This is a genomic window from Ideonella sp. (assembly GCF_044358605.1).
Classification (GTDB): Bacteria; Pseudomonadota; Gammaproteobacteria; order Burkholderiales; family Burkholderiaceae_C; genus Ideonella.
In genome coordinates this window covers 1-41,820 of record NZ_JBIKNQ010000049.1, presented here as the reverse complement: position 1 = coordinate 41,820, position 41,820 = coordinate 1, and the positions used below count along the sequence as shown (strand labels likewise).

The 41,820-nt window shown below is 63.7% G+C and carries 28 protein-coding genes and 1 pseudogene; 11 read left to right on the top strand and 18 right to left on the bottom strand.

From position 1 onward, the window contains the following. Positions 1-300 precede the first annotated feature (300 nt). Positions 301-1,428 (top strand): acyltransferase family protein, encoded by a 1,128-nt coding sequence (locus tag ACIQ3Q_RS16435; protein ID WP_396270262.1) that lies wholly within the window; start codon positions 301-303, stop codon positions 1,426-1,428. Here the strand turns inward: ACIQ3Q_RS16435 and ACIQ3Q_RS16430 are convergent. From ACIQ3Q_RS16430 to imuA, 6 genes are all read right to left on the bottom strand, one after another. Beyond that, positions 1,379-2,764, bottom strand: a complete 1,386-nt coding sequence (locus tag ACIQ3Q_RS16430; protein ID WP_396270261.1) for a sensor histidine kinase — start codon at positions 2,762-2,764, stop codon at positions 1,379-1,381. The genes ACIQ3Q_RS16435 and ACIQ3Q_RS16430 overlap by 50 nt on opposite strands. Further along, complete coding sequence (locus tag ACIQ3Q_RS16425; RefSeq protein ID WP_396270260.1) at positions 2,761-3,450, bottom strand: response regulator transcription factor; 690 nt, start codon at positions 3,448-3,450, stop codon at positions 2,761-2,763. The genes ACIQ3Q_RS16430 and ACIQ3Q_RS16425 overlap by 4 nt, the downstream gene beginning before the upstream one ends. A gap of 66 nt (positions 3,451-3,516) precedes the next feature. Beyond that, complete coding sequence (locus ACIQ3Q_RS16420) at positions 3,517-4,050, bottom strand: Spy/CpxP family protein refolding chaperone (protein WP_396270259.1); 534 nt, start codon at positions 4,048-4,050, stop codon at positions 3,517-3,519. A 214-nt stretch (positions 4,051-4,264) separates the two neighbouring features. Then, entirely contained in the window at positions 4,265-5,800 is a 1,536-nt protein-coding gene (locus ACIQ3Q_RS16415) for a Y-family DNA polymerase (protein ID WP_396270258.1), read from the bottom strand. Between the two features lie 139 nt (positions 5,801-5,939). Further along, a complete protein-coding gene (locus ACIQ3Q_RS16410; protein WP_396270256.1) occupies positions 5,940-7,760 on the bottom strand; it encodes a CocE/NonD family hydrolase in 1,821 nt (606 codons plus the stop codon). 89 nt (positions 7,761-7,849) lie between these two features. Beyond that, positions 7,850-8,770 (bottom strand): translesion DNA synthesis-associated protein ImuA, encoded by a 921-nt coding sequence (imuA, locus tag ACIQ3Q_RS16405; protein WP_396270255.1) that lies wholly within the window; start codon positions 8,768-8,770, stop codon positions 7,850-7,852. A 625-nt stretch (positions 8,771-9,395) separates the two neighbouring features. Between imuA and ACIQ3Q_RS16400 the strand changes: the two genes are divergently transcribed. After that, the gene (locus ACIQ3Q_RS16400; protein WP_396270254.1) at positions 9,396-16,187 is read left to right on the top strand and encodes an Ig-like domain-containing protein; all 6,792 of its coding nucleotides are present in this window, start codon (positions 9,396-9,398) and stop codon (positions 16,185-16,187) included. Between the two features lie 154 nt (positions 16,188-16,341). Here ACIQ3Q_RS16400 and ACIQ3Q_RS16395 read toward each other — a convergent pair whose 3' ends face one another. From ACIQ3Q_RS16395 to ACIQ3Q_RS16370, 6 genes are all read right to left on the bottom strand, one after another. Further along, positions 16,342-17,607, bottom strand: a complete 1,266-nt coding sequence (locus ACIQ3Q_RS16395) for a c-type cytochrome (protein WP_396270253.1) — start codon at positions 17,605-17,607, stop codon at positions 16,342-16,344. Further along, entirely contained in the window at positions 17,604-18,326 is a 723-nt protein-coding gene (locus tag ACIQ3Q_RS16390; protein WP_396270251.1) for a c-type cytochrome, read from the bottom strand. Before ACIQ3Q_RS16390 ends, ACIQ3Q_RS16395 begins: the two co-directional genes overlap by 4 nt. 1 nt (position 18,327) lies before the next feature. Beyond that, the gene (locus ACIQ3Q_RS16385; RefSeq protein WP_396270250.1) at positions 18,328-19,680 is read right to left on the bottom strand and encodes a tryptophan--tRNA ligase; all 1,353 of its coding nucleotides are present in this window, start codon (positions 19,678-19,680) and stop codon (positions 18,328-18,330) included. Positions 19,681-19,711: 31 nt separating this feature from the next. After that, on the bottom strand, positions 19,712-20,359 hold the full coding sequence (locus ACIQ3Q_RS16380) for a DUF2087 domain-containing protein (RefSeq protein WP_396270248.1): 648 nt from the start codon (positions 20,357-20,359) through the stop codon (positions 19,712-19,714). 202 nt (positions 20,360-20,561) lie between these two features. Next, a complete protein-coding gene (locus ACIQ3Q_RS16375) occupies positions 20,562-21,020 on the bottom strand; it encodes a GNAT family N-acetyltransferase (protein WP_396270247.1) in 459 nt (152 codons plus the stop codon). Position 21,021: 1 nt separating this feature from the next. Continuing rightward, positions 21,022-21,369 carry a hypothetical protein gene (locus tag ACIQ3Q_RS16370; protein ID WP_396270245.1) on the bottom strand — a complete coding sequence of 116 codons (348 nt, stop codon included), beginning with the start codon at positions 21,367-21,369 and terminating at the stop codon, positions 21,022-21,024. 146 nt (positions 21,370-21,515) lie between these two features. On the opposite strand from ACIQ3Q_RS16370, the gene ACIQ3Q_RS16365 reads away from it, so the two are divergent. The 5 genes from ACIQ3Q_RS16365 (at position 21,516) to ACIQ3Q_RS16345 (ending at position 31,006) form a co-directional block, all read left to right on the top strand. Then, a complete protein-coding gene (locus ACIQ3Q_RS16365) occupies positions 21,516-28,193 on the top strand; it encodes a DUF3320 domain-containing protein (protein ID WP_396270244.1) in 6,678 nt (2,225 codons plus the stop codon). Between the two features lie 88 nt (positions 28,194-28,281). Beyond that, entirely contained in the window at positions 28,282-29,199 is a 918-nt protein-coding gene (locus ACIQ3Q_RS16360; protein WP_396270242.1) for a DUF4743 domain-containing protein, read from the top strand. 54 nt (positions 29,200-29,253) lie between these two features. Beyond that, on the top strand, positions 29,254-29,802 hold the full coding sequence (locus tag ACIQ3Q_RS16355; protein WP_396270241.1) for a cytochrome b: 549 nt from the start codon (positions 29,254-29,256) through the stop codon (positions 29,800-29,802). A gap of 24 nt (positions 29,803-29,826) precedes the next feature. After that, positions 29,827-30,390 (top strand): YceI family protein, encoded by a 564-nt coding sequence (locus tag ACIQ3Q_RS16350; protein ID WP_396270240.1) that lies wholly within the window; start codon positions 29,827-29,829, stop codon positions 30,388-30,390. A 43-nt stretch (positions 30,391-30,433) separates the two neighbouring features. After that, positions 30,434-31,006 carry a YceI family protein gene (locus ACIQ3Q_RS16345; RefSeq protein WP_396270238.1) on the top strand — a complete coding sequence of 191 codons (573 nt, stop codon included), beginning with the start codon at positions 30,434-30,436 and terminating at the stop codon, positions 31,004-31,006. A gap of 88 nt (positions 31,007-31,094) precedes the next feature. Here the strand turns inward: ACIQ3Q_RS16345 and ACIQ3Q_RS16340 are convergent, their stop codons facing one another. Together ACIQ3Q_RS16340 and ACIQ3Q_RS16335 are read right to left on the bottom strand one after the other, a co-directional pair. Further along, a complete protein-coding gene (locus ACIQ3Q_RS16340) occupies positions 31,095-31,325 on the bottom strand; it encodes a hypothetical protein (RefSeq protein ID WP_396270237.1) in 231 nt (76 codons plus the stop codon). After that, positions 31,309-31,818, bottom strand: a complete 510-nt coding sequence (locus ACIQ3Q_RS16335) for a hypothetical protein (protein ID WP_396270236.1) — start codon at positions 31,816-31,818, stop codon at positions 31,309-31,311. The genes ACIQ3Q_RS16340 and ACIQ3Q_RS16335 overlap by 17 nt, the downstream gene beginning before the upstream one ends. A gap of 105 nt (positions 31,819-31,923) precedes the next feature. Here ACIQ3Q_RS16335 and ACIQ3Q_RS16330 point away from each other — a divergent pair, with 105 nt between their 5' ends. Continuing rightward, a complete protein-coding gene (locus ACIQ3Q_RS16330) occupies positions 31,924-33,057 on the top strand; it encodes a 3-deoxy-7-phosphoheptulonate synthase (protein WP_396270235.1) in 1,134 nt (377 codons plus the stop codon). A 73-nt stretch (positions 33,058-33,130) separates the two neighbouring features. On the opposite strand, the gene ACIQ3Q_RS16325 is transcribed toward ACIQ3Q_RS16330, so the two are convergent. Both ACIQ3Q_RS16325 and ACIQ3Q_RS16320 read right to left on the bottom strand, forming a co-directional pair. Beyond that, positions 33,131-35,266: a putative bifunctional diguanylate cyclase/phosphodiesterase gene (locus ACIQ3Q_RS16325; RefSeq protein ID WP_396270234.1), complete on the bottom strand. Its 2,136-nt coding sequence runs from the start codon at positions 35,264-35,266 to the stop codon at positions 33,131-33,133. Between the two features lie 120 nt (positions 35,267-35,386). Then, positions 35,387-37,735 (bottom strand): ATP-binding protein, encoded by a 2,349-nt coding sequence (locus ACIQ3Q_RS16320; RefSeq protein WP_396270263.1) that lies wholly within the window; start codon positions 37,733-37,735, stop codon positions 35,387-35,389. A 185-nt stretch (positions 37,736-37,920) separates the two neighbouring features. On the opposite strand from ACIQ3Q_RS16320, the gene ACIQ3Q_RS16315 reads away from it, so the two are divergent. Beyond that, entirely contained in the window at positions 37,921-39,006 is a 1,086-nt protein-coding gene (locus ACIQ3Q_RS16315) for an ornithine cyclodeaminase (protein ID WP_396270233.1), read from the top strand. Here the strand turns inward: ACIQ3Q_RS16315 and ACIQ3Q_RS16310 are convergent. Together ACIQ3Q_RS16310 and ACIQ3Q_RS16305 are read right to left on the bottom strand one after the other, a co-directional pair. Then, positions 38,989-39,408, bottom strand: coding sequence for an Lrp/AsnC family transcriptional regulator (locus ACIQ3Q_RS16310; RefSeq protein WP_396270232.1), 420 nt, complete (start codon positions 39,406-39,408; stop codon positions 38,989-38,991). The genes ACIQ3Q_RS16315 and ACIQ3Q_RS16310 overlap by 18 nt on opposite strands. Positions 39,409-39,428: 20 nt before the next feature. Continuing rightward, positions 39,429-40,535 (bottom strand): DUF3108 domain-containing protein, encoded by a 1,107-nt coding sequence (locus tag ACIQ3Q_RS16305; RefSeq protein ID WP_396270231.1) that lies wholly within the window; start codon positions 40,533-40,535, stop codon positions 39,429-39,431. 40 nt (positions 40,536-40,575) lie between these two features. Between ACIQ3Q_RS16305 and ACIQ3Q_RS16300 the strand changes: the two genes are divergently transcribed. After that, positions 40,576-41,565 (top strand): fumarylacetoacetate hydrolase family protein, encoded by a 990-nt coding sequence (locus ACIQ3Q_RS16300; protein WP_396270230.1) that lies wholly within the window; start codon positions 40,576-40,578, stop codon positions 41,563-41,565. Positions 41,566-41,574: 9 nt separating this feature from the next. Further along, a pseudogene (locus ACIQ3Q_RS16295) lies at positions 41,575-41,820 on the top strand (TraB/GumN family protein); the annotation flags it as partial.

The following is a 41,820-nucleotide window of genomic DNA, read 5'->3' as shown; positions in this document are numbered from 1 at the left end:
CCTCAACCACCAGACCCCCATCGAGGCCCTGAAAAAATGGCACGCCTCACACCCCAAGCTCTTCACAAAACGTGTGAATGATCTCCCGGGGCTTGACAGCCAGCTCCCTCTGGGTGATGCTGACCCCGAACAAGACCACCGCAACGCCACCACAATGGCATACTGAAGCCAAAAAGCTGACTCCACCGGCCAATGATTCAGACCGTTATCTCTGGACGGACCTGAAGAACAACCTTTTCGATGTGATGATCTTAGGCCACTGAGTGTTTTCTCGCGGGCCTCCCTGTCGCCCGCCGCTCAATGCCCATCCTTCTTGCCACGAGCTCCTCGCACCTGCGGGGGCTGGACACCCTGCGCGCACTGGCCATTGCGCTGGTCTATCTCTACCACTACCCCTTGTTCGCCGACGGCCGCTTGGAACTGGGGCCGCTGGCCGAGGTGGGCTGGATTGGCGTGGATTTGTTCTTTGTGCTCAGTGGCTACCTCATCGGCAAGCAGATCTTGGGGCCGCTCCACACCGGCCAGCCGTTTGAATTGGGCCGCTTCTATGCCCGCCGTGCGCTGCGCACCTGGCCGGCGTTTTGGGTGGTGCTGGCCGCCTACTTTCTATGGCCCGCCGAGATGGGCGGCCGCACGCCACCCGACTTGTGGCGCTTTCTGACCTTCACCCAAAACCTGGGGCTGCAGCCCGGCACCGCGTTCTCGCACGCTTGGTCGCTGTGCATTGAAGAGCAGTTCTACTTGCTGCTGCCGCTGGTGGTGCTGGCGGCCCACCGCTGGGGCTGGCGGGGTGCCAAGGCTTGGGCCTTGGGGGCGGCGTTTATCGCCTTGGGGGTCGGCGCGCGGGCCTGGTGGTGGCCGCAGGTGGGTGACAAGCCCATGGCCTACTACGCCGCCATCTACTACAACACCCTGTGCCGCTTTGACGAATTGTTGGCGGGAGTGGCGGTGGCGGGCTTGCAGATCAGCCGCCCTGCCGCTTGGGCCTGGCTGATGAGCAAGCGCCGCGAGTTGACGGCGCTGGCCCTGGCCAACTCCGCCCTGCTGTGTTGGGCGCTGCTGACGCACTATGTCGTTGAGGGCCAGGGTTATGGCGCGGTGATGACCATCTGGGGCTACACCTGGGTGGCCTGGAGCTTTGCGCTATGGCTGGTGCTGGCTTTGCACCCTGAGTCTGCGCTGCACCGCTTCACAGTGCCGGGGGCGGCCACTTTGGCCGGGTGGTCCTACACGCTCTATCTGGTGCACAAAGCCGTGGGCCACCTCTTGGCCCCACGGCTGGCCGAACAAGGACTCGCGCCCTGGCCCACCTTTGTGCTGGTGACGCTGGCCAGCTTGGGCGCCGCCGCAGCGCTGAGCGCCCTGGTGGAGCGCCCGATCATGCGCTGGCGTGATCAGCGGTTTGCGGCCCACTCAGCGGCAGCGTGACGATGACCTTGAGGCCAGGCTCAGCCTGAGCAAACTGCAGCGTGCCGCCATGAGCCTCGGCCACCAAGCGGCAGAGGTGCAGCCCTAGGCCCACGCCGCCGGTGGCGCGGCCACGAGCCGCGTCGGTGCGGTAGAAGGGTTCGGCCAGATGGGCCAGTTGCTCAGGCGTCACGCCGGGGCCGTGGTCGCGCACGGTCACGGTCAGCGCCTGGGCCGACCAAGCGGCATGCACCTCCACAGGCGCCCCAGCGCCGTGGCGCAGGGCGTTGTCGATCAGATTGCGCAGCAGCAGGGCCAAGCGCGTGCGGTCGCCCTGCCACGCCGGCGCATCACCGCTGAGGCTCAGGTGTACGGTATCTGGCGTGGCACAGGCCTGCACCGCCTGTTGCAGCAGCGTGGGCCAATCGATGGGCTCCAGGTTCAAGGCTTGGTGGCGCTGCGCCAGGCGCTCGCTTTCCAGCAGGTCGGTGATGAGGTCGCGCATCTCGCCCAGGTCGCGCAGCAGCGCGTCGCGCGAGGCGCCCTCTTCCACCAACTCGGCATTCAAGCGCGCCCGGGTCAGCGGTGAGCGCAGCTCATGGCTGATGGCCAAGAGCAAGGCTCGCTTGGCATCCAACATGCCGCTCAAGTCCGTGGCCATGTGGTTGACGCGCTGGGCCAGCTCGCCCAGCTCATCAGCCCGGCGCACCGGTATCGGCTGGCTGAAGTCACCCTGGCCGTAGCGGGTGACACCTGCGGCGATGTCGTCCAAGGGCTTGAACAGGCGGCGCACCAGCGCATAGGCCAAGCCCGTGAGGCTGAGCAGCACCGCCAGCGTGATCCAGCCCACCCTTTGAGGCTGACGCACAAAAGAGCGCACATCGACACCAAAGGTCAGGGTGTGGCCATCAGCCGTCTGGCGCGCCATCCAGGTCCGAGGGCCGGGATGGTTGGGATAATCAGGCGCATCACTGCCCTGGCCTGGGCCATGGGCACGATGGCGGCGATGCTCAGAAGGCAGCGGCAGCGGTGGCAACTCGTCCAAGTCCGGCCCCGATTGCCACTGCACCAGCGGGCCTTCAATGCGCAGGGTCACGGGCAAGCGCTGGGTCAGTGCCTGGGCCCGCTCAATGCTGGGCGGGCTGCCCACCTCGGCGGCCAGGCGGTCGATGTAGTCGCGCACCAAGGGGCGGATGGCACCGCGCCAGCCTTCGCCAAAGGCACGCTGCATGCCCAGCGAGAAGGTCAGACTCATGGCCACCGCCAGCACCACAAACAGGGCCACCAGCTTCAGGCCCAAAGAGCGCTGCCAGCGCACGCGCCATGTCGGGGTGCCGGGGGTGCTGCCGGTGCTCATCGGGCAGACCCCGCCGCAAAGGCATAGCCGGCGTTGCGCAGGGTCTTGATGCAGTCCAGCGGCTCCAGCTTTTTGCGCAGGCGTGAGACAAGGATGTCCACCGCCCGGGTGTAGAGGTCGGCATCATGGCCGCGCAGGCGGCTGAGGATGTCGTCGCGGCTGAAGACCTTGCGCGGCTCTTTGGCCAGCAGCAGCAGCAATTCGTACTCGGTGCCCGTCAGGGCCAGCACTTCGCCTTGGCGCGTCACCTCGCGGCGCGGCACATCAATCTGGAGGCCCTCAAAGCGCAGCACCTCGGCCTCGCCCGGGTTGGGCGCAGCGGCCACCTTGACGCGGCGCAGCACCGTGGTCAGACGGGCGGCCAACTCGCGCGGCTCAAAGGGCTTGGGCAGGTAGTCGTCTGCCCCCATCTCCAGGCCCACCACCCGGTCGGTCAGCTCGCCGCGGGCGGTCAGCATCAGCACCGGCGTGCTGTGTTGACGGCGGATCTCGCGCAGCACTTCAAAACCGTCCATCTCCGGCAGCATCACATCCAAGATCACGGCGTCAAAGGGCTCGGCAGCAAGGCGTGCCAGCCCCACGCTGGGCCGATCCGCATGGATCACCTCGAAGTCGTAACGCTTCAAATAGGTGGTCAGCGGCGGTGCCAGGTGTTCGTCGTCGTCGATCAGCAGGATGCGGTGCATGGCAGGGGCTAATGAAGAAACCGACCGTGAGTGTGCATCACGGTCGGGACAAGAGCGGCGAGAGGCTTAACGCGCCGGTGCGTCCTTCGCCCCCTGGCCACGATGGCCGCCTTCTGGCCCGTGGCCCATCATGCCCTTACCGCCGCGACGGTTCATGAACTCACGCACTTTTTGTTGCTGCTCGGGCTTGAGGCTGTTGAAGAAGGTAGCGGCTGCGCTGATGACTTGCGGGCTTTGCAGGCGGATGGCCTCGGTCTTGTCGTTGACCAGCGTCTGGGCCTTGGCCACGTCAAACTGGTTGCCCGCAATCAGGGCTTGCATCTGCTCGCGCATGGCGCCGGGCTGGCCGCCGGACATGGCTTTGCGCTGGGCGTCCATCTGGGTGCCCAGCGCCACCAGGTATTGCTTCTGGGTGGCGTCCAGGGCCAGCTCTTTGCTGATGCGGTCGGTCATGCGCTCACGCATCTGGGCCATGTCGGCCTCGCTCATTTGGCCGTGGCGGCCAAAGTGGTGAGAGCCGCCTTGGCTGTAGGCCACACCGGCCACGAGGGCACCTGCGCTGACGGTGGCGATGAGGGTGCGTTTGATCCAGGTCTTCATGGTGACTCCTTAGCGGTGAAAACGTTGTTGCGATGGGTGTCACTGTGCCTGGGCGAGCCTGACATGTCCTTTCGGCGCGGTTTCGCTGTGTTTCGTTTTATGTCATGCCCGACAAAAGCCGCGCACAAAAGCCTTCTGGCTAGGCGGCCCGGCGTAGACAGTACACCCCGTACGGCAAGCCGGGCCAACGACGCCAGAAGGCTTTTTTGCGTGGCTACCCAAACCAGCCTTGTAGAAACCAGCCCTCAGCACCTTGAGCCGCCGGCAGGCGCGGCTTGTAGACCCAGCAGAGGTGGCCATTGGGCAGGCCCGCGATGAAGTAGTCGCGCACCGCCAGGTGCTCGTCCCACCAGCCGGTCTCGATGCGCTCGGGGCCTTCCAGCAGGCGCAAGGGTTGGCCTTGCAGCCATGGGCGGCCCTGGCGCTCTGGCAAGGCTTGGGCTTGGGGCAGCAGCCACAGCGGGCGGGTCATGCGCGGCAGCGCTGCGGGGGCTGCGGGCGCGGCCTGGGCGGGGGCGTTGGAGGGCATGGCTTGCACCGGGTGGGTGCGGGTGGCGCACTCTGGGCGATGGTCGTGTACCAGCCGCAGGCTGTGCACAGCCTCTGCGCCCAGGCGTGCCTGCAAGCGGTCGATCAGGCGCAGCAGGCCGTGGGTGTCCGGCCCGGCCAGCTCCGGAAACAGCTCACCGCTGGGGGCCGCCGTGAACACCGGCTCGGCACAGTGCAGGGCCAGGCTCAGCACCGGGGCCTCCAGGGGCTCGCGGGCCAGGCGCTCGCGCAGCACGGCCAGCCAATGGGCGACATCGGCACTGGGCTCGGCCAAGGCCAGGCCCAGCGTGCTGGTGTGCTGCCCGGCCTCACCTTGCGAGCTGGCCCGCAGCCGGGTTTGGTGCTGCAGGCGAAGCTCAAAGCGCTGCACCCGGGCTTGGTGGGCCCGCGCCCACGCGGCCAAGCGCTGCAGCAGCACGGCCACGGCATCCAGCAAGGGCTCCACCTGTTCGGTGCGAAACGGCAGCTCCAGGCTGCTGTCGAACTGGGTCGGCGGGTTGATCCACTCGCGCGGGTCCGGCGCCTCGCCATAGGCCTGGGCCAACAGGCTTAAGCAAGCGGGCCCCAGGCGGCGCGCCAGGCCTGCACGCGGCTGGGCGCGCAGATCGCCCAGGCGGTTCAAGCCCAGCGCCACACAGCGCTCGGCCAGCGGGCCGGGCAGGCCCAGCACGCCGACGGGCAATTCATCTAAATGCCGGGTCCAAGGGGCCTTGGGCAGCGGCTGGCACAGGCGCGGAGCCTGCGTCGGCTGCGCCTGGGCCAGCCAGGCCGCCGCCAAGGCGGTGGGTGCTTCGGCCCAATGCAGCTGGTGGCCCAGCACGGCCAAGGCCGCCTGCATGCGCTGCCACAAGGCCTCTGCCCCACCAAAACAGCGCAGGCTGGCTTGGACCTCGGCCAGCACCGTGTGAGGCGCTTGCCAACACACCGAGGGGCTGAAGGCCAGCAAGGCATGCGCCAGGGCATTCAGCGCTTGTTGGTCGCGAGCCTCGTCAGTCGCCCCCAGCACCATGCCTGGCACCAGCGCCAGGGCGGTGGCTCGCTTCATGCCTGGCTGCACACCGGCCTGGGCCGCTACGGCATTGCCGACCAAGATGCGGTGCTGCGCCACCAGAGCCAAGGGCGTGAGGGGCGCAGCGGCCCCCAAAGTGGCCGCAAAAGCCTCCAGCGACAGCGCAGGGGCATGCACCCCGATCCAGCGCATAAGGCCACTCAGGCGGCTGCCAAGGCAGCAAAGAACGCAGTGCGCGCGGGCATGGTGAAGGCATCTCAGTCTCAACACGAAGATGCGCAGAATACTGTATTTTCATACAGTATTCCATGAGCCCGTCAGGCCCGCTCGTTCAACGCGTCTTGGCGCGACCGGCCTCCACAAACTCGCGCACAAACTCGCGCAGATCGCGTGTCGGTTCACGCGGGCCGACGGTGGTGGTGCGGATGTCGCGCACGCGCTCAGCCGGGCGTGCCAAGCTGCGGAGATCACCCGACAAGGGCATGGTGATGGTGGACATTTCGGTGTCCAGCGTCACCTTCACCGGTGCATAGGCGATCAACGGGTTGGGCTTTTCGGCGCTGATCACCACCCCCAGGTTGTGCCCCGCTTCAAAAATCCGGTCGTCCGCATTGATCTCCCAGGTCAGGGTGTACCACTTGCCCGGCACCAGCTCACGCTTTTTGTCCCAGCCTCTGTGATGACCCAGATCAGCGATGGTGCGCGACACCACATAGGCCGACCCGGTCGTGCTGTAGTCCACCACGCGGGCCTGAAGACCCGCCGCAGCCTTGTCTACTTGCACCCGCACACTGAGGGTGGCGGTGCCTGCCAAGCGCACCGGGCTGCTCAGGGCATTGCTCAAGAACACGAGCCGATCTGCACGAGTTTGGGTGGGGTTGGCGACGATGCTGTCTCTGGAATAGGCCGTCGCCTGGGTGAAACTGAGATAGCGCTCGGCCAAGCTGGGGGCGGCCGCACTGGCGCTCAAGCGGCCCGCGGCTTGGCCCAAGGGGGATGTCAGCTTCAAGATGTGGTCGGTGGTGCCTGCAGGCGGCCACACCGCATCAGTCGACCATGTCTTGTTCTCGCGCTGGATGATGGCTTGCGGCTCTTGCGGCACCCCGTTGTCCAAGCCTTGCAGGTAGTAGTCAAACCATTGCAGCAGCGGCGTGGAGTAGGTGGCGCCAAAGTCGTAGAAGGGCTCAATGTGCTCGCCTTGGTGCAAGAACAGGCGGCGCTCCACGCCCAGGCGGCTCAGCTCGCTCCACCACTCGCCGAACTGCCGGGTTTTGACGTTCTCGTCATTCAAGCCGTGCACCACAAACACACTGGCCTTGATCTTGGCGGCGTTGATGCGGAAGTCCCGCACGCTCCACCACTTGTTGTAGTTACCGGTCGGGTCATCCGAGCTGGTTTGCAGCACCGGGGTCAGGTCGCGGCAGGTCTGGCTGAAGTAGTTGCTGACATAGTCATTCAGGAAAGTGACATGCTCCGCAAAGAAGGGGATGCCATTGCCGCGGGTGTAGTCGTACCAGCTGGAGATGGCCGCCACCGGAACAATGGTCTTCAGGCCCTCGACGCCGGTGGAGGCCACCGCATTGGCAATGGTGCCGTCCCAAGAGACCCCAATCATAGCCGACTTGCCCGTGCCCCACAGCGTGGCATCAGCCGGTGTGCCATTGGCATAGAAGCCACGCGCACGGCCATTCGCCCAGTCGATGACCGCCTTGGACCCTTGCACCTCGCGCGTACCGCCGACATCGGCGCAGCCGGTTGAAAAATCGGTGCCCGGCAAAGCCACCGTGGCCACGGCATAGCCATAGGGCACGAAGAAGTCTGTCTCCCACTCCTGCCGAGGCTGCTGCGCAAAGTACGGGGAGGCGTGGATGATCAAGGGCACCTTGGCACCCGGTGCTGTGTTGGGGCGGGTCAACTCCACCCGAATGCGGTCTGACTTGCCATCGCGGTCATCGTCGCGGCCAGTCTCGACAAACACCACCTCACTGATGGCCTCGGCGCGATTGAAGAAAGGCACGGTCTGCTGGCCCACCACCCATGGTCGGCTCGGGTCCCCGGTGGCTGCACCCGCAGGGGTCCCAAGCACGATCAGGCTTGTTCCGACAAGCAGCCCCGCCATACCGCGGTAAAGGGTCGGATGAGTCAATGTCATGGTGTGGCCTCGACAGGAAGTTAAGCGATACGCATCGGCGCACTATAGAAGTGCATGCCCCATTGAACCGACTGGCTCCCTAGTTCGCCCTAGGGGGCTTTGAACCATGCGGATGGCTCCTCTTCTTGCACATGACGACGAGGAAGCACGCCCAAGGCCGCCCCTGTGGCACGCTGACGCAAGCGCTGAGCCGACAGCGGCGCATTCGCCTGTGTGGCGGCGGCATCCTCCGCCCAAGCTTGGGCCACGCCCAGGCCACGTGCAGACAAGACAGCCGGCAGCGGCAACAGCAAAGGCTGAGTCCAACTGGGTCCCCGCCGCTTAACACCCGTCAGAGCCAGCAGATCAGGCCCAGCGGCCTGCAGGCGCAGGCGCAAGGGCGCCGGGCTGGCCTGGGCGGCGTCGGACTCAGGCCGCCACAAAAAGACAGGCCCTGCCTGGGCCTGGGCGGCCAGTTGCAGGCGGCGCAAGGCCTCTTGTGGCAGGTGTGCAGGCAGCCAGGCCAGCACGGCACCCGCTTGGCCACTGCGTAAGGCTTGCTCTAAGACCCAGCACAGATCGGCCCAAGGGGCGCGCGGCGCCCCCTTGCGCACGGCGCGCCGTGGTGGCGCCAGCTCGGGCCGCACCACCACGCAGCGCTCAGGTGCACAGCCCATCTGCAGCAAGCCTGCTGCAGAGAGCAAGGCGGGAGGTTGCACCCACAGCAGAGCCTGCCCTTGCGCACTCAGGCGCGCCAGCAGCGGGGCCAGCAGCCGCAACTCACCCAAGCCTGGGCCCGGGAGTAACAGCTCCGTCAAGGCTCGGCCGGGCCAGCCGCCACCGGGCAGTTCGGCATCCAGGGCGGCCCAGCCGCTGGGCCAGACGTCGTCTGCCGCGCGCCCGCCCGTCAAGCCTATGCGGGCTCGCCACACCAAAGGGTGCAATGGCCCGGCCGTAGCCAAGCGCACCGCCGGTGAGGGGGCGGCCACACAGGCTGCTGCATCGAGAGAGGAGGCGGTGGGCGTGCTCATGGTGCTGTATGTTTATACAGTATCATGCCGTTCCTTGAGGCCTTGATCAAGTTGCCTGCGCAAAGCGCCACGCGCCGCGCATCCCAGCCAGGGTTCGGTTGCAGCCGACCCTGGCTTCTTTTTAGGGGGCTCGCAGCAGCCCTCGTGGCGACTCAGGCATGAAATATTTATTTCAACTCTAGAGAGCCTCTAAAAATAAATTCCGCCATAGCGAGAGCAAAGAAACTTTAGTTTCTTTGGCGCAATAAAATCAAGCTTCGGCAGCGCGCGAATTAAACACGAAATCCGACTCACTAGGCCCGTATCACGGGGTCCAAAGTATCTAAACAAGCACGCCGCCGCCTGCCACGCCAGAGTGGTGCCAGCGCTGGGAAGCGCACGCTCTGACGGGCCTCACCCTGCCACGACAGCCTGAGACATTCATGTCTTTTTAGATATAAAAATAACTCACACTTAAACTGTTTGAGAGTTTTAAACAGCAGGGGTGAATCTGTAAATATTCCGCAACTCACGGGAATCGTGATGAATACCCACATCAAGCGCGACTTAAATTATTAGAATATTTTTGCAACCAATGCTTACACCTGCTTGAGCAGCCCCCGTCAAGACGCGAAGGAGATCCACCTTGTCCAAGCCCCATAAAGTCAAAGCACGCATGCTTATCGACGGCCAGACCACCGCAACCAGTTCAGCTGCCAGCGTGGCCCGGGTCGATGAGACCCTCCAGTCTGCGGCAGCCCCCATGCAGGCAGCCGCTGTCACCGACCCCGAGGCCAGCAGCACCTTGAGCACCAAGGGTGCCAGTGGCGTGCCCCTGCCCAATGAAGCGCCGGTGGTGGTGGACGAGTGGATCACGGTCAAGGCCGGTCAGCCCGTCTCGGCGCACCAGTCTGTGCTGCTGGGCAATGACCGCGACAGCGACGGCGGCACGCTGAGCATCACCGAGTTTGGCAAGCCCTCGCATGGCACCCTGACCAAGGCCGCCGATGGCACCCTGACGTATGTGGCCAACGGCAACTACAGCGGTGATGACAGCTTCACCTACACCGTCAGCGATGGCCAGGGTGGCTTCACCACCGGCACCGTGCACATCAAGGTCGAGTCTTGCAGCCCCACCAACAAGCCCCCGGTGGTGGTCGATGAGTGGGCCAGTGTGCGTGGCACCAACCCCGTCTCTGCCCATGAGAGCGTCTTGCTGGCCAATGACAGTGACCCCGAGGGTGGTGCGCTGACCGTGCGCAATCTGAGTGACCCACCGCATGGCACGCTGACCCGTGCCGCCGATGGCACGCTGACCTACAAGGCCGACGCAGGCTTCAGCGGCACCGACAGCTTCACCTATGAGGTGGTGGACCCGCAGGGCAATGTCACCGTGGGCACGGTGCATCTGTGTGTGTTGCCTGCCAACTTGTCGGTGACCATCACCGATGTGCGTGATGATGTGGGCGCCGTCCAAGGCACCGTGGTCGATGAAGGCCGCACTGATGACCGCCGCCCTGCCCTGCAAGGCAAGACCGAGGCCAATGCGCTGGTGGACATTTATGACGGCACGACCAAGCTCGGCCAGGTCAAGGCTGACGCCAGCGGCAACTGGAGCTTCACGCTCACCACGGATCTGGGTGATGGTCGCCATGACTTCAAGGCCGTGGCCACGGCCGTTGATGGTGCGACCGCTCAGAGCAATGAGTGGTCGGTCACGGTGGATTGCGGCACCACACCACCTCCTCCTCCTCCTCCCCCTCCTCCGCCTGCGCTGCCCGCCCCCGTGGTGGCGATTGGCGAAGACTTGAACAATGACGGCTTGATCAACAAGGCCGAGAAGACCGGCCCGGCTGACGCCATCGTCACGCTGCCCGTGGGCGCCAAGGCCGGTGACACGCTGATCGTGACCGACCAGAGCGGTGCCAAGCAAGAGAAGCTGCTGACCGCAGCCGACATTGCCGCAGGCAAGGTGACCTTTGTGGATGGCTTTGCCATGCCCGCAGAAGGCCAGACGCTGACGCTGACCGCGCAGATTCGCAGCGCTGAGGGCGTGCTGTCTGAGAAGGGCACTGACGCTGCTGTGGTGGACACCACGGCCCCTGGCAACCCCATCGTTACCATCACCACCGACAGCGACAACAATGGCCGCATCAACCAAGGTGAGTTGACCGCCGCTGGCGGTGTGGATGTCAAGATCGACCTGCCCGACACGGCCAAGGCCGGTGACAAGCTCATCGTGGTCGACCAAGCGGGCAACAAGGTGGAAGTGACGCTGACGGCCGCACAGATCGCCGCCAAGTCCGTGACCTTGGACAACGCCTTCCCAGCCCCAGCTCACAATGCCACGCTCACAGTCACCGCCACGCTGACAGACCCTGCGGGCAATGTCTCGGGCCCGGGCTCTGACAGCGCCATCATTGACTGCCCGCCGCCTCCGCCACCTCCTCCGCCCACGGTCCCCGCCCCGGTGGTCACCATCGCCAATGATGTGGACAACAACGGTTTGCTCAATCGCGGTGAAGTCCAGGGCCGTGCCGACATCGTGGTCGACCTTGACCCCAGTGTGAAGGCCGGTGACCAAGTCTTTATTGAAGACCAGGCCGGTAACCTGATTGGCCGCAAGCTGACGGTGGAAGAGGCCGCTGCACGCCAGATCACCTTCACCGACGCCTTTGAGTTCCCCGCCGAGGGTCAGACCCTGCGGGTGGAGAGCTATATCCGCACCGCTGGTGGCGCGCTCAGCACGCGCAGCAGTGACCAAGCCGTGGTCGACACCACAGGCCCGGGCAACCCCACCGTGGCCATCGTCACCGACACCAACAACGACGGCCAGATCAGCAAGGCTGAGTTGACCAATGCGGGTGGCAATGATGTGCGGGTGGGCTTGCCCGCCACGGCCAAGGTTGGCGACATCATGACCGTCACCGACCAAGACGGTAACCGCGTTCAGCGCCCGCTGACGGCCGCTGAGGTGGCCGCAGGCAGCGTCTTCTTGGACAACGCCTTCCCCAACCCCGGTGATGGCAAAACCCTGACCGTCAGCGCCACGCTCACCGACCCAGCAGGCAATGTCTCTGACACCGCCCGCGACAGTGCGGTGATGACGCTGACGGCCCCCACGGTGACCATCACCATCGTGGATGACAAGGACAATAACGGCACCATCACCCGCAATGAAATCGGCGCGGCCACCCGGGTAGACGTTCGCCTGGACCTGCCCGCCAGCATCCGTGCCGGTGACAAGGTCGAGGTCACCGACAACCAGGGTAATGGCGTCAGCAAGACGGTCACCGCAGCCGATGTGGCCGCCAAGCAGATCACCTTCAATGACGCCTTCCCGCTGCCTGCTTCTGGCGCCACCATTGAGGTGACGGCCAAGGTCACGGACACTGCGGGCAATGAGTCGCCGCTGTCCAAGGACTCTGCGCTGTTTGATGGCAACTACCTGCCCACCGGCACGGATGATGTGAACACGGTGCGTGGCTTTGCGACGCCCATGGCCACCATTCTGGCCATGAACCAAGACAGCGGCACGGTGGTGCCTGCAGGCCAGACCTGGGTCACCACCGATGGTGATGCGGGCCGTGCGGTCTTCGGGCAGCTCAGCTCGCTGCTGGTGGCTGGCATGACGGTGCAGATCAGCAGCTCGGACCACCCGGGCCAGTGGATCAATGCCGTGGTCAGCAGCGATGGTCTGCGTTGGACGGCCGTGGACAACACCACGCACAGCGCCGACTGGAGCTACACCGCTCGCGTGCTCAACACCGACGGCACCGTGCTGACCACCTCGGTGGCCCAAGCGGTGGACTACCGCGACGCAGCTTCGGGTGCACCCAGCATCGACAGCTTCGGCACGCAAGCGGGCAACAGCAGTATTGCGCTGGGCGGCGAAACGGGTGACCAAACGCTGGTCATCAATGGCCGGGCCTCGGGTGGTGCGGCCAGTGCCGGTCATACCATTGAAGTCTTCGCCAATGGCACCTCCCACCCCGTGGGCACCGCCGTGGTCAAGGCCGATGGCACCTGGAGCCTAGACCTCAGCGGCACCACGCTCAAGGATGGTTCCTACAACTTCTATGCCCGGGATATGGATGGTGGGGATTGGTCTAACAAGGCCACTGTCAACATCGAAGCACCGAATGGGTCCGTCGAAAACTGGGCGGATTGGGGGCAGGCCATTGGCTATACAACCACTGTCAACACCTATGGTGGCACGCAACCGAAGGGCAGCTTGCAAACCACAGACGGCGTGGTCAATGTCACGTCGCAAGTGACCAACGATTCGTGGTTCGGTGTGATGCCCAGCAACAACCAGGTCGCGGGCAATTTGCAGGGGCTCTTCCCCGGTGGCAGCGCCGACGGACGTGAAGGCACCGGCTTATATGTCTACAACAAGGGCGTCTTAACGCTGAGTTTTGACAAAGCCATCACCGACCCCAATTTGCTGTTCTTCGGGCCGGACAGCACCGTGACGGTGCGGGCATGGGATGCCAACGGTCAGCTCTTTCAGCCCACGCTCTCTTTGGTCGCTAACAGTTCAACGGCCGGTCTCGGCGCTATCACCAACAACAGCTTTGTCGGCCAGAGCGGGCAAGGAGTGATGGAAGTCCAGGGCCAGATCACCAAGATCGAGATCAGCCAAAACGCACCGAGCGGAAACTGGGAGTACTACGTGCAACTGGGGCAAAAGGCTGCACGCGACGGTACGTCTTACGGCACCGACGACGGCTCCATCGTGCCGGGCACACCGTCCCTGGTCGATAACAGCGGCAACGATGTACTGAGCTTTGCCTCTCAGGCTGCGTTGGATGCTGCGCTGGCCAAGGGCAGCATTGAAGGCGGCGATGGCATTGACACCCTGCGCCTGACGGGCACGGGCATGCGCCTGGACCTAAGCAACCACTCCAGCACCCCGGGCGTGGACCAAGACGTCAACAACTACGAGAAGTTCGACCTTGGCACTGGCGGCAAGAACTCGCTGGTCATGAGCGTCAACGACGTGCTGGCACAGGGCCAAACCAATGCCTTCACCGTCAATGGTCGCACCCAGGTCATGGTGCTGGGCGACAACACCAACAGCCTGACACTGAGCCACTTGGTGGACAACGGCGGCGACACCGGCAACTGGGCCGCTGCAGGCACCGTGCTGGTTGACGGCGTCAGCTACAACGTCTTCAACCACAGCAGCCTGCCCGCTCAGGTGCTGGTCAAACCCGGTGTGCAGGTCTTGCTGCCCGCCGACCCCGGCACCCCGGCTGAAACCACCACCTTCCCGCAGGTCAGCGGTCAGGTGCTCACCAATGACGACGACCCCGATGGCCCTGAGGACCAACTGCGTGTCGCCGGTGTGGACAACAACCCCGGCGTCACCCCCGGTGAGAACGTGGGCAACCGCATTGAAGGCACCTACGGTCACCTGACGCTGAACGCCGATGGCACCTACACCTATGTGGCCGACAAGTCGGCCGGCCTGACCACCCCGCAGCAGGATGTCTTCTACTACCTGCCCAAGGACGGCCAAGGCGCTTATGCCGAGAAGCCCGTGAAGCTGACCATCAATGTGGACCCAGCCCTCGCCAATGTCACCTCGGTCAGCTCGCCCGACACCGTGACGGAAGGGCAGGACTTGGTGTTCACCGTGGGCACGTCCGCGTCCTCCGCAGCGACCACCATGACACTGCAGGTGCTCAGCGGCAGCGGCACGGCGGGTGTGGACACCACCACGCCACTGCAGGTCAACTTCGGCAAGGGCTGGGTCGATGTGGTGGGAGGGCAGGTCTCCGTCCCCGCAGGCACCACGAGCTATCAGGTCAAGGTTCCCACCGTCGACGACAAGCTCATCGAGAAGTTGGAAACCGTGCAGCTGAAGGTCACGTCCACCACGGGTTCCAACGCCCAAGGAACGGGCACCATCATGGACAACGACCTGCAGGGCAACACGGCGCAAGGCACTGAGGACAACCCGGTCACCTTGACCTGGAACCACTTCAATCTCGACAACCTGCCGGGCGCAACAAAGCTGCAAATCACTCAGTTGCCTGCTGACGGCAAGCTGGAGTTCAATGACAACGGCACATGGCGTGCCGTCGCGGTGAACCAGCAGTTCAGCAAGGACGACATCCAGGCCAGCAAGCTGCGTTTTGTACCGGACGCGAATGAATCTGGTACCGATGCCTACGCAGCGCCTGGGGTGGGCAATAAGCTGAGTGACTACGCAGAATTGCAGTTCACCGCCTTTGACCAAGGCACCCTGCCCTTTACCGGCGGCAAACTTGCCATCGACATCTCGCCAGATGCGGACTTGGGCACCCTCTCCGTGCGAGCCACCCCTTCCAGCTATGGCAGCCTAGCCGGTCTTGGTGGGTACGTTTGGGACAAGTACACCTTCACGGTGAGTGGCGCGAGTGGCGACACCGATGGCAGCGAGCGTACACGCATCGCACTGTCGAACAAGCCTGCCGACTACTCCCTCAACAGCACGGATGCGCGGGTCGCGATCATTGATGCCACCGGCGTGGCAAAACTCGTCACACCCGATGCCAACGGGCTGTTCTGGGTCAGCCCCACCGACCAAGTCTTTGTCTCGCAGTTCACGCTGCCGGGTCACCCTGTTCCCTATAGCTCGATCGCCTTCACGCTGTGGCGTGAAGAGGTCAATGCTGCAGGCACGGTGCTGGACGCTGAGAAAACTGGCACCAGTGGCAACTACTGGTGCCCACCCTCTCCGTTGGTCCTCGACCTCAACGGCGATGGCGTGCAGACAGTGGGGCAGACCGACGGTGTGTACTTCGACCTCGATGCCGATGGCCGCACGACCCGAGTGGGCTGGACAGATGGCAAAGATGGCCTGCTCGCCCTCGACCGGAACGGCGACGGGCAGATCACCTCGGGTGCTGAACTGTTCGGCGATCACACCCCTTCCGCCGCGGGTGGTAAAGCAGCCAATGGTTTTACCGCACTCAGCGAGTTGGACAGCAACCACGACGGCAAGTTCGATGCCCAAGACAGCCTGTGGCAAAACGTCCAAGTCTGGGTGGACAGCGATCACGACGGCGTCAGCCAAGGCTCAGAACTCAAAGGCCTGGCTGAGGTGGGGGTGGAGTCCATCAACCTGAGCGCGTTGGAGGGGTCCAGCTACCAGCATGGCAACTTCTTCGGCCTTCACGGCAGCGGCACCCTGCAAAGCGGCCAAGCGTTCGATGTGGTCGACGTCTGGTTCCAAGACAGCAATGAAGAAGCCCCTGCTGCCCAGAACACGGCACTGAGTGCTGCGGATGTACTGACGGACAAGGCGGCTCTGGCACTTGAACCCGCCAGCGCTCCACACGCAAGCCATACGGCCGCCGATGGCGACGTTCAATGGGCCGGCCACGCCGTGAATCACCACCGTGTGGTCTTTGAGCGCTGGGATGAGCCGACCCAGGCCATGCTGTAAATCTGGGCACGAGCAGGCGGGCTGAGCAGCTCGCCCACCTCCGAGCCGCTCGGCGCCCGCTGAGCGGCTTTTTTCATCCCCTTGCTTGCTTGAAGCCTAAAGCGCTGAAAACCTGGAGTCGGCTTGTCCTGCCGCAGCCAGGCGCTTCAAAGTGTCAATGCTTGGTGGACCAGCGCCACACATCCAGCTCGCTGACCGCCGAGGCTTGATGGCCCCAGGACTGGCGGATGAAACTCAGCAAGGCGGCCATCTCAGCATCCGATAAATCCAGCGGCGGCATGCCGTAGGGCTGGGGGTGTGCGGCTGTGGCAGGGGCAAAGCCGCCTTGGCGCACCTTGAGCATCAGGTTGATGGCGGTGGGCTGCAGCACCGTAGGGTTGCCTGCCAGTGGCGGGTAAGCGTCCACGGCACCCTGGCCTTGCACCCCGTGGCAGTCGGCGCAATGTGTGGTGTAGAGGCTTCTGCCTTGGGCCAGCAGCTCAGGGGCTGCTGGCGCCGCCACCTGGGCGGCGGGCACAGCGGGCAGGCTTTGCAGGTAGAGGGCCACCGCACGCAGATCGTCCGTTTGCCAGTGTTGCATGCTGTGCAGCACGACCTCGGCCATGGGGCCGCTCACCGTGCCTTGGGGGCCCTGACCCGTCTGCAACAGCTGCACCAGGCCTTGGGCTGCGGCCTCACCTGCGGGCAGGGCCAGCGGCGGTGACCACCAGCCCTCACCGGGCATATGCCCGCCCACCAAGCCACCGCTTTGGCCGCCGAGGGCGCTGCGCGACGCATGGCAGGCGGCGCAATGGCCCAAGCCGTTCACCAAAGCCGCGCCGCGCTGCAGCGGGGTGGTCATCTCGCTCAAGGCCACTTGGGGCTCGGTGACTGCCTTGAAGTAAAGCAGGCGCCAAACAGCCTGGGCGACCTGGGTGTTGTAGGGAAACCCAAGTTGATGTGCTGGTGCTTCCTGCTGCACCGCAGGCAGGCTGTGCAGATAGGCATACAAGGCGTCGCTGTCGGCCCGGGCCAGATGGATGAAGGCTGTGAATGGAAAGGCCGGCAACAGCAAGCGCCCGTCGCGCCCTCGCCCATGGTGCATGGCGTGCCAAAAGTCCTCGGCGCTCCAGCGGCCCAGGCCGGTCTCGGCGTCGGGGGTGAGGTTGCTGGTGTAGACCGTGCCAAAGGGCGTGGCCAGTGGGCGCCCCCCGGCCAGGGCGGGTCCGCCCTGGGCCGTGTGGCAGCCAGCGCAATTGCCTAAGCGTGCGAGGTAGGCGCCACGCTCCAGGGTGGCGGCGTCACGCAAAGGGTTGGCAGCCTCAGCGCCGGCCCTGGTGGGGCCACCCCACAGTTCGCGCGCGACCAAAGCGGCTAGTACCAGGGCGACCAACAGCGCCAGCGCCGCCAGAGCACGCATCACCTGCCGCAGTCTCGTCATGGGGTCACGCTGCCGCAGCGCTGCGGCATAGGCTGGGGCAATTGTGCGGCGGGCTTGGCCGGTGTGGGAACGGCCTGCGTGGTCAGCCAGGCGGCGATGGCGGCGATCTCCTCGGTTTGCAACTGGCGGGAGATGTGCGCCATGCAGTCTGGCTGGGCGGTAAGGCGGGTTCCGGCGCGCCAAGCGCCCAATTGCCCCACCACATAGTCTTGCGGCAAGCCCAGCAAACCGGGGATGGCCGGGGCCACCCCCATCAGCGCCGCACCATGGCAGGCCACACAGGCGGGCAGTTTGCGGGCTGGGTCTCCCTGCTGGACCAGCCCTCGACCCAGCGCCAAGGCTGCGGAGGTGGCGGGGCGCTGAGCCACCGGCAGGTAGGGCACCTCCAGGCTCGCAAAGTGCTTGGCCAGTGTGCGCAAATAGTCGTCCGTCAGCGGTGCCAGCAGCCGGGCCATGGCCTCATGGGGGCGGCGTCCGTCTCTGAAGGCCAGCAATTGCTGGTAGAGATAGCCCTCTGGTTTGCCGGCAATGCGCGGCACATAGCCCTGGGGGGACGAGCGCCCTTGCGGCCCGTGGCAGCCCGTGCAAGCCAGGGCGCGCTGCGCGATGGTGTCTGGCACGCGCAAGGGTGCGGCGGACTCTGCGGCAGCGCTGCCCAGAGCCCAGCTCAGCAGCCCTGCCGCTAGGCCGCATTGCATCCACGCGCGGCTCAAGTACACGTTAAGCGGCCTCTTGGGCGTCGGCCAGCAAGGCCGCCAAGGCCGCGTGCACGTCGGCCTCGGCCACGCCAGCGCCAAGCTGCACCGGGGCTGCGGCCAGCGCGGCTGCGCCTTCGGTCTTCAGCTTTTTGACCCAATCGCCCGCGTCGCGCCCACCGGCAAAGGCCTGGCTTTGCAGTAGCACGCGGCCGTCATGGGCGCTGAGCTTGAAGTAGAACTGGCCGTCGGCCTCGCGGTATTGCTTGAACACTGGCAGCTGCACCTTGGCCTTCGCCACCGGGGCCGCGCTCTGGGCCAGCGGCTGGAAGCGCCGCAAACCCACCGCATGGCGCAGCTCCGCCAAGAGCGGCGCAGCGATAGCGCGCGCCTTGGCTGCGCCCTTTTGCAGAACAGCTTCAATCTCTTCGGGGCGCGCCATCAGCGCGTCATAGCGCTCGCGCATGGGCCCGATCTGGCCATTGATCTGCTCGAACAGCCTTTGCTTGGCCTCGCCCCAGGCCAGGCCGCCACGCAGCTCGGCGCGGAAGGCGGCGCGTTGCTCAGGCGTGGCAAAGGCATCAAACAGGGACACCAGGTGGGCACTGTCCGGGTCTTTGGGCTCGCCGGGCAGCTTGGAATCGGTGACCACCCGGGCGATGGCCTCGCGCAGCGCCTTTTCGCCGCCTTCAAACAGCGGGATGACGTTGTCGTAGCTCTTGCTCATCTTGCGGCCATCCAGCCCGGGCAGCAGCTCCATCTCTTCATCGATCTGCGCCTCGGGCAACACGAAAAAGTCGCTGCCCTTCCCGAAGAGATGGTTGAAGCGCTGGGCCACGTCTCGGGTCATCTCGATATGTTGGGCCTGGTCTTTGCCCACCGGCACGATGTGGGCGTTGAACATCAAAATGTCCGCCGCCATCAAGATGGGATAGCTGTAGAGGCCCATGGTGATGCCGGCGTCTGGGTCTTCACCGGCCGCCACATTGGCGTCCACCGCGCCCTTGTAGGCATGAGCGCGGTTCATCTGGCCTTTGGAGGTGACGCAGGTCAGCAGCCAAGTCAGCTCAGGGATCTCAGGGATGTCGCTCTGGCGATAGAACACCGCGCGCTCGGTGTCCAGCCCGGCCGCAATCCAGGTGGCGGCAATCTGCAGACGCGAGGCTTCAATGCGGGCCGGTTCGTCGCACTTGATCAGTGCGTGGTAGTCGGCCATGAAGAAAAAGCTCTCCACGTCCGGCTGGCGGCTGGCCGCAATCGCAGGCCGCAACGCCCCCACATAGTTGCCCAGATGGAGGGTGCCGGTGGTGGTGATGCCAGTGAGAACGCGTTGAATAGCCATGGGGTGCGAAATCTTGGGTGGGGTCAGAGTTTCCATAGATTGTCGCCCAGCGCGCTCCCCCCTGCGTTCACCGCCTGGCGCGCAAGGCCTGCAGCACCGCCCGAATCTCGTCGCTGGGCCGCTGCGGCTCCTTCCAGTAGGCCGAGCAGTCAGACTTGCGCGCCAACAAGCCCATCTCCACCAGCTCGCGCCGGGGGGTCACATGGTCGCCATAGGTGGTCCAGGCCTTGAGGATGTCGTTGACCTCGCGCTCGGTGTAGGTGCGGCCGCTGTCAAAACGCAGCCACAAGCCCCACATGGCAATGCGCTGCACGCTGAACTTGTGCGGCCAACGCGCCAGGCGGCCCAACTCGTCGAACTGCGTCAGCGCCTTGGCCGCGCCGGCGGACAAGGGCTGGGTGCCGGGCTCCACGGCCGCTGGCGCAGGCGCAGGCGCTTTGGGCGCGGCGCTGGCTTTGGGCACCGCCACAGGGGCGGGTTGCGCCTTCAAGGCCTGGTAGTTGCGGTGGCCCACCGCACGCGCCAGCATGTTCAGCAAGGCCAAGTGGCTGGGCACCACCTGGTTGGCCACTGCACCCTGAGCTTCAGCATAGGTGGCCAGTTGGCTGCGCAGGGCTTTGGCCAGCGCCGAGGCGTCGGCGGTTTGCAAAGCCACGGTTTGGCGGCTGCGGGCCGATGAGGAAGGGGAAGAAGAAGATTCAGAAGAAGTCGCCATGACATCACACTCCGGGCGCGAAACGCGGGGGGCCGATGACGAACATCGGTCAGGCGGGGATCGCCGACTTGCAGCCGCGTTTCACGCTCTGGGATGAGAGATGAAAGAAGCGGATGAATCTCTTGGGAAAACTGAGGCAGGTTTAGCTCGTGAACCGAAGGTCACGCGGCGATGCCTGGGTGAACTGCCGACCGGGGCCGCATCATACACGCAGGGTGTAATAGCGAAAGGTGGTATCCAGATTCCAGCCCAGTGACTCATACAGCGCCTGCGCGCGGGCGTTGGTGTGCGCGGTCGAGAGATCCAACCGCACGGCGCCCATCTGGGCTGCGGCCTCCTGTGCAGCTTGCATCAGCACGCGGCCCACACCACCGCACCGCGCCTCAGTGCTGACGAAGAGGTCATACAGCATGGCGGTGCGGGCCATCTCCACCGAGCACCAGGTGGGGTAGAGCTGCACAAAGCCCAACAGCGGCCCCCTGCCCTCAGCTTGAGCCACACAGATCACCGACTCTTCAGCCACCATGCGAGCCTGCAGATAGGCCTGCGCGGCCGGCTCATCCGAAGGCTGCTCGTAAAACTGACGGTAGGCGTCAAACAGCTGTGCCAACTCGGGCAGGTCGGCCAACGTGGCAGGTCGGGTAGTGAGTGCAGAGTTCATGTCAGCGGGCTTTGTCATCCCAGTGGAAGTGGTGCAGCAAGCGGTGCATAAAGGGCGAGAACATCATGGCTGCGGTGACGATGAACACCAATCCCGCATAGAGCGCATAACAACCCGCAAAGACCTTACCTGCCACGGTTTGTGGCGGATTCACCGGCCCCATGCCGCCCAAGAGCATCGCGGCGTTCAAAAAGGCATCCACCAGGCTCAGCTGCTCAAACACCATATAGCCCGCAACGCCTAACACCAGCGAGCCCACCAACAAGGCCAATACCCAAGCGGCCTGGCCCAGCAAGCGGCGGTGAAACTCCGGGCGCGTCAGCGGCCGGGTGGTGCGTGACTCATACATGGCGATATGACAACGGGTGATGCATGACAGCATTGTGCGGCGACTTGGCAGGGCACTTCATGTCGACGCATGACGACATAGCGATACACTGATTCCAAAAAATGGACACAGATTTCAACTAACAAAATGAATCTGAGCGGGAAGAAATGAACAAAGATATTTGGCAAGACTCAGGTCCGGAGGACGGAGTATTGAGTGACGATTCAGTATCGCCACCGACTTCGAAAGTCGCTTTGCAAGTCAGTGCTGCTGCAAAGTTGAATCTCGCCAGCTTCCAAAATTCCGTGCCCGTATTGCTTGAGTTGATCGTCGCAAACGACACTGAATCATCGGTATCTGAGTTAACTATTCACCTCAGTTCAGAACCAGCATTCCTGAAGCCTAGAAGCTGGACATTAGACGAAGTCGGTCCTTCCGAACGCTACCACCTGCCCAAACTGGATGTGCAGTTAGACGGCGCCATGCTGTCACGCTTGACGGAAGCAGAGTCAGCATTACTCCACTTCTCTTTAAGCTCCGCAAAGAGCCCCGGGGTCGTATTGGCAGAGCAGAAGTTGAAGGTAGAGCTTCTACCTCGCAATCAGTGGGGCGGCATCGGCCATTTGCCTGAAATGGTGGCAGCATTCGTTCAGCCAAACGATCAAGCAATCGACCGTCTGCTCAAGGGAGCCGCTTTGGCTTTGCAGACCGGCGGAAAGTCCGGTTCTATTGACGGCTATACACAAGGTGCGAAACGCGCATGGGAGTTAGCGTCTGGCATCTGGGCTGCCGTGCTCCAGCGCAAGCTCAACTACGCACTCCCCCCCGCCAGTTTTGAACACACGGGGCAGAAGGTTCGCAGTCCTTCACAGGTGCTCGACGGCGGCCTAGCGACATGCCTTGATCTTGCGCTGCTGTTTGCAGCGTGCCTAGAGCAGGCTCACCTCAACCCCTTGCTGGTATTCACCCGTGGCCACGCATTTGTCGGTGTTTGGCTTCGGGACGAAGAGTTTTCCACCTCTGTGGTCGATGACATCACAGCGGTGAGAAAGCGCTTGAAGCTGCAGGAGATGTTGGTCTTCGAAACAACTCTCGCGGCTCAGGGACAAGCCGTGAGTTTCAGCCAAGCCATCGCCAACGCAAATCGGCAGTTGTCAGAAGAGGAAGAAGACAAGTTTGAACTGGTCATCGACGTCAAGCGCTCGCGCATGTCGCGGATCAAGCCGCTGGCGCAGGCGCACGCTGTAGCAGAGGCTGTAGCAGTTGATGTGGAACCAGAGGGAACGATAGGCATTGAAGATGCCCCGGACCTCCCAGACGAAGCCATCACCGATACGCCGATATCTGAACTCGATCCCAAAGACAGACTGGCCCGGTGGCAACGCAAACTGCTTGATCTGTCGCTACGAAACACACTGCTGAACTTTAAGCAGGGCAAGAAGGCGTTGTTGCTCGACGTGGCAGCACCAGAGCTGGAAGATACCCTGGCAGAAGGGCAAACCATCAAGCTGCTGCCAAGCCCAGCATTGATGCAGGGCCAAGATCCTCGTAGCCAACAACTGCACGAAGCCAGAAGCCTTGAAGACCTTCGCAAGGCACATGCAAAAGACGCCCTGAAGCGCCGTGAGGTATTCATCCGGCTGGAAGATCAAGAACTGGAAGGACGCCTAGTTGAGTTGTACCGAGGCGCCCGCAACGCGATGCAGGAAGGTGGCTCCAACACACTCTTCATCGCGCTAGGGTTCCTGGTGTGGACTCGCCCTGACAAGACGGACTCTCGGGTCAAAGCGCCCTTGATCCTGCTGCCGGTCACGCTGAACCGCAAAAGCGCCCGGTCGGGGTTCACGTTGCAAGAACATGAAGATGAGGCGCTGTTCAATCCGACGCTGGTCGAGATGCTTCGACAGGACTTCCAGTTGGAGTTGGGCATTGCCGCTGGCGACCTGCCGCGTGATGAGTCCGGTCTGGACATTACAGGTATCTGGAAACGCGTTCGCAACGCCATCAAAGATGTCCGGGGTTGGGAGGTCAGCGAGGACGTCGTGCTGTCGATGTTCTCCTTTGCCAAGTACCTGATGTGGAAAGACTTGTCTGATCGCACCGACGATTTGCGCAAGTCGCCAGTGGTGGCGCACCTGATCGACTCGCCGCGCGAACCCTACCCATCCACAACGCCCTTCCCTGAGACCCGGAGGCTGGACACTGATTACCAGCCGCAGCAGGTTTTCAGCCCACTCCCCGCAGACTCGTCTCAGCTGTCTGCCGTCATGGCTGCCGCCAGAGGCAAGGACTTTGTGTTGATCGGTCCGCCTGGCACGGGCAAGAGCCAGACCATTGCCAACCTCATCGCGCAGTGCCTGGCTGAAAACAAGCGCGTACTTTTCGTGGCCGAAAAGATCGCTGCGCTGGATGTCGTCTTCCGCCGCCTGCGCGAAGTGGGACTGGGGGAGTTCTGCCTCGAATTGCATTCAAACAAGAGCCGCAAGCTCGATGTGTTGAGCCAGCTCCAAAAATCCTGGGAGTCCAAAGGTGAAGTAGACGCTGCCACCTGGGAAGCCAAGGCACGGCAATTGGGTCAAGTGCGCGAGAAACTATCTACCTATGTTGAACGCCTTCACCACCGCCACAGCAACGGTTGGACGATCTTCAGAGCCATCGGGTGTGTTGTCGGAGGCCATGAGTCCCCAGACCTGCGATTCAGCTGGCCCTCTCCCCGCGCGCACGACGAAGCTGCCCTGACCGAACTGCACAATCTCGCTGGCAGGTTGCAGGCAAACGCGGCAGCCGTGAACCCTGATCAATTGTTGACTGGCCCCCTGGTGCATGTGCACGTCACTGAATGGTCCGCCAAGTGGCAACAGGAGATGGTCAGGTCCGCACAGACGCTGCAAACCACCAGCAGTGACTTCCAGGCCGCAGCACAAGCCCTGGGGCAACTGCTTGGCATGCAATGGCCGGCGCTGCACCGTCAAACCCGCTCGGCTCTCGGTGTACTCGCCAAGGCCTTGCCTCAGGCATCGTCTCAAGATTGGAGCTTTTGCGCGCTGCCAGACAGTGATCCCATCTGCGCCTCCTTGAAAACCGGCAATGAACTGCTCGGCCAACACCGGGAAATCTCGTCGAAGATGTCTGCTCCGTGGCCGGCAGAGCTGCAGACTCGAATGTCCCAGGCGCTCGACCTGCTCGACAAGCACCGAACCCTGCACGCGGAACTCGGATCACCATGGCCACCTGCCGTCAGTGATGAGATTGAACGCGGGGTGCAGTTGATCGAGGAAATGAGCCAACTGCGCGAAGGTCTTTCCGTGAAGTACGGATCCGGTGTGGGACAGCTCAATGTGTCCCAGCTACAGCGCGATTGGGCCAAGGCTGAGAAGGCGTTCTGGCCGATGTCATGGCTGGGCAAGCGAAAAGTGCGTAGTGCGCTGGAAGGTGTCATCGAAGGCACAGGTGAACCACGTGTCGCCGCTGATCTGTCTGCGCTCGTGCGCATCAAGAGCCTACGTGAAGAGGTCCAACAACTAAACCCGGGTGCTGCTGCTGAAGGCTTATGGGCGGGCATCAAGACCCGGGTTGATCACGCCCGCAGCGCCTTGAAAGCCAACACGGCCCTGCATGCTGCACGCATGCACAAGCCCTTTGCGTTGGAGGGTCTGGACGCTGCATTGGAGGGGTACTGTGGCGAGCGCTGGACACGGGAGGTTCAACGCCTGAAAACCTTGTTGGACCTGGACCATCGCTTGACCGAGTGTGCATCACTGTCGGAAAGCAGCCATGGCCTTTGGCAAGGGCACAACACCGATTCCGCAGTTCTTCGTTCAGCGCTCGCATTTGAGCGCGAGCGATTGGCCTTGCTTCAAAGAGGCATGTTGCAGGCGCCGCATCAGGAGGTGGCCGAAGGGCGATGCGGGCCACTCCTGCAGCAACAGTATGAGTGGTTGCAGAGACGCAGTGCGGTGGAAGCACGGCTGCTTTCCATGACTGGTCTAGTGACCGAATGCCCTGGCGTCTGGAATGCATTGGACAGCGACAGCGACGGGATCGAGCGAGCACTGAAGTTCCATGCCTCGCTGAAGGCTGGCTTGTCTGGCCTTGGACTGGATCCCTCTGCCGCTGCCGGGGCGCGTCGCAGCTTGCATCAGGTGCTGGCAATACGTCGCTCTGAACTGGGTGACAGCAGCGTGATTGGGCAAGCCTGCCACTTGGTCATGGCGAAGCTTACAGACCTCAACAGTGCAACTGACCAGTTTTGCAACAACGCCGCGCAACCGGATACCGTCCGCCGCGCGTTCGCAGACCTTGAGCCCGCGGAGCTGGCTGAGATGGCGGTGCAACTAGAGGTAAATCACCACGGCCTGCACGCATGGTGCGCCTGGCGCCACGCTCAGGTCGATGCACGCAGTGCAGGACTACCAGCACTGGTGGGCGCTATCGAGGCGGGTGACGTCACCCCAGCGCAAGTGCCTACCGCGTTCGAAGTGAACTACGCCCGCTGGTGGCTGGCCGAAGCCGTGGACGAAGACGAGGTTCTCAAGCGCTTTGTCTCCGCTGAGCACGAGCTTCGCATTCAGGAGTTCCGCGCCTTGGATGACGAGTTCACCAAGGTATCCCGAGAATGGATTCGCGCCAAGCTGTGCGCCAACCTTCCGGCGACCGACAGCATCCAGCGCAACAGCGAATGGGGCATCCTGCGCCACGAGATCACCAAGAAGAAGCAGCACAAGCCAATGCGCCAACTGCTGCAAGAGATTCCGTCGGTGGTATTGCGACTGACCCCGTGTTTGCTGATGAGCCCGCTATCGATCGCGCAGTACCTTTCGGCCGAGGCCAGCAACTTCGACCTGGTCGTGTTTGACGAGGCCTCGCAAATCCCGGTGTGGGACGCCATCGGCGCCATGGCCCGTGGCAAGCAGGTGGTGATGGTGGGTGACCCGAAACAACTGCCACCCACCAACTTCTTCGGCCGCAGTGATGGCTCTGACGGTGACGACGATGTCGTGGAAGGTGATCTGGAGAGCATCCTCGACGAGTGCCTGGGTGCCAGCCTGCCCACGCGCAACCTATCGTGGCACTACCGCTCGCGTCACGAGAGCCTGATCGCCTTCAGCAACCACCGCTACTACGGGGGCGGCCTCGTCACCTTCCCGTCGCCTGTCACCGACGACCGCGCCGTCAGCTTCCACCTTGTGAAGGGGCGCTACGAAAAAGGCGGCGCCCGCATCAACCAACCGGAGGCCCAGGCCCTTGTGGCCGATCTGGTGAGCCGACTCAAGCGCCCGAGCTTCCGGGAGTCGCGCCTAACCATTGGTGTGGTCACATTCAACTCTGAACAGCAGGGACTGATCGAAGACTTGCTGGACGATGAGCGCCGTAAAGACCCTGGCTTGGAACCCTACTTTTCCGAGATGGAGCTCGAGCCGGTGTTCGTGAAGAATCTGGAGAGCGTGCAGGGTGACGAGCGCGACATCATGTACTTCTCGATCACCTACGGGCCAGACATGGCCGGGACCGTGTCGATGAACTTCGGCCCACTGAATCGCGATGGTGGCGAACGGCGCCTGAATGTGGCAGTAACGCGTGCCCGGCATGAACTGCGCGTGTTCTCCAGCCTGCGCGGAGAACAGATGGACCTGTCTCGCACCAAAGCGAACGGCGTGCGTGACCTGAAACACTTCCTGGAGTTTGCAGAATTCGGGCCACGCGCACTGGCCGAAGCGCACCACGGAAGCCAAGGTGACTTCGACAGCCCCTTCGAAGCAAGTGTGGCCACAGCGCTGGGCCGCAAAGGATGGCAGGTGCACACCCAAATCGGCGCATCGTCGTTCCGCATCGACCTGGGCGTGGTGCACCCAGATTTTGCAGGTCGGTATCTGGCGGGGGTGGAATGCGACGGTGCGACCTACCACCGCTCTGCTACCGCGCGTGACCGGGACAAGCTGCGCGAACAGGTTCTGCGCGGCCTGGGCTGGGAGATTGTTCGCATATGGTCCACGGACTGGTGGGTGAACCCGGGCGGTACGCTGGAACGCGTGCATGCCGAGTTGACCGAGTTGCTCGAAAAGGATCGGGAGCGACAAGCAGCCGGAGCCGAGGCACTGCCCGAAGAAGCGATTCCCACGCCGAACGACAACGGAGCAACAGCAACGCCCAGTCTCCAAGCGATCAACGAAGCCGATGCAACCATTCCTCGTGCCGCAGAAGAGCTGAACCCCTTGTTTGTTGAGGTCCGCGAAGAAGCGGACAGGCCAGCCGGAGCGGTTTACGCCCTGTCGCCGCCGACCACATCGTCAACACAAGGTTTTGAGGGCCCAGACGTTAAGAGAGATTGTCGATTTCATGCATCACAGCCCACCGATGCGGTGCCACCTGGTGCAATGTCCGCCGACCTGTTCTACGAGCCCAGCTACGACGCGGTGTTGCAGCCTATGGTGGAGTGGGTCGTACAGCGCGAGGGGCCAGTGCTAGATGCAGTGCTTGCGCGACGCATCGCACGAGCACATGGCTTCCAGCGCACGGGAAGCCGGATTCAAGAACGAGTGGACCAAGTGGCCCGTCGGATGTTCGAGAAGACGGATGAGAACGGCGGTGTGTTCTATTGGCCAAGGGACGTTGACTCGACCATCGAATTCCGTTTCCGCTGGGCTTCAGACGAAGACCACGCGCGCAGCGTTGAAGAAATTTGTCACCAGGAATTAGTTTCGCTCGCACATTGGGTGTCAGCTCAAGGAAAAACCGGGGACGAAGCGCTCATAGCGATGGCACGTGAGATTGGACTACTGAAGCTAAGGAGCACAAGCAGGAGTCGCCTGGAAGTTGCCCTATGTGCCGTGCAGCTCTCCCCGTGAAAAAAGGTTGCAGCCTGTGCAGCTTCTACCCTCAGGCCTGTTAGCAGGGGTGGTCACCAATCCTACTCAGGCCCTTCGCTGGCCCTGCTTGCAGGCGGCCCTCCACACCCGCACCTTACGCCACCCCCTGCACCTGCACATCGCCCAAGGGTGGGTAGCCATCGGCAGTGTGGCCGAGGCCCACCTGGGCGCCTTGGCGGCGTGGCCAGAATGGGTCCAGATCAGCGCTGGTGCCGTGCAGCTGCGCCTGGGCGACGACCACGATACCCGCTCCGCGCACTGGGCCACCCTCAACGCTGAGCTGCGCGCCCAAGGCCTGATCGTGGCCTGGCGCGACGAACCCTATGGTGTGTGGGACGCCCACGGCGTGAGCCACGCCACCATCGAGCGCGCTGCGGCCCGCTTCTGGGGCACGCTGACTTTGGGCACTCATTGCAATGGTTATGTGGCTGACGAGCGTGGCCAGCCCACCCACCTGTGGGTGGCCAAGCGCAGCCTGAACAAACCCACCGACCCCGGCAGGCTGGATAACCTGATCGGCGGCGGCGTGCCGCTGGGCCAAAGCCCTTGGGAAGCCCTGCAGCGCGAGGCCTTTGAAGAGGCCGGTCTGGCCCCTGAAGAGATTGCCCGGGCCACCCCCGGCAGCGTGATCGAGCTGCACTGCGACGTCCCCGAAGGCCTGCAGCGCGAGCATTTGCATGTGTTTGACCTGTGCTTAGCCCCTGGCCGCACGCCGGTGAACCAAGACGGCGAAGTCGCCTGGCACCAATGCTGGCCGGTGGCCGACGCCCTGGCCGCCGCTGCCCAAGGCCAGATGACGGTGGATGCTGCCCTGGCGACGCTGGACTTTGCGGTGCGCTGGGGCTTGATTGACCCCAAGGACCCGGCTGCTGAAGCGCTGAAGTCTCTGGTGAGAGCCCGAAACCCGCTTGAGCGCCCCATCCGCCGTTCAAGCCCACTGAAGGCTGACTTGCAAGGGCATGAACGCCCAGGGCGCTGCACTTAGCGACACTGCAGAGCATTGAACAACGCTTTGCGGGCCGCTGGCCTGCGCACCCTTATGACCCCTGTCCCTTTGCATCCTGAGGCCCGCTACACCGGCGTGGCCATGGCTTTTCACTGGCTGTTGGCGGTGATGATCGTCGTCGCGTTCAGTGTTGGCGTTTACATGACGGACCTGTCCATGTCGCCCGACAAGCTCAAGCTCTACAGCTATCACAAGTGGGCCGGCGTCATCATCCTGGGCCTGTCCGCCCTGCGCCTGCTGTGGCGCCTGACACACCGCCCCCCGGCTGACCTGCCCGCACCGGCTTGGCAGCAGAAGGTGGCCCATCTGACCCATAGCGCGTTGTATGCGCTGTTCTTCATCGTGCCGCTGGTGGGCTGGGCCTATAGCTCGGCGGCGGGCTTTCCGGTGGTGCTGTTTGGCGTGCTGCCGCTGCCCGACTTTGTGCCGGTGGACAAGGCCTTGGCCGAGCTGATCAAGCCCTGGCATGAGCGCACCGCCATGCTGCTAGCAGTGCTGGTGCTGATGCATGTGGGCGCCGCCCTGAAGCACCACTTCATTGACAAAGACAGCACCCTGGCCCGTATGCGGCCCCAGCTTTGATCCATGCAAACGAGAGGACTCTCCATGCTCCGCCCCCTCACCATCGCCTTGGCCGCCAGCTTGCTCTGGGCCTCTGCCGCCTTTGCGCAGCAAAAGGTCAACCCGGCCCAAAGCGAGATCGTCTTCACCTCACGCCAGATGGGCGTACCGGTGGATGGCAAGTTCCGCAAATGGGATGCGCAGATCAGCTTTGACGCCAAGAAGCTGGACGCCAGCAAGGTCAGCTTCCAGATCGACACCGGCAGCGCCAGCCTGGGTGTGCCCGAAACCGACGCCGAACTGCCCAAGCCCACTTGGTTTGGCGTGGCCAAGTTCCCGCAGGCCAGCTTTGCCTCCACTGGCCTCAAGGCCCTGGGCGGCGGCAAGTTTGAGGTCAGCGGCAAGCTCAGCATCAAGGGCCAGACGCGCGACATCGTCGTGCCCGTGGCGCTGAGCCAAGCGGCTGGCACCACCACCGCCACGGGCAGCTTTGCCATCAAGCGACTGGACTTCAAGATCGGTGAAGGCGAATGGGCCGACACCTCCATGGTGGCCAACGACGTGCAGGTGCGCTTCAAGCTCAGCCTGACGGGCGTGGCCCCGCTCTGATTGATTCATCTCTCACTCAACCCTTCACTGAAAGAGTCCTCCCATGAACATTCGCACCACCCTCCTCGCTGCTGCCCTGGTCGCAGCAGGCGCAGCCCAAGCCCAATCGACGACCTACGCGATTGAGCCCACCCACACCTTTGTGACCTTCGAGATCAGCCACTTCGGCACCTCCACCAACCGTGGCCGCTTCGACAAGAAAGAAGGCACGGTGCAATTGGACCGCGCGGGCAAGAGCGGCAAGGTCGAGCTGACCATCGACATGGCCTCCATCAACACCGGCACAGCGCCATTTGACAAGCACTTGAAGAGCGCCGACCTCTTCAACACCAACGCCCACCCCAGCGCCAAGTTCGTGAGCGACAAGTTCAGCTTCAACGGCGACAAAGTGTCGGAAGTCGCAGGCAGCCTGACCTTGATGGGCAAGACCCACCCGGTGACCTTGAAGGCCACCAATTTCAACTGCTTCCAAAGCCCCATGCTCAAGCGCGAGGTCTGTGGCGGCGACTTTGAAACCACCATCGACCGCTCGCAGTGGGGCGTAGATTACGGCCTGGCTTGGGGCTTCCCCAAGCATGTGCGTCTGGTGATCCAGGTCGAAGCTGTCAAGCAGTAAGGCTCGTTCCCGCAGCCGGGGACACCAGCACCGACACCTCCGACCCGACGGGCTACCGCGCACGTTCCGCAAGGGCTGCGCGGCCCCTTTAGAGGCGCCAATTCGTGCCCTGCATCGCTTGTTCACGCACAGGGCAGGTGGGGCAGAGCATGTGCACCACCTCCATCAGGCTCAGCCACTCAGAGAAGGGCTCGCTGGACTCGGTCTGATCGCGCTGGGGCTCAAAGGGCAAGCCCGCTTCACGGGCCAGCACCGCACCGGCGTTCGCGGCGCGCGGCACGGGCTCGACACAGGCATCCGACTTAGCCAAGCAGTTCATCCAGAAGCTCCAACTTGTTGAACAGCGCAAAATATTCTCGCAGCTCCTCCACATTCAGTGAAGTGCGATGCACTTTGAACAGAGCACGAATGTCTTCGATGTCGCGGGTTCGGGTCGCATCGTTCACAAAGCCTTGTAGCTTGAAGCCGATCAGCCCTTCAACGCTGATGATACGCATCCGACCCATCGGGGTTTCGCGCTCTGTGGCCTGCGCCAAGAGGCGCCGCGCAAGCGGTCGATGCGCGTAGAGCAAGTCCAGCCCTTCCGTTGCACGCACATAGTTGGCAGCATCTTCACTGCGGTAGAGGCACTTGTAGCCCAGCTTCAGCAAGGCATCGTGGACGATGTCCGCCGCCTCAGCCTCGACCAGAAAGTCCACGTCCTTGGTAGCACGCACGACCCTGTGGGCCACTACGGCGAGGCCGCCGATCAACGCAGGCGCCGTGCCCTGACGCTCAAACATCACCAGTGCTTCGCGAATTTGATCGGCCAAGTTAGACATGGGGCTGGCGGGCTAGGGAGGTTGATGAATCATAGCCGCCGTGGCGTCAGCAGCGATAATTCGCGGTTTTCCGCCCCAGCACAAGAGAGCCGCCCCATGACCGCCCCCGACGATTGGCAACACGACCGCGAAGTTGGCGTTGCTGCCAATGGCACCTGCCCCTCCACCCTGGACACCACCCGTGTGGACGATGTGCGCATTGGCGCGGTGCGGCCTTTGATCTCCCCCGCCCTGCTGCTGGACGACCTGCCGCTGACGCCTACGGCGCAAGCCGTGGTGGAGCAGTCGCGCAGCGACATCGCCCGCATCCTGGCGGGCGATGACGACCGGCTGATTGTGGTGGTGGGCCCCTGCTCCATCCACGACCACGAACAAGCCCTGGCCTATGCCCGCCTGCTCAAGGCACGGGCGGAGGCCCTGTGCCCGGACCTGCTGATCGTGATGCGGGTCTACTTTGAAAAGCCTCGCACCACCGTGGGCTGGAAGGGCTATATCAATGACCCGCGCCTGGACGGCAGCTTCCGCATCAACGAGGGCCTGCGCCGCGCGCGCCAGTTGCTGCTGGAAATTGTGGAGATGGGTTTGCCTGCGGGCACCGAGTTTTTGGACCTGCTCTCGCCGCAATACATCGCCGACGTGGTGTCTTGGGGTGCCATTGGCGCCCGCACGACGGAGAGCCAAAGCCACCGCCAACTGGCCTCAGGGCTTTCTTGCCCGGTGGGCTTCAAGAACGGCACCGATGGTGGCGTGAAGGTGGCGGCAGATGCCGTGGTGGCAGCCGCTGCCTCGCATGCCTTCATGGGCATGACCAAGATGGGTCAGGCCGCGATCTTTGAGACCCGTGGCAATGCCGACTGCCACGTGATCCTGCGCGGTGGCAAGGCCCCCAACTACAGCGCCGAGCATGTGCAAGCGGCCTGCCAAGCCTTGGCCGCGTCCAAGCTGCGCGAGCAGGTGATGATCGACTTCTCGCACGCCAATTCGTCTAAGCAACACCAGAAGCAGATCGAGGTGGGTGAAGACGTGGTACGGCAGATGGAAGGCGGCGAGCGCCGCATCACCGGCGTGATGATTGAAAGCCACCTGGAAGCCGGGCGCCAAGACCTGCAAGAAGGCGTGGCGCCGCGATGGGGCGTATCGGTGACGGACGCCTGCATCGGCTGGGCCGACACCGCCAGCCTGCTGGACCGCCTGGCCCAGGCCGTGCGTGGGCGTCGCCAAGTCGGCTAAGCCCGCCGAACACCCACCAAAAAGCCGCCCGAGGGAGGCTTTTTGCATCTGGTTCAAGTGCCGAGCGCCGCCTTCATTGCAGCATTTGATGCCCACTCACATAGAGCGAGGGGCGGAAGTCTTGTTGCTCGTCTTTGTCGTCGACCATGGCCCACAGGGTGAGCTTGGCAGCCGACATGGGCTTGGCAAAGAAATAGCCTTGCAGCTCATCGCAGTTCAGGCTCAGCAAGATGTCGCGCTGGCGGGCGGTCTCCACGCCTTCGGCCACCACGCGCAGGCCCAGCGCATGGGCCAGCTTGATCACCGCGTCCACCACGGCCAGGGCGTCGGTGGAGGTGTCCAAGTCCATCACAAACGAGCGATCAATCTTCAACTGGCGGGCGGGCAGCTTGCGTAAGTAAGCCAGGCTCGAATAGCCGGTGCCGAAGTCGTCAATGGAGACCGTGGCGCCCAGGTGAGCCAGTTGTGCAAAGGCCTTCATGGTGGTTTGGGTGTCCTCCATGGCCACGCTTTCGGTGATCTCAAAGGTCAGCAGCGAGGCATCGATGCGATGGCTTTCCACTGAGCGGCGGATACGCGGCACCAAGTCTTCTTGGCGCAACTGGTGCACCGACAGGTTGACGGCTACCCGCATCCGCAGGCCTTGATCCAGCCATTCACGCAGCTGGCGGCAAGACTCTTCCAAGACCCAGTTACCCAAGGCTCCGATCAAGCCAAAGCGCTCGGCCACCGGGATGAAGATGCCGGGCATGACCAAGCCGCGCTTGGGGTGGTGCCAGCGGATCAGGGCCTCGGCGCCGGTGATTTGGCCCGATTTGCCGTCGATCTTGGGCTGGTAGTACAGCTCCAACTCGTTGCGCTCAATGGCGCTACGCAGGTCGTGTTGGATCTCAAGCTGGTTGCGGGCGTCCTGCTCCATGCTGGACTCGAAGAACGCATAGGTCGAGCCGCCCGCGCGCTTGGCCGCATACATGGCCGCATCGGAGTTGGCCAGCAGCTTTTTGGCGGGGCCGCCCTCGGGGTACATCACGATGCCTACCGAGCACGAGAGGTTGACCTCGACGCCGTTGGGCAAGGTGTAGGGCTGGCTCACGGCATCCAGCACGCGCTGTGCGACCTGGGCTGCTCCCGTGTCGCCGCCTGGGCGCTCGGCCAGCAGCAAAAACTCATCGCCGCCCACACGCGCCACCACATCAGACTGGCGCGCCAGTTGCTGCAGGCGCCGCCCGACATCGCGCAGCACGGCGTCACCGGCCACGTGGCCGAAGGAGTCGTTCACAGGCTTAAAGCCGTCCAGGTCAATGAACAGCACCGCCAAAGAGCTTGGGTCTGTGCCCACGCGCTCCAAGGCCTCGTTGAGCTTTTCTTCAAACAGCGTGCGGTTGGGCAGGCGGGTCAGCGGGTCAGCCAGCGCCAGATCACGCAAGCGGCGATTGGCTTCGCTCAAGGAGGACGCCAAGATCATGTTTCGGCCGTGCGCGCGGGAGTCGACCAGCACACCGAACAAGCCGAGCAGCACGGCCAAGGTGCCAGCGGAGGACACCAGTTGGACCACATTGCGGTCGAGCGCGGTGCCCTCCGTCAAAACCGCCGCCGCCTCAAAACCCATGCGGGAGATCGCAATGTCTTGGGCCATACCAGCCAGCAAACCAAAAATCGAGGCACCCACCCATTGGCGAGAGGTGAACCGACCCAAGTCCGCCCAGCGTGTACCGAAGGCGAGCCACAAGGCGGCCATGGCACTGGCAAACACCAAGCCCATGGGGGCGAGTGGAATGCGCTGAGTCACCACGCTCAGGGAGGTACCGCCCACCAGGCTGCGCTGGGCCAAGGCCATCACGCCCCACCACAGTGTGGCCCAGAGCAAGGCTTGAACCACCACCAGCGCTTCCTCACGCAGCTTCAGCTTGGTGGACGAGAGCACCACGGCCGAGCCCAGCACGGCCACGAGCCAAGTCACGCCCATGCCATTGGGCCGATAGGCCAACTCCCAGTGCACCTCTACAGCACTGAGGGCAAAGTACTGTGCCGCCCACAGGCCACTGCCGCAGGTCACCGCGCCTGCCACCCACCACACACTGGCGGTGATGAGATCAGACGAGTTCATGCGCCGCAAGCTGTGCATCAAGAGACCTACGCTCAGTGTAGACACCAAGGCAGACAGCAGCGTCGGTAACCAAAGAAGGGTAGGAGTCAGGGCAGCATCCATGAGTTCAGCGGGTGATCCGCCAGCCTTTGCATTCTCTCAAGCTGTTATCGGCCTGAAACGTGAACCTTGACGGGGATCCCCGGTCAATTCAGAGCTTGTCGGCAGATTTGGCCCATTCCTTCACCGAAATCCGACGCTGCGTCGCTGGCGTACCTCGGGCTTGACACGGTGCTCCGCCTCCAATTGGGACAAAAACTCATCGCCGGTGAGCGGCTCACCCAGGATCTCCACTTGTCTGCGCACGGCCGCAAAGTCGCCGGGCACCAGTTGATCCAGTTCATTCAGCCGCTGGCTCTGCTCTGGCGAGGGCAGGGCCGCTGGGTCGCCCAAAGCCTCTTGCCCAAACATGCGCAGGCGCTGGGCAGGGGTCAAGGCTTTGAAATGGATCTTGAAGGTGAAGCGGCGCAATGCCGCCTCGTCCAAGTCCTCAAACAAGTTGGTGGTGCAGATGAAGATGCCCGCAAAGCGCTCCATGCCTTGCAGCATCTCGTTGACCTCGCTGATCTCGTAAGAGCGCTCAGCACGGCGACGGCTGCGCAAAAAGCTGCCGGCCTCGTCCAACAGCAGCACGGCCTCTTCTTGCTCGGCGGCTTCGAACATGCGGGCCATGTTTTGCTCGGTCTCGCCCACAAACTTGCTCATGATGTCGCTGGCCTGGCGCACCATCAGCGGGCGGCCCAAGGCCTGGGCCATGTGCTCAGCCAGTGCGGTCTTACCGCTGCCGGGCAGGCCATAAAAGCACAAGGCCCCGTGGCTGCGCGCCTTGAGCGCTTCGATCATGCGTTCCACCGGGAAGCGGCTTTCGATGTTCAAGAGGTCCAGCGCATAGTGCGTCACCGATGGGCGGGCGCTGCGCTCGCGCCGCGCCGCCCCGCCTAGGGCCTTGTCGGCGTGGCTGAGCTGACGCTCGATCAAGCCCTGCGCTTGAGCGGGCTCGCCGGCCAGTTGGGCAAAGCGCACGGCTGTGCGGATCTGCGCCGGAGTCAGCCCCGGGCGCTCGGCCAGCTTGGCGGCAAACTCAGGGGCCACGTCCACCTCACTGAGCGCCCGGCGGATCATGGCCTCGCGGGCGCCAGGGGGCGGCGAGCGCAACTCCAGGTGGTATTGAAAGCGGCGGCGGAAGGCCGGGTCGATCTGCTCAATGCGGTTGGTGATCCAGATCACCGGCACCGGGTTGGTCTCCAGAATCTGGTTGACCCAGGCCTTGCCGCTGACACTGGCCCCCGTCTGCCCGTCTGAAGACTCCAGCCGGGCCATCAACTGCGCGGTGTCTGAGGGCAGTGAGGGGAACACATCCTCCACCTCGTCAAACAGCAGGGCCACTTGCGGGCTGCTCTTGAGAAACACTTGGCTGAGCTGCAGCGAGCGATAGCGGTCTCGCCCGGTCAGCGAGTTGCCGTCACGGTCCGCGTACTCCACCTCGTACAGCTCCAGCCCCGCATGCGCCGCGCAGACCTTGGCCAGCTCGGTCTTGCCCGTGCCCGGCGGGCCATAGAGCAGCACATTGACCCCCGGCTCTTTGCGCGCCACAGCTTCGGTCAGCAAGCGGCTGAGCACGCTCACCTCTTCGTCCACAAACTGAAAGTCCTGCACGCCCAGGGCAGTGGGCTTGGCGGGCCGGGTGAACACCGCCATCAAGTCGCTGGGGTCGCGGTACTCGCGCATCAGCACGGGCGGCAGCTGCTCGCTGACCTTCATCAAATCAGACAGGTCGGTGATGTTGTGCTCGGACAGCAGGTTCTCCACCATGCCGGTGCGTTCCAAGCGGGAGCCCGCGCGCAGCGCCTCGGCCACCTCAGCCTCATCCACCTGGGCCACCTGGGCGATGGCGGCATAGGCCTCGCGGGCGTTGGAGACCTTGAACTCCACCAAGAGCATGCGCAGGTCGCGCTGATAGCGGGTCAGCGTGCCATAAAGCAGCAAGGCGCGCTCGGCCGGGTTGAGCTGCAACAGGCCGCCTAAGGCGGCGATGTTTTTCTCGACGAGCGTGGTGTTTTTCTTGAGGTCGCGGGCCAGCCACTCGGCGGTGGCAGCCAGGGCTGTCAGCACATCTTTGGGGGCATCTTTGATGTATTCGTCGATATAGAAGTACAGCGAGCCTTCTTCATAGGGGCCACTCCACACGCCGTGGCGGTCGATGAACCCTTCATCGCTCAGGGCCTCATGCCCGCTCCAGTGGGCATTGCCCTCGCAGCGCCGCTGCAAAAAGCTGCGCAGGCGCTGCAACACGTCCACCGGCCACACCATGTGGCGGGCGGTCAGGCTCAACAGGGCATTCCAATCTCGCCGCAGGTTGAAGCGCCCCGAGGAGGACAGCGTCAAAGTCAGCACAAAGTGCGAGCACAGACGGTCCAGCAGCGGTGCCTGGGCCAAGCCAGGAGACAACACAAGGTCGGAACTGGCGTGGCGATGTCTTTGCTTCACAGGATTCCCCCTGTGGCTGCCAAGGGGTGGCAGCCAGTGCCCCATCTTCACCCAGGCGCCGCCTTTTGGGCAAGCCGTGGCGAGCCCGGTGCTGTGACAAGCGGGTCAAATTGCCTTTTTGTCATTTTGTGTTGCCATTTTGATAGTTTAAATATCAAAAGTGATCGAAATGCTGACTTTTGCTTGGCAGCAAGAGCCGGGACACTGGCGGCATGACACGGAGACACACCATGACCACCCTCACCACCCTGCCCCCCACGCTTTACCTCAGCGCCCCGGACATGGTGCGCCTGATCCAGCGCAAAGGCCTGGCCGCCTGCCTGCGTGGCGTGGCCGACCGCATCGCCCAAGACTTCAAGCGCTGGCCCGAGTTCGACAAGAGCCCGCGCGTGGCCTGCCACTCGGCCGACGGTGTGATCGAGCTGATGCCGATTGCCGATGCGCATGAGTTTGCCTTCAAGTACGTCAACGGCCACCCCAAGAACACCCAGGCGGGCCTGCCTACCGTGATGGCTTTTGGCGTGCTGGCGGATGTGGCCACCGGCGCCCCCCGAGTGCTGAGCGAGCTGACCTTGGTGACGGCCATCCGCACCGCCGCCATGTCCGCCCTGGCCGCCAAGACCCTGGCCCGCCCAGGCAGCCGCGTGATGGCCCTGATTGGCAATGGCGCCCAGAGCGAGTTCCAGGCCTTGGCCTTCAAGGAACTGGTGGGCATCAAAGAGCTGCGCCTGTTTGACACCGACGGCGCAGCCACGGCCAAGCTGGTGGCCAATTTGGTGGGCACGGGCCTGAGCATTCAGGTGTGCAGCAGCGTGGCCCAGGCCGTGCGCGGCGCCGACATCGTCACCACCGTGACGGCCGACAAAACCAATGCCACCATCCTGACGCCCGAGATGCTGGAGCCCGGCATGCACGTCAACGGCGTGGGCGGCGACTGCCCTGGCAAGACGGAACTGCACCCTGGTGTGCTGAGTGCCGCCCAGGTCTTCGTCGAGTTTGAGCCGCAAAGCCGCATTGAAGGCGACATTCAGCAAATGCCTGCGGACTTCCCCGTCACCGAGCTGTGGCAAGTGCTGGTGGGCCAGCATGCAGGCCGCCGCAGCGCCGCAGACATCACGGTGTTTGACTCGGTGGGCTTTGCGCTGGAAGACTACTCCGCCCTGTGCTTTATGCGCGACGCGGCATTGGAGCTGGGCATTGGCAGCGCGGTCGATTTGATTGTGCAAACCGCCGACCCCAAGAACCTCTTCAGCGCGCTGCAGCAAGAAGCTGCGGCCAGCACCGAGCGGGCACAGACCTTAGCGATAAGTGGCTAAGTGGATGTTGGTTTCGGTGCTGCGTATGCCTTTGATGAGGCGGATGCGCTCTAGCACCTGAGACAGCTCGGCCATGGTGTCGGCGCGAATCTCGGCCAGCAAGTCCCAGCGGCCATTGGTGTCGTGCAGGGCGGCCACGCCGGGCTCGCCCAGCAGGCTGGCGATCACCAAGCGGGTTTGATTGCCCTCCACCACCACGCCCATCCAGGCGCGGATCTGGTTGGGCTGGGCGTCTGGCCGCAGCTTGACGGTGTAGCCCACGATGACTTGCTCATCTTCAAGTTTGCGCAGCCGGTTGGTCACGGTGCCGCGCGACACGCCCAGCTTTTGCGCCAGCGTGGCCACGGTGAGCCGCGCGTCTTGGCGCAGCAAGCTGATCAGTTGGCGGTCGGTGTCGTCCATGCCTCAAGTATGCGTGCACTTCACTCATGGCCGGGCCACTCGGCCAGCCAAAGCTGCAAGGGCACGCCCCCGGGCTCCACACCCCAGGCCACGCCGGCTGGCCAATGGGCGGGGTCGTCGGTGAGCCACACCGTCACTCGCAGGTCATAGGGACGCTGCGGGCTGCGCACCAGCGGGATCAGCGTCACACGGTGCCCGGCCACCTCGCGCTGCTCTGGCGCCTGCACTTCAAACTGCCAGTCGTCCACATCACCTCGCGGGCTCGCCACCGGCATCTGCACCGTTTGGCCACTGCGGGGCAGCTCGGGCAAGGCCCGGGCCCAAGCCCACAGTTGCAACAGCCAACTCGCGCGGTCTTGGGCTTGCGCGCCCAAGGGCGTGCTGCGCGGGCTACCCGAAAAGCTGATCACACCCTTGTCGCGCTGAAAGTTCACCGCCCGCACAGCCCGCTGCCGCTGCTGCTCCACCATGCGCTCGGGCCGCAGGCCGTCGCTGCCCCAGTGCCCACGGCTGAGCCAGTCGATGGCGGGGGTGCCGGGCACGTCCACCTTCACACTCATTGCATAACGCTCGCCTTCAGATTGCCACTCGATCTGCGCCTGGCCTTGCGCCGCGCCGCGCTGCGCCGTGTAGAGCAGGGCTAGGCTTGGCGGTACAGCGGCCGCCAGGCGCGGAGCCGCTTGGCCTGGGCGGGGGCCTGCAGAGGTGGCGGGCAGAGGCAACGCTTCTGGGGCGGTGCTTGGCACCTCCGAGCGGGGCGCAGAAGCATCGAACAAGGGCTCGGCTGTGGCTGTGGCTGTGGCTGTGGCCGTTAGCATTTTTTGGGAACGTTCCTCCCGCAATCTGCTCCGTTCGCCCTGAGCCTGTCGAAGGGCTTCGACGGGCTCAGCCCGAACGGAAATTGAGAGGTCACCGGGCCTGGTCACAGGCCCAGGCGCCACCGACACCACCTGCATGGGCTCTGGCGGCACCTGCCGCGCCAAAGCCCCCCAAGGCAGCTTGGCCGCGTCCAGCACCAGCCCATGCACCAGCACCACCCCCAGCACCAGAGCGGCCAGCCTGCCACCCCGGGCCAAGCCCGGCGGGAGACTGCGGCTGGCAAGGACAGTGCGCCAAGGCTCGGCCATTGGACAATACTGCCATCAAATCGAACGCTAAAGGGCTTCCATGAAACTCGCCACGTACAAAGACGGCTCGCGCGACGGCCAACTCGTCGTCGTCTCGCGCGACCTGAGCACCGCCCACTATGCCAACGGCATCGCCACCCGGCTGCAGCAGGTGCTGGACGACTGGAACTTTCTCTCGCCCCAGTTGGAAGACCTCTACACCACGCTCAACCACGGCAAGGCGCGCCATGCCTTTGCTTTTGAGCCGCGCCAGTGCATGGCCCCCCTGCCCCGCGCCTACCAGTGGGCCGATGGCTCGGCCTATCTGAACCATGTCGAGCTGGTGCGCAAAGCGCGCGGCGCCGACATGCCCGAAAGCTACTTTGGTGACCCGCTGATGTACCAAGGCGGCAGCGACGATTTCTTAGGCCCTTGCGACGACGCCGTCTTCCCCAACCTGGACTGGGGCGTGGACTTTGAAGCCGAAGTCGCCGTCATCACTGGCGACGTGCCCATGGGTACCAGCCCGAGTGAGGCCTTGGACGGCGTGCGGCTGATGCTGTTGGCCAATGACTGGAGCCTGCGCCACCTGATCCCCGCTGAATTGGCCAAAGGCTTTGGCTTCTTCCAAAGCAAGCCCGCCACCGCCTTCAGCCCCGTGGCCGTGACGCCCGACGAGCTAGGCGATGCCTGGCAAGGCGGCCGCATGCACCTGACCCTGCAATCCACCTGGAACGGCCGCAAAGTGGGCCAGTGTGAGGCCGGGCCAGAGATGACCTTCCACTTCGGCCAGCTCATCGCCCACATCGCCAAAACCCGCAATGTGCGGGCTGGGTCCATCGTAGGCTCGGGCACAGTCAGCAACAAAGACTGGACCAAGGGCTTCAGCTGTATTGCCGAAAAACGTGCGATTGAAATGATCGAACACGGCGAAGCCAAAACCGCCTTCATGCAGTACGGCGATACGATCCGCATCGAGGTCAAAGGCCCAGATGGCCAAAGCCTGTTTGGCGCCATTGACCAAACCGTGTGCGAACCCGACTCCCACTAAGCAACACTGATGAACCTCACCACCCTGCCCCGCCGCCTTGCCCGCCTCCTCTCGTGGGCCAGTGCCGCGTGGGTGCTTTCTCACAGCCCGCTGCAAGCGGCCACCAGCTGCCCCCCGGCCGCCGCCCCCCTGACCCAGGAAGAAGTGACGCAGGGCATGCAAGCCGCCCGGCTAAAAGGCCTGTTCTGGGAGGCCCGCAAGGATGGGCGCACCCTGTGGCTGTATGGCACGGTGCATGCAGCACAGCGCGGTTGG

What these genes read in the sequence shown, in the direction of transcription:
- ACIQ3Q_RS16315 (WP_396270233.1), top strand. Translation starts at nt 37,921, where the DNA reads ATGACCACCCTCACCACCCTGCCCCCCACGCTTTACCTCAGCGCCCCG.
- ACIQ3Q_RS16435 (WP_396270262.1), top strand. Translation starts at nt 301, where the DNA reads ATGCCCATCCTTCTTGCCACGAGCTCCTCGCACCTGCGGGGGCTGGAC.
- ACIQ3Q_RS16430 (WP_396270261.1), bottom strand. Translation starts at nt 2,764, where the DNA reads ATGAGCACCGGCAGCACCCCCGGCACCCCGACATGGCGCGTGCGCTGG.
- ACIQ3Q_RS16370 (WP_396270245.1), bottom strand. Translation starts at nt 21,369, where the DNA reads ATGTATGAGTCACGCACCACCCGGCCGCTGACGCGCCCGGAGTTTCAC.
- ACIQ3Q_RS16345 (WP_396270238.1), top strand. Translation starts at nt 30,434, where the DNA reads ATGAACATTCGCACCACCCTCCTCGCTGCTGCCCTGGTCGCAGCAGGC.
- ACIQ3Q_RS16415 (WP_396270258.1), bottom strand. Translation starts at nt 5,800, where the DNA reads ATGCGCTGGATCGGGGTGCATGCCCCTGCGCTGTCGCTGGAGGCTTTT.
- ACIQ3Q_RS16340 (WP_396270237.1), bottom strand. Translation starts at nt 31,325, where the DNA reads ATGAACTGCTTGGCTAAGTCGGATGCCTGTGTCGAGCCCGTGCCGCGC.
- ACIQ3Q_RS16425 (WP_396270260.1), bottom strand. Translation starts at nt 3,450, where the DNA reads ATGCACCGCATCCTGCTGATCGACGACGACGAACACCTGGCACCGCCG.
- ACIQ3Q_RS16420 (WP_396270259.1), bottom strand. Translation starts at nt 4,050, where the DNA reads ATGAAGACCTGGATCAAACGCACCCTCATCGCCACCGTCAGCGCAGGT.
- ACIQ3Q_RS16375 (WP_396270247.1), bottom strand. Translation starts at nt 21,020, where the DNA reads ATGAACTCTGCACTCACTACCCGACCTGCCACGTTGGCCGACCTGCCC.
- ACIQ3Q_RS16320 (WP_396270263.1), bottom strand. Translation starts at nt 37,735, where the DNA reads ATGGGGCACTGGCTGCCACCCCTTGGCAGCCACAGGGGGAATCCTGTG.
- ACIQ3Q_RS16365 (WP_396270244.1), top strand. Translation starts at nt 21,516, where the DNA reads ATGAACAAAGATATTTGGCAAGACTCAGGTCCGGAGGACGGAGTATTG.
- ACIQ3Q_RS16355 (WP_396270241.1), top strand. Translation starts at nt 29,254, where the DNA reads ATGACCCCTGTCCCTTTGCATCCTGAGGCCCGCTACACCGGCGTGGCC.
- ACIQ3Q_RS16395 (WP_396270253.1), bottom strand. Translation starts at nt 17,607, where the DNA reads ATGACGAGACTGCGGCAGGTGATGCGTGCTCTGGCGGCGCTGGCGCTG.
- ACIQ3Q_RS16305 (WP_396270231.1), bottom strand. Translation starts at nt 40,535, where the DNA reads ATGGCCGAGCCTTGGCGCACTGTCCTTGCCAGCCGCAGTCTCCCGCCG.
- ACIQ3Q_RS16380 (WP_396270248.1), bottom strand. Translation starts at nt 20,359, where the DNA reads ATGGCGACTTCTTCTGAATCTTCTTCTTCCCCTTCCTCATCGGCCCGC.
- imuA (WP_396270255.1), bottom strand. Translation starts at nt 8,770, where the DNA reads ATGAGCACGCCCACCGCCTCCTCTCTCGATGCAGCAGCCTGTGTGGCC.
- ACIQ3Q_RS16350 (WP_396270240.1), top strand. Translation starts at nt 29,827, where the DNA reads ATGCTCCGCCCCCTCACCATCGCCTTGGCCGCCAGCTTGCTCTGGGCC.
- ACIQ3Q_RS16385 (WP_396270250.1), bottom strand. Translation starts at nt 19,680, where the DNA reads ATGGAAACTCTGACCCCACCCAAGATTTCGCACCCCATGGCTATTCAA.
- ACIQ3Q_RS16310 (WP_396270232.1), bottom strand. Translation starts at nt 39,408, where the DNA reads ATGGACGACACCGACCGCCAACTGATCAGCTTGCTGCGCCAAGACGCG.
- ACIQ3Q_RS16330 (WP_396270235.1), top strand. Translation starts at nt 31,924, where the DNA reads ATGACCGCCCCCGACGATTGGCAACACGACCGCGAAGTTGGCGTTGCT.
- ACIQ3Q_RS16300 (WP_396270230.1), top strand. Translation starts at nt 40,576, where the DNA reads ATGAAACTCGCCACGTACAAAGACGGCTCGCGCGACGGCCAACTCGTC.
- ACIQ3Q_RS16325 (WP_396270234.1), bottom strand. Translation starts at nt 35,266, where the DNA reads ATGGATGCTGCCCTGACTCCTACCCTTCTTTGGTTACCGACGCTGCTG.
- ACIQ3Q_RS16410 (WP_396270256.1), bottom strand. Translation starts at nt 7,760, where the DNA reads ATGACATTGACTCATCCGACCCTTTACCGCGGTATGGCGGGGCTGCTT.